Origin of the sequence: Micromonospora sp. NPDC093277 (genome assembly GCF_044765245.1) — a bacterium.
GTDB lineage: Bacteria > Actinomycetota > Actinomycetes > Mycobacteriales > Micromonosporaceae > Micromonospora.
In genome coordinates, this window is sequence record NZ_JBIWJO010000023.1 from 1 (window position 1) to 49,015 (window position 49,015).

Annotated in this window: 43 protein-coding genes and 1 tRNA gene; 27 read left to right on the forward strand and 17 right to left on the reverse strand. The window is 72.6% G+C overall.

The window, feature by feature from the left end:
• The 3 genes from ACIRG9_RS30485 to ACIRG9_RS30495 form a co-directional block, all read left to right on the forward strand.
• Positions 1-591: hypothetical protein (locus ACIRG9_RS30485; RefSeq protein ID WP_402863613.1), on the forward strand; the 591-nt coding region annotated here is incomplete at its 5' end.
• Between the two features lie 202 nt (positions 592-793).
• Positions 794-1,333, forward strand: coding sequence for a hypothetical protein (locus tag ACIRG9_RS30490; protein WP_402863616.1), 540 nt, complete (start codon positions 794-796; stop codon positions 1,331-1,333).
• Positions 1,334-1,426: 93 nt separating this feature from the next.
• Positions 1,427-1,591 (forward strand): hypothetical protein, encoded by a 165-nt coding sequence (locus ACIRG9_RS30495; protein ID WP_402863619.1) that lies wholly within the window; start codon positions 1,427-1,429, stop codon positions 1,589-1,591.
• A gap of 84 nt (positions 1,592-1,675) precedes the next feature.
• Here the strand turns inward: ACIRG9_RS30495 and ACIRG9_RS30500 are convergent, their stop codons facing one another.
• From ACIRG9_RS30500 to ACIRG9_RS30510, 3 genes are all read right to left on the reverse strand, one after another.
• Positions 1,676-2,173, reverse strand: coding sequence for a nucleoside deaminase (locus tag ACIRG9_RS30500; protein WP_402863719.1), 498 nt, complete (start codon positions 2,171-2,173; stop codon positions 1,676-1,678).
• Positions 2,174-2,487: 314 nt separating this feature from the next.
• Positions 2,488-2,562, reverse strand: a tRNA-Val gene (locus tag ACIRG9_RS30505).
• Between the two features lie 61 nt (positions 2,563-2,623).
• Positions 2,624-3,190, reverse strand: a complete 567-nt coding sequence (locus ACIRG9_RS30510) for a TIGR02611 family protein (protein WP_402863622.1) — start codon at positions 3,188-3,190, stop codon at positions 2,624-2,626.
• Positions 3,191-3,463: 273 nt separating this feature from the next.
• On the opposite strand from ACIRG9_RS30510, the gene ACIRG9_RS30515 reads away from it, so the two are divergent.
• Positions 3,464-3,895: an SsgA family sporulation/cell division regulator gene (locus tag ACIRG9_RS30515; protein ID WP_007457244.1), complete on the forward strand. Its 432-nt coding sequence runs from the start codon at positions 3,464-3,466 to the stop codon at positions 3,893-3,895.
• Between the two features lie 75 nt (positions 3,896-3,970).
• On the opposite strand, the gene ACIRG9_RS30520 is transcribed toward ACIRG9_RS30515, so the two are convergent.
• Entirely contained in the window at positions 3,971-4,747 is a 777-nt protein-coding gene (locus tag ACIRG9_RS30520; RefSeq protein WP_402863625.1) for a glucose 1-dehydrogenase, read from the reverse strand.
• Positions 4,748-4,910: 163 nt separating this feature from the next.
• Here ACIRG9_RS30520 and ACIRG9_RS30525 point away from each other — a divergent pair, with 163 nt between their 5' ends.
• The 3 genes from ACIRG9_RS30525 to ACIRG9_RS30535 all read left to right on the forward strand — a co-directional run bounded on the left by ACIRG9_RS30525 (position 4,911) and on the right by ACIRG9_RS30535 (position 6,914).
• The gene (locus tag ACIRG9_RS30525; RefSeq protein WP_402863628.1) at positions 4,911-5,822 is read left to right on the forward strand and encodes a helix-turn-helix transcriptional regulator; all 912 of its coding nucleotides are present in this window, start codon (positions 4,911-4,913) and stop codon (positions 5,820-5,822) included.
• Between the two features lie 7 nt (positions 5,823-5,829).
• A complete protein-coding gene (locus ACIRG9_RS30530) occupies positions 5,830-6,285 on the forward strand; it encodes an RrF2 family transcriptional regulator (RefSeq protein ID WP_402863631.1) in 456 nt (151 codons plus the stop codon).
• Between the two features lie 104 nt (positions 6,286-6,389).
• Positions 6,390-6,914: a potassium channel family protein gene (locus ACIRG9_RS30535; RefSeq protein WP_402863634.1), complete on the forward strand. Its 525-nt coding sequence runs from the start codon at positions 6,390-6,392 to the stop codon at positions 6,912-6,914.
• Here the strand turns inward: ACIRG9_RS30535 and ACIRG9_RS30540 are convergent.
• Together ACIRG9_RS30540 and ACIRG9_RS30545 are read right to left on the reverse strand one after the other, a co-directional pair.
• A complete protein-coding gene (locus ACIRG9_RS30540) occupies positions 6,874-7,785 on the reverse strand; it encodes a hypothetical protein (RefSeq protein WP_402863637.1) in 912 nt (303 codons plus the stop codon). The two genes, ACIRG9_RS30535 and ACIRG9_RS30540, sit on opposite strands and share 41 nt — an antisense overlap.
• 24 nt (positions 7,786-7,809) lie before the next feature.
• A complete protein-coding gene (locus ACIRG9_RS30545) occupies positions 7,810-8,331 on the reverse strand; it encodes a VOC family protein (protein WP_402863640.1) in 522 nt (173 codons plus the stop codon).
• Between the two features lie 50 nt (positions 8,332-8,381).
• On the opposite strand from ACIRG9_RS30545, the gene ACIRG9_RS30550 reads away from it, so the two are divergent.
• The 3 genes from ACIRG9_RS30550 to ACIRG9_RS30560 all read left to right on the forward strand — a co-directional run bounded on the left by ACIRG9_RS30550 (position 8,382) and on the right by ACIRG9_RS30560 (position 11,978).
• Complete coding sequence (locus ACIRG9_RS30550; RefSeq protein WP_402863642.1) at positions 8,382-8,852, forward strand: MarR family winged helix-turn-helix transcriptional regulator; 471 nt, start codon at positions 8,382-8,384, stop codon at positions 8,850-8,852.
• A 48-nt stretch (positions 8,853-8,900) separates the two neighbouring features.
• Positions 8,901-10,448: a tetratricopeptide repeat protein gene (locus ACIRG9_RS30555; protein WP_402863645.1), complete on the forward strand. Its 1,548-nt coding sequence runs from the start codon at positions 8,901-8,903 to the stop codon at positions 10,446-10,448.
• 129 nt (positions 10,449-10,577) lie between these two features.
• Entirely contained in the window at positions 10,578-11,978 is a 1,401-nt protein-coding gene (locus ACIRG9_RS30560) for an N-acetylmuramoyl-L-alanine amidase (RefSeq protein WP_402863648.1), read from the forward strand.
• Positions 11,979-12,067: 89 nt separating this feature from the next.
• On the opposite strand, the gene ACIRG9_RS30565 is transcribed toward ACIRG9_RS30560, so the two are convergent.
• Complete coding sequence (locus ACIRG9_RS30565) at positions 12,068-13,486, reverse strand: sensor histidine kinase (protein WP_402863651.1); 1,419 nt, start codon at positions 13,484-13,486, stop codon at positions 12,068-12,070.
• Between the two features lie 80 nt (positions 13,487-13,566).
• A complete protein-coding gene (locus ACIRG9_RS30570) occupies positions 13,567-14,223 on the reverse strand; it encodes a response regulator transcription factor (RefSeq protein ID WP_402863654.1) in 657 nt (218 codons plus the stop codon).
• 96 nt (positions 14,224-14,319) lie between these two features.
• Between ACIRG9_RS30570 and ACIRG9_RS30575 the strand changes: the two genes are divergently transcribed.
• Together ACIRG9_RS30575 and ACIRG9_RS30580 are read left to right on the forward strand one after the other, a co-directional pair.
• Complete coding sequence (locus ACIRG9_RS30575) at positions 14,320-15,438, forward strand: outer membrane lipoprotein carrier protein LolA (protein ID WP_402863722.1); 1,119 nt, start codon at positions 14,320-14,322, stop codon at positions 15,436-15,438.
• A gap of 310 nt (positions 15,439-15,748) precedes the next feature.
• The gene (locus ACIRG9_RS30580) at positions 15,749-17,968 is read left to right on the forward strand and encodes a HelD family protein (RefSeq protein WP_402863725.1); all 2,220 of its coding nucleotides are present in this window, start codon (positions 15,749-15,751) and stop codon (positions 17,966-17,968) included.
• A gap of 86 nt (positions 17,969-18,054) precedes the next feature.
• Here ACIRG9_RS30580 and ACIRG9_RS30585 read toward each other — a convergent pair whose 3' ends face one another.
• Positions 18,055-18,477 (reverse strand): hypothetical protein, encoded by a 423-nt coding sequence (locus tag ACIRG9_RS30585; RefSeq protein ID WP_402863657.1) that lies wholly within the window; start codon positions 18,475-18,477, stop codon positions 18,055-18,057.
• A gap of 374 nt (positions 18,478-18,851) precedes the next feature.
• On the opposite strand from ACIRG9_RS30585, the gene ACIRG9_RS30590 reads away from it, so the two are divergent.
• Positions 18,852-19,232, forward strand: a complete 381-nt coding sequence (locus tag ACIRG9_RS30590) for a hypothetical protein (RefSeq protein WP_402863660.1) — start codon at positions 18,852-18,854, stop codon at positions 19,230-19,232.
• Positions 19,233-19,315: 83 nt separating this feature from the next.
• Here the strand turns inward: ACIRG9_RS30590 and ACIRG9_RS30595 are convergent, their stop codons facing one another.
• From ACIRG9_RS30595 to ACIRG9_RS30605, 3 genes are all read right to left on the reverse strand, one after another.
• The gene (locus ACIRG9_RS30595; RefSeq protein WP_402863663.1) at positions 19,316-20,344 is read right to left on the reverse strand and encodes a sporulation protein; all 1,029 of its coding nucleotides are present in this window, start codon (positions 20,342-20,344) and stop codon (positions 19,316-19,318) included.
• Between the two features lie 128 nt (positions 20,345-20,472).
• The gene (locus ACIRG9_RS30600; RefSeq protein WP_402863666.1) at positions 20,473-21,249 is read right to left on the reverse strand and encodes a DeoR/GlpR family DNA-binding transcription regulator; all 777 of its coding nucleotides are present in this window, start codon (positions 21,247-21,249) and stop codon (positions 20,473-20,475) included.
• Between the two features lie 39 nt (positions 21,250-21,288).
• Positions 21,289-23,358, reverse strand: coding sequence for a beta-galactosidase (locus tag ACIRG9_RS30605; RefSeq protein WP_402863669.1), 2,070 nt, complete (start codon positions 23,356-23,358; stop codon positions 21,289-21,291).
• Positions 23,359-23,541: 183 nt separating this feature from the next.
• On the opposite strand from ACIRG9_RS30605, the gene ACIRG9_RS30610 reads away from it, so the two are divergent.
• From ACIRG9_RS30610 to ACIRG9_RS30635, 6 genes are all read left to right on the forward strand, one after another.
• On the forward strand, positions 23,542-24,870 hold the full coding sequence (locus ACIRG9_RS30610) for an ABC transporter substrate-binding protein (RefSeq protein ID WP_402863671.1): 1,329 nt from the start codon (positions 23,542-23,544) through the stop codon (positions 24,868-24,870).
• A gap of 22 nt (positions 24,871-24,892) precedes the next feature.
• Positions 24,893-25,849 (forward strand): carbohydrate ABC transporter permease, encoded by a 957-nt coding sequence (locus tag ACIRG9_RS30615; RefSeq protein ID WP_402863673.1) that lies wholly within the window; start codon positions 24,893-24,895, stop codon positions 25,847-25,849.
• Positions 25,846-26,754 (forward strand): carbohydrate ABC transporter permease, encoded by a 909-nt coding sequence (locus tag ACIRG9_RS30620; RefSeq protein ID WP_402863676.1) that lies wholly within the window; start codon positions 25,846-25,848, stop codon positions 26,752-26,754. Before ACIRG9_RS30615 ends, ACIRG9_RS30620 begins: the two co-directional genes overlap by 4 nt.
• Entirely contained in the window at positions 26,751-28,961 is a 2,211-nt protein-coding gene (locus tag ACIRG9_RS30625) for an alpha-galactosidase (RefSeq protein WP_402863679.1), read from the forward strand. Before ACIRG9_RS30620 ends, ACIRG9_RS30625 begins: the two co-directional genes overlap by 4 nt.
• A 124-nt stretch (positions 28,962-29,085) precedes the next feature.
• The gene (locus tag ACIRG9_RS30630) at positions 29,086-29,478 is read left to right on the forward strand and encodes a YciI family protein (RefSeq protein WP_402863728.1); all 393 of its coding nucleotides are present in this window, start codon (positions 29,086-29,088) and stop codon (positions 29,476-29,478) included.
• A gap of 66 nt (positions 29,479-29,544) precedes the next feature.
• On the forward strand, positions 29,545-30,732 hold the full coding sequence (locus tag ACIRG9_RS30635; protein ID WP_402863682.1) for an RNA polymerase sigma factor: 1,188 nt from the start codon (positions 29,545-29,547) through the stop codon (positions 30,730-30,732).
• Positions 30,733-30,825: 93 nt separating this feature from the next.
• Here ACIRG9_RS30635 and ACIRG9_RS30640 read toward each other — a convergent pair whose 3' ends face one another.
• Complete coding sequence (locus ACIRG9_RS30640; protein ID WP_402863685.1) at positions 30,826-32,223, reverse strand: cellulase family glycosylhydrolase; 1,398 nt, start codon at positions 32,221-32,223, stop codon at positions 30,826-30,828.
• Positions 32,224-32,599: 376 nt separating this feature from the next.
• Between ACIRG9_RS30640 and ACIRG9_RS30645 the strand changes: the two genes are divergently transcribed.
• Positions 32,600-33,562 carry a TIGR03557 family F420-dependent LLM class oxidoreductase gene (locus tag ACIRG9_RS30645; protein WP_402863688.1) on the forward strand — a complete coding sequence of 321 codons (963 nt, stop codon included), beginning with the start codon at positions 32,600-32,602 and terminating at the stop codon, positions 33,560-33,562.
• 312 nt (positions 33,563-33,874) lie between these two features.
• Here ACIRG9_RS30645 and ACIRG9_RS30650 read toward each other — a convergent pair whose 3' ends face one another.
• Positions 33,875-34,678: an endonuclease/exonuclease/phosphatase family protein gene (locus ACIRG9_RS30650; protein ID WP_402863691.1), complete on the reverse strand. Its 804-nt coding sequence runs from the start codon at positions 34,676-34,678 to the stop codon at positions 33,875-33,877.
• A gap of 336 nt (positions 34,679-35,014) precedes the next feature.
• On the opposite strand from ACIRG9_RS30650, the gene ACIRG9_RS30655 reads away from it, so the two are divergent.
• The 4 genes from ACIRG9_RS30655 (at position 35,015) to ACIRG9_RS30670 (ending at position 40,160) form a co-directional block, all read left to right on the forward strand.
• Positions 35,015-35,815, forward strand: coding sequence for a PP2C family protein-serine/threonine phosphatase (locus ACIRG9_RS30655; RefSeq protein ID WP_402863694.1), 801 nt, complete (start codon positions 35,015-35,017; stop codon positions 35,813-35,815).
• 111 nt (positions 35,816-35,926) lie between these two features.
• Complete coding sequence (locus tag ACIRG9_RS30660) at positions 35,927-36,751, forward strand: universal stress protein (protein WP_402863697.1); 825 nt, start codon at positions 35,927-35,929, stop codon at positions 36,749-36,751.
• A 129-nt stretch (positions 36,752-36,880) separates the two neighbouring features.
• Positions 36,881-39,283: a phosphoketolase gene (locus ACIRG9_RS30665; protein ID WP_402863700.1), complete on the forward strand. Its 2,403-nt coding sequence runs from the start codon at positions 36,881-36,883 to the stop codon at positions 39,281-39,283.
• Positions 39,284-39,311: 28 nt separating this feature from the next.
• The gene (locus tag ACIRG9_RS30670; protein ID WP_402863703.1) at positions 39,312-40,160 is read left to right on the forward strand and encodes a universal stress protein; all 849 of its coding nucleotides are present in this window, start codon (positions 39,312-39,314) and stop codon (positions 40,158-40,160) included.
• 143 nt (positions 40,161-40,303) lie between these two features.
• Here the strand turns inward: ACIRG9_RS30670 and ACIRG9_RS30675 are convergent, their stop codons facing one another.
• Complete coding sequence (locus ACIRG9_RS30675; protein WP_402863706.1) at positions 40,304-42,652, reverse strand: heavy metal translocating P-type ATPase; 2,349 nt, start codon at positions 42,650-42,652, stop codon at positions 40,304-40,306.
• 191 nt (positions 42,653-42,843) lie between these two features.
• Here ACIRG9_RS30675 and ACIRG9_RS30680 point away from each other — a divergent pair, with 191 nt between their 5' ends.
• Together ACIRG9_RS30680 and ACIRG9_RS30685 are read left to right on the forward strand one after the other, a co-directional pair.
• Positions 42,844-43,854 (forward strand): Acg family FMN-binding oxidoreductase, encoded by a 1,011-nt coding sequence (locus tag ACIRG9_RS30680; protein ID WP_402863709.1) that lies wholly within the window; start codon positions 42,844-42,846, stop codon positions 43,852-43,854.
• Between the two features lie 92 nt (positions 43,855-43,946).
• Entirely contained in the window at positions 43,947-45,617 is a 1,671-nt protein-coding gene (locus ACIRG9_RS30685) for a GAF domain-containing sensor histidine kinase (RefSeq protein WP_402863731.1), read from the forward strand.
• A 25-nt stretch (positions 45,618-45,642) separates the two neighbouring features.
• Here ACIRG9_RS30685 and ACIRG9_RS30690 read toward each other — a convergent pair whose 3' ends face one another.
• Entirely contained in the window at positions 45,643-46,281 is a 639-nt protein-coding gene (locus tag ACIRG9_RS30690) for a response regulator transcription factor (protein WP_091116747.1), read from the reverse strand.
• A 184-nt stretch (positions 46,282-46,465) separates the two neighbouring features.
• Between ACIRG9_RS30690 and ACIRG9_RS30695 the strand changes: the two genes are divergently transcribed.
• Positions 46,466-47,440, forward strand: coding sequence for an Acg family FMN-binding oxidoreductase (locus ACIRG9_RS30695; RefSeq protein WP_402863713.1), 975 nt, complete (start codon positions 46,466-46,468; stop codon positions 47,438-47,440).
• Between the two features lie 22 nt (positions 47,441-47,462).
• Here ACIRG9_RS30695 and ACIRG9_RS30700 read toward each other — a convergent pair whose 3' ends face one another.
• Positions 47,463-48,470: an NAD-dependent epimerase/dehydratase family protein gene (locus ACIRG9_RS30700; protein ID WP_402863716.1), complete on the reverse strand. Its 1,008-nt coding sequence runs from the start codon at positions 48,468-48,470 to the stop codon at positions 47,463-47,465.
• Between the last annotated feature and the right edge of the window lie 545 nt (positions 48,471-49,015).

A 49,015-nucleotide genomic window follows, 5' to 3' on the forward strand; every position in this document is an offset into this window, starting at 1 on the left:
GTACGGGTCGGTGGTGCCCATGAACGCCCATCATGCCTCGTGCACGAGCAGATCGGGGTCTTGCCCGGGTCTTGCCCAGCATCCGCTTCTGCCGCAGGCCGGGCGCCATTTTGCGTGAGGAGGCGCGGTGAGGTCGAGCGCGCGGTCGTGCCGATGAGCGCGCGCCCGGCGGGGTCGGGGGATGACATGATTGCCTGCGTGATCCAACGCCGGGCGGAGTCGACGAACCGAGTGTTGGCGGGTGCCGAGGTGTTACTCGCGGGCCTGTTCTCGGCGAAAGACACCGAGATGGACACCAAGCTAGACCACTTGGCCACGGCGGTGGAGGCGTACGGTGCGCAGGTCGTGGGCCGGCACGTTCAGCGCCGCGGTGTCTCGCACGGCGGTGCGGACCAGATGGCCACTCCGTTCTCGCGGCGGACATTGCTGAGCGCGGGCAAGGCCCGCGAGGTCGCCAATGCATGTCGGGCGAGTCAGGTAGGGGCGGTGGTGTTCGCGAATCCGCTGACTGAGCACCAGCGAACCGTCCTCGGCGAGATGTTCGGCTGCACCGTGCTCAGCCGTGAGGACCTCTTCGCACCCGGTGGATAGCATCCGCATCTACTGCCGGCCCTGCGCCACGTTGCGTGACGAGGCATGGTGAGGTCGAACGCACGGTCGTGCCGAGAACAGTGCATCGCGACCCGGCAGGCAACACGGATTCAGATCCAAGCGGCTACGCTGCGCTCGTGGAGGCAGCCGACATCGAGCCGGGGGCCGTGTTCCGGTTCCCGCACGAGACAGACCGAACCGGGTGCTTCTTCGCGACAGCGATGTCGTCATGTATGACGCCTGGTGGCCACACCTCGAGGCATGGGGACTGGCAGACCTCGCAGCGATCAAGCGCCACTACGTCACCAGCGTGTCCGCAGTGGAAGAGAAGGCGACACATCTGCGAACGGTGCCCTTGACAGCCGACGAGATGGCGGTGCACCGGCCTGACCTGCCGTTCGCCGCCGTTCAGGACGTGGCGATGACGTGGTCCTCGGGCGATACCGGTCGGGTCACCGACGCTAGGGCAGAGCTGAGTGCGTCCCAGGTTTACTTGTTGCCGTTCGGACCCGGCGGAGGCACCAAGGCGGGGGTTCGAGTTGCCGCGGACAACGGCAATGCCTTCACCGTCGGGGAGCTGTTCCGCAAGGCCCAGGCCGTCCAGGCTCGGCATCTCGGTGATGTTCTGCCAGGCGCGGGAGCCGGGATCTATCGGTCCGGGCTACAGCGAGGACTCCCCGCCTACTACCTGTGGGGAGCGGTGAGCCGACTTCATGAGCACCTCGCAGCACATCGGCGATAACGATGCACGCATCTGCCGCGCTCCGCGCGGTTGCAGTTGCACGGTTGGGCCCGACTGGGTTGCTTCGGGTGTCGATACTCGGACGAATTCGCCGTGGGCGAGACGATGACCGTTCTGGTCGATCCCAGCGGCCTCATCGCCCCCGAGACCCCAAACGAAGTTGCCGACGCCCGCTTCTGGCAGATCGCCGGGCTCGTGAGTCTCGTCGCAACCCTCGTCCTGCTGGGTCACCGGCGGACTCACACCCCGCGTGGCTGACGGCCATCTCGTTCGGCGGCGGCTCCCTCGTCCGCCACGATCCAGACATCGCAGCAAGTACGAATCGGACCTATCACCGCTTGCCTAGACGGGACTGGCAGGGCCTTCAGAACTTGGGCTCGGCCGGCGAGGGCAGCATGGCGGCCCATTTGCGTAGTACGTTGACGGCCTGGTCCCGGAGTGCTCCTTCGGCGACCTCTTCACGCAGTGACCGGCGCTCAGCCGGTTGGGCAACCTCCCGGTAGAACTGGAGGTCTCGAAGCCGTACGTGGCTACGTCGTGGCTGCTGGCTCTGAAGATCAGGCGGGGGATGCGCGCCCAGTAGCAGGCCATGAGGCACATGGGGCAGGGCTCGCTGCTGGCGTACATGACGGCGTCTTCGAACAGGTGCCGCCCTAGCTTGCTGCCAGCGTCGCGTAGGGCCATGACCTCGGCGTGTGCGGTTGGGTCTCGCAGCTCGACAACGCTGCTGGTGCCTTCACCGACGACCTGCCCCGATATGACGACGATGGCACCGAACGGAGTCTTACCTTCGTCTTCCAGCGCGCGCCGCGAAATCTCGATTGCCCTTGCGAGGAACAGTTCATCTTGCGCGTCTAGTGCGAGTCATCCGCCCACGATGCCTGATCGCCGCCCAACCGCGAGCAGGGCCGACCGTCGGAGGAAACGATGGACGACCGGTTGGGCATCGGCGTGGCCAACCAGGGACGCTACCGTGACGTCGTCGACGGGATCGACGAGCATGTTGCTGAACGATGGAGGAATGCCGCGTTCCCCGAGGTCAGGACCGCGAGCCGGTTGCCACTGCTCCCAAGCTGCTACCAATGTAAGGGGCAACAACGCGAAAGCCCGCTACCGGCTGTTCCGGTAACGGGCTCACGACCTGCAAATATCCGTGGTGGGCGATACTGGGATCGAACCAGTGACCTCTTCGGTGTGAACGAAGCGCTCTCCCGCTGAGCTAATCGCCCTCAGCGCCGTTGACTCTACCCGATCGAGAACCCAGACCAAAAATCCGGGGTCGGCAGGTCGTCAGTGGGTCGCGAGGTAGTGCAGCGCCCGCGCCACCACGTCGATGCCGAGGCTGTACTTGAGCGAGAGCCACAGCACCACGGCCACGAACACCAGCCCGACCGCGCCCAGCAGGAAGCGCACCGGCAGTGACCGTCGGAGCACCCAGCGCGTCCACGCCTGCACGTTTCGCCGGGTGAAGGTGAGCAGCCGGCGGGCCCAGATGAACTCAAGGGCCCAGATGCCGAGCCCGCCGATCACAATCAGCCAGCCGGGGCCGGGCAGCGGGATGAGGGCGATACCGACGGTGACCACGATGGCACCGGCGACGGCGATGGAGATCTTGAGGGCGATCCGGCCGGTGGGGTTGGCCCGGATCAGGTCGAGGGTGGTGTGCACCCGGTCCCGCCAGCGTCCTCGGGGCCGCGGCTCGACGGCGACGCCGGAGGCGTCTCCGGTGCTCTCGCCGGCGCCCCGCTCACCGTGCTCCACAGGCACCTCACACCCCCGCCTTTCGGCTGCTCGGGCCGCTCCTTTCGGCGGGTCGGCCGCGCTCCCCTGCTCCACTGAGGAACCCATCGTGACCATTTCCACCCCAGTGTCGCCCCGGACCGTCACCCACGTTGAGGACTGGACGTTACCGGAGTAAGTCGACGACTGAACCACCCGTTGCCGGGCGGGACCACGGAACTGGGCGAACAGGGAATTCTACAAGAATTTTCACATTCTCGTAGGCGTTCCCGACCCCCTTCCCACCACTGGGTGAAGTCAGCGTATGGCGGAGCGTAGCCAGGAGTAGCACCTGAGTATGGGAAAAGCGGGACACGCGCGTTCCGCAGCGGTGCCGGGGGGAGAACGTCCATGAGTGTGATTCGACCGACGACCGTAGAGGTCGAGACGTCGCTAAGGCTCGTCGCGCCTGACGCCACCGCATTGCCGGTGCGTGCCAGCTTGCGTTACGACCCTGCTGACCCGTATGCGGTCCATGTCCTGTTCCACGCCGAATCGGCCGGCGGTGAGGCGGTGAGCTGGTCGTTCGCCCGCGAACTGCTGGTCACCGGGCTCGACGAGCCGGCCGGCATCGGCGACGTCCGGGTCTGGCCATGGGCCACGCCGCGCGGCGACTTCGTCGCGCTCGCGCTGTCGTCCCCGGACGGCAACGCCCTCTTCGAGGTCCCGCGCAGCGTCCTCGTGCGCTTCCTGCGCCGGACCTACGTCGTCGTCCCGCGCGGCCGGGAGGCCGAGCACCTGGACGTCGACACGGCGGTGAACCGGCTGCTCGCCGGCCGCTGACGACGCACACCCGGGCCGCGCGGATCTGCCGAGTCCGCGCGGCTCCGGCAACTCACCGCCCGGGTACGCCCCGACTCAGCCGTGCGTGGTGATGCCGCCGTCGACGGGGATCACCGCCCCGGTCAGGTACGCCCCGGCCCGGGACGACAGGTAGATCGCGGTGCCCGCCATGTCCTCGGGACGGCCGATCCGGCCCAGCGGCACCTGCTGCTCGATCGCCGCCCGGGACGCCGGGTCGTCCAGGGCGAAGGCCATCATCTTGCTCTCGAACGGGCCGGGCGCGATCGCGTTGACCGTGATCTGCTCGCCGGCGAGCTGGTGGGCGAGGCTGCGGGTGAGCATGTGCACGGCCGCCTTGGTCGCCGAGTAGGCGTACACCTCCATCCAGGGCACGCGGAGGCCGTCGATCGAGCCGATGTTGATCACGCGGGCCGGGTCGTCAGCGCCGGCTGCCGCGCGCAGCGCCGGCAGCAGCGCGGTGGTGAGCCGGAAGACGGCCTTGACGTTGACCGCCCAGAGCTTGTCGAAGGCGCTTTCCGGGTACGCCTCCAGCGGCGCACCCCAGGTGGCGCCGGCATTGTTGACCAGCACGTCGAGCCGGTCGGTGCGCTCACGGACGGCGGCGGCCAGACCCAGCGCGCCGTCGTCGGCACTCAGGTCGGCGGGGATCGCCGCGCAGTGCCCCTCGGTGGACAGTTCCTTGGCCACCCGCTCGCAGACGTCGGCCTTGCGCGAGGAGATGATGACCTTCGCGCCGGCCCGCACGAACCCTCGGGCGATCATCAGCCCGATCCCTCGCGAGCCGCCGGTGACCAGGACCGTCTTGCCTTCGACCGAGAACAGATCCGTCATGTCCATCCCATCGCGAGTCGGCGGGACCGCGGGCCGGTCCGGCGCGACCGCGGCACTACCGATCGGTAACCTAACCGGCCAGCGTCCCCGGCGACAAGACCCGTCCCTGATGCCCGAATCCGCCGAAGTGCAACATCAGCCGTCGGCGGTTAACGTCGGGGCGATGGTCACTCCCGGTCAGCTCCCCCAGGCCACCCGCACCGACCTGCCCACCCCCGACTACGACACCGACGACATCGCCACCGGTGCGCTCGGTGACCTCGCGCCCGAGCCCGGCTGGCCCCGCCCGGTCCTGCTCGACGCCGACCTGCTGATCCTGGTCACGGGCGGTCACGGCAGGGCCGAGCTGGATTTCCGGGCGTTGCCCTGCCGGCCCGGCGCGCTGCTGCGGGCCCGCCCCGGACAGGTGCTGCGCTGCCTCGGCCCGCAGCTCGACGCGACGGTGGTGCGCTGGGGCACCGGAACGCTGAACGGCCTCGGCGTGGACCCGGAGGCGGTGCCGGCGTATCGGCAGCTCGCCGGGGAGGACGAGGACGCGGTGATCAGCGAGGTGACCCAGCTGGCCGTGGACGCGGAGCGCCACGCGGGGGTGCCGGCCGCCACGGCGCTGCTGCGCCACCAGCTCGCCGTGCTGTTGCTGCGGCTGACCCTGCTGCCCGGCGCTCCCGGGCACGCGCCCCGCCCGGAGACGGACACCTTCAAGCGGCTGCGCCGGGAAGTGGAACGGGGCTACCCGCACACCCGCCGGGTGGAGGACTACGCCGGCCGGATCGGGTGCTCGGTGCGTACGCTGACCCGTGCCTGCCTGGCGGTGACCGGGCGCAGCGCGAAGCAGATGATCGACGACCGGGTCGCGTTGCAGGCCTGTCGGCTGCTCGCCGCCACCGACGAGTCGATCGCCGGGATCGGTCGGCGGCTGGGCTTCCCCGAGCCGACCAACTTCGGCCGCTTCTTCACCCGCGAGATCGGGGTGAGCCCGGGTGCGTTCCGGGCCGCCCGCGAGCAGCCGCTGCCCGTCGGAGTGGTGCGTCCCCGTCCGCCCGCCGACTCGCCCGTCCGGTCCGGCCCGGCATGATGGCAGGGTGCAGATCTCCGCGCGCGGCGACTACGCGGTCCGGGCCGCCCTGAGCCTGGCCACGGCGTACCCGACCCTGCTGTCCACCCAGGCCATCGCGGCGGAGCAGGACATGCCCCGCAAGTTCCTGGAGGCGGTGCTGGCCGACCTGCGCCGGGCCGGGATCGTCCGGGCCCAGCGCGGCGCCGAGGGCGGGTACACCCTGGCCCGGCCGCCGCGTGAGACAACCATCGGGCAGATTCTGCGGGCCGTCGACGGCCCGCTGGCCGGGGTTCGCGGGCTGCGCCCGGAGGAGACCCGGTACGAGGGCGCGGCGGAGAACCTGCCCCGGCTCTGGGTGGCGGTCCGCGCCGCCGTGCGGCAGGTCGTCGACGAGGTGAGTCTGGCCGAGATGGTCAGTGGGAAGCTTCCGGGCCACGTACGCCGGCTGATCGCCCGCCCCGACGCCTGGGAGCCCCGCTGACGGGAGGCCCTCGACCGGTCGGCAGGACCGGCCCCGGGGCGTGGCGTCCGAGCGGCTCGGTCGTTCCCACCGATCCGGCCCGGGTGGGGGCGGAGAATCGCCGCATGGCCGACGGGACGTACCGGCGGGAGCGTCGACGGGCGTTGGTGGCGTGTCTGCTGCTGCTCGCGGCGTACTTCCTCGTGCCTCTGGCGCACGACCCGAACGTGGTCCGCCTCGTCCTGCGCACGATCGGCACCGTGGTTGTGGTGGTGGCCGTCGCCGTCGCGATCACCCGGCAGGTACGCGATCAGCTCGCACCCGCCGCGCCGACCGGCGAGGTGGCGACCCGTTCGCTGATCCGCCTCGCGGTCGCGCTGGTCGCCGGGGTGCTCGCCTTCGCCCTCGGCGACTACGTCATCGCCACCAACCGCGTCGGCGAGTTCGTCGGGCTGCGGACCCGGGTGGACGCCCTCTATTTCGCGCTCAGCACGATCACCACCGTCGGGTACGGCGACGTGCACGCGCAGGGGCAGGTCGCCCGGGTGGTGGTGTGCGGGCAGATGCTGTTCAGCATCGGTGTGATCGCGACCGGCGCCTCCATCGTGGTCAGGCAGTTGGCCCAGCGGTCCCGCCCGGGGCGGCGGTGATCACCACGTCCCCGCCGAGCCGGCCGTGCTCGGGCTCTCGGATGACCGTGCCGGCGGTGAGCAGGGTGGTCAGCGCCCGGTTGGCGTCGGCGGCCCGGTACACCGTCGAGGTGACCGCGAAGCGGCGCAGCTCGGTCACCGTACGCGGGCCGGAGCGGGCGAGTTCGGCGAGCAGCTCGCGGCGCAGCGGGCCGGGCTCCGGGTCGAGGGTGATGTCCACCGGGCGGCCGGCGGGGTCGGCCGGGTCCCGGTAGCGCACCCCGGCGTACTCGTCGAGGGCCCAGAGCGCGTCCTTGAGCGCCTCCAACGACCGGTCGGAGCCGGTGGCGTAGCCGAGCAGCCGGGCCGGCGCGTCGGCGGCGGGGACCAGTTCCACCTCGGTGGCCAGCGGGAACCCGGCGTTGGCCAGCAGCGGCCGCAGCGCGGGGCCGGGCTCGGTGACCAGCAGCAACTCGGCCGGACGGCCGGACGCGGCGGCGGCGGCCAGTAGGGCCGGGTCGGGGTCGCCACCGTCGACCACGGTCAGCAGCGGGGCACCCGCCGCGCCGGCGGCCTTGAGCGCCACCGGCAGCCGGTCCGGGTTGCCGGGGACCACGTGCACGGCGACCTCCGCCGGCAGGGTCGCCTCGACCGCGCCGAGCCGGGCCGGCAGCTCCGTGCCGTCGGGGGCGAGCACCAGCACGGTCAGCCGCCGCCCGTGCAGCCGGTCGGCGAACTCGGCCACCACACGGAGCGCGGCCTCCGCGCCCGCGGTGTCGCTTTCGGCGTACGCGAGGGCGAGGGTGGCCCGCCGGGAGCGGTGCAGCGCTGCGGGCAGCCAGTGGTCGAGCTGCCGGACGAGCAGCTCACGCAGGACGGCGTCGGTTGACATCCTGACGTTCTACCGCACCGGTGTTCAGGCCGGGACGGAGATCCCCACCCCGCCGCGGGTCTGGCCGCCGTAGCGCTGCCGCTCCCGGTCGAGGTCGAGCCGGCCGATCCGCTTGCGGGCGGCGAGGGCGTCGTCGTCGAGCAGGTCGGCCGGGACGAGCCAGACGATCTCGAACTCCAGGCCGTCCGGGTCCTGCCCGTAGAGGCTCTTGGTGGTGCCGTGGTCGGAGGCGCCGACGAGGGCGCCGGCGGCGGCCAGCCGCTCGGCGGTGGCGGCCAGCTCGTCCAGGGTGTCCAGCTCCCAGGCGAGGTGGTAGAGGCCGACGGTGGCCCGGCCGGCCGGCGACGGGCCGGCGGCGGTGCCGATCTCGAACAGGCCGAGGTCGTGGTCGTTGGTGGAGTCGGGCGCCTGGAGGAACGCGGCGCCGCGGAAGCCGTCGGGCGTCATCGGGATCGGGCGGAAGCCGAGCACGTCCCGGTAGAAGGCGACGCTGCGTTCGAGGTCGCGGACGTAGAGGACGGCGTGGTTGAGGCGGTGGATTCCCATGGCTCCCACGGTAGCGCGATTTGGTTGAGCGTTCAACAAGTTGCGGTATGATGGACGCCATGACGAGGTGGCTGGACCCCGACGAGCAGCGAACCTGGCGCGCCTTCCTCACCGCCTCCCGGGCACTGATGGACGCCCTCGACCGTGAGCTGCAACGCGACGCGGGGATGCCGCACGCGTACTACGAGATCCTGGTCCGGCTCTCCGAGGCCCCGGACCGGCGGCTGCGGATGAGCGAGCTCGCCGACGCCACCGGCTCGTCCCGCAGCCGGCTCTCGCACGCCGTCGCCCGGCTGGAGGCCGAGAGCTGGATCCGCCGTGAGGAGTGCCCGACCGACCGGCGGGGACAGATCGCCGTCCTCACCGACGCCGGCTTCGCCACCCTGGCCGCCGCCGCGCCCGGCCACGTCGAGGGGGTACGCCGGCACCTGTTCGACGCGTTGAGCCCCGCGCAGGTGGACCAGCTCCGCCGGATCAGCGAGACACTGGCCGACCACCTGACCGCATCCCGACCAAACTGATCCACATCGGGGCTTGTACTTACCGTCGCCGGACGAGCACGATGGGGCGTGACCTCCGGTTTCGGTGAACTGACTGTCCAGGCGCACCACCTGGTGGCCGAGGGTGACCTGGCCGGGGCCCAACGACTGCTCGCCGACGCGCTGACCGACGCCGACCCGCATCCCGCCAACGCCTCCCCCGAGCTCGCCGAGGCCGCCGGGCTCCAGGCCCGGGTGCTGGTCGCCCTCGGCGAGCCGCACACCGCGCGGGGTTGGGCCGCCTTCGCGTACGCGGCGTCCACCCGGCTGTACGGCCGCTCCGACGAGCGCACCGTCACCTCCGCCGCCACCCTGGCCGCGGTGCTGCACCGGGTCGGCGCCGACGCCCGGGCCGCCCGGCTCTACTCCGAGGTCATCATCGAGCTGACCGCCCGGGACGGCCCGGAGTCGCAGCGGGTGCTGGCCGCCCACGCCGACCTGGCCACTGTGGAATACGCCCGCGGCCAGTGCGACGTCGCCCGCGACCGGTTGCAGGACACCTGGGAACTGCACCGCGAGGTGTACGGCGACGGCCACCCGAGCGGCATCAAGATGCTGGCCAAGCTCGGCGCGATGGAACGCGACTGCGGCCGGTACACCGAGTCCCACGAGCACCTGACGCTCGCCGAGGAGCTGTGCCGGCTGCACCTGCCCGCCGACGACCCGCTCGCCGCGCAGGTGGCCGGGCTGGCCCGGGCCGCCGCCGACCCGGACCACGCCTGCGCCACGCCGGAGCCGCCGGCCCGGGAGACGCCGGTCGTGCCCGCCGCCCGGGTCCCACCGGCCGCCGAGGGTCCGCCCGAGCCGATCCTCCCCGAGGCTCCGCTCTATCAACCACCGGACCGGGCCGAGGGCGGCCACCCGAGCGTGCCCAACCCGCGGACCCCGCCGGAGGCCGCCGACGACCCGCTCGACGACTTCTCGTGGCCGCCCGAAGAGCCGGCCCACGAGCCCTGGCGGCCGGAGGAGAGCGCGCTGCCGCCCACGGTCGTCGGGCTGGCCGAGGGCGAGCCGGAGGGCGTACGCCAGGTGCCGCGTGCCGCCGAGCCCGAGTCGCCGCCGCGCTACCTGCCGGTGCACGTGCCCCGGCCGCCGGCGCCCGCGGCGCGGGCCAACCCGTGGCTGCCGCTGGTGATCGCCGGGGTGATCGTGGCGCTGCTGCTCGGCACCATCGCGGTGATCGCCGGGGTGTCCCGGGTGGACCGTCCACGCGAGACCGCGGGTCCCGGGCCCGGCACCACCGGTACGCCGTCCGGCGGCGCCCCCACCCCCACCGACACGCCGAACGCCGCGCCCGCCGCCTCCTCCGGCACCCCGCCGGGACGGGTCCGGCTGACCGACCGGCGGGACAGCATCGTGCTGGACTGGACGTACCCGACCGGCGCGGAGGGGCCGGTGGTGGTCGCCGGGGGCCGCTCGGGGCAGCAGCAGCACACCTTCCTCGAACTGCCCGCCGGGACCGACAGCTACACCGCCTACGGGCTCAACCGCAGCACCGACTACTGCTTCACGGTGGCGGTGGTCTGGTCCACCGACACGGTGGCCCGGGCCGCTCCGGTCTGCACCCGCCGGGGCTGACCGGCCGCCGCACCCCTGAAGGTTGTCGCCACGTTGCGTGATCCTGCCGCAAAATCTATACATCGACAGACGTCACGGTATACCGTACGGCCACCCGGCCCCGACCGGGCCATCCGAAAAGGAGCTACGGTGCGCTTTCGGTTCCCCCTGCGTCGACCGGACCGCCTGGTCGGCGCACTGCTGACGCTGACCCTCTGCCTGTCCGCCCAGTCCGCTCTCGGCGCCGGGCCCGCCCTGGCCGCACCCGCCGGCCCGGCGGGCAGCCCGCTGAACGCCGCCTTCGACACCGCCGCCGCCCGGTACGACGTGCCACGTGACCTGCTCGTCGCACTCGGCTACGCCGAGACCCGGCTGGACGGGCACGGCGGCGCACCCAGCGCGTCGGGCGGCTACGGCCCGATGCACCTCACCAGCAACCCGGCCGTGCACACCCTCGACGAGGCGGCCACCCTGACCGGGCTCGACCGCGCGGCACTGCGCACCGACCCGGCCGCGAACATCACCGGAGCCGCCGCCGTGCTGCGGTCGTACGCCGACCGGGCCGGCCTGACCATCACCGACCGCCGGGACGCCGGCCGGTGGTACGCCGCCGTCGCCCGGTACGGCGGCGCGACCAGCCCGTCGGTCGCCCGGCTCTACGCGGACACCGTCTACGGCCTGCTCGGCACCGGATTCACCGCCGGCCGGGGCGGCACGGTGACGGTCACCGGCCGGCCGACCGCGCCGCAGCGCGGCGAGCTGGCCAAGGTGCCGGCCCTCGGCACGGGCGGCATCGGCACCCTGAGCACCGACTACGGGCCGGCCGCCTGGGCGCCCGCCTACTCCGGCAACTACACGGTGGCCAACCGCCCCACCGACTACCGGATCAACTACGTGGTCATCCACGTCACCCAGGGCTCCTACGCCGGCTCGGTCAGCTGGTTCCAGAACCCGTCGTCGCAGGTGAGCGCGCACTACACGTTCCGCTCCTCGGACGGGGCCCTCACCCAGTCGGTCCGGGAGAAGGACATCGCCTGGCACGCCGGGAACTGGACCTACAACACCCAGGCCATCGGGATCGAGCACGAGGGTTACGTCGACGACCCGAGCTGGTTCACCGACGCCATGTACCGGGCGTCCGCGGCGTTGACCCGCAGCCTCGCGAACAAGTACGGCATCCCGAAGGACCGCGCGCACATCATCGGCCACATCGAGGTGCCGAGCGCGACGCACACCGATCCCGGCCCGTACTGGAACTGGACGTACTACATGCAGCTGGTCAACGGCGTGACCGGCATCGGCAGCGGCACCGTGAACACCGGTGGCGGGACCCTCAACGTCCGCTCCGGCCCCGGAACGGGCTACTCCGTCGTCGGCTCCGTCGCCCATGGCGCGACCGTCAGCATCTACTGCCAGACCACCGGCACCAGCGTGACCGGCACGTACGGCACGAGCAACGTCTGGAACCGGATCGGCACCAACCAGTACGTCGCCGACGCGTACGTGCTGACCGGGCACAGCGGTTTCATCCCGAACGTGCCGCGCTGCTGACTGCGTACCGGTCCCGTCGCCTCGCCGACCTGCCGGGGCGACGGGACCGGCGGCCCGGCAGGTGCAGGTCACGGCCCGGGCGGGCACGGTCAGTCGGTCTCCGGGGCGTCCAGCACCGGCAGCCGCACCGTCACCCGCAGCCCCGGCCCGGTCGTCGCCGGGTCCCGGGGCACGGCGTCGGCGAGTTCCACCGAGCCGCCGGCCCGGCGCACCAGCTCCCGCACGATGGCCAGCCCCAGCCCGGTGCCGCCGGCGTCCCGGGCCCGGGCGTCGTCCAGCCGGGTGAACCGGGCGAAGACCCGTTCCCGGTCGGCCGCCGGGATGCCCGGCCCGTCGTCGGTCACGGTCACCAGGTGGTACGCCCCGCCCGCCGGCGCCGCCCCGCGCTGGCCGGGCACCGGCGGGTCGAGGTGCGGGCCGCTGACCGCCAGCAGCACCTCGCCGTGCGCGTGCCGCAACGCGTTCTCCACCAGGTTGGCGAGCACCCGGCGCAACTCCCCCGGGTCACCCTCGGTCCACAGCGGCCCGGGGGACGGCGCGACACGCACCGGCGGGGTGGGGTAGCGGCCGGCGACGGCACGCAGCAGCTCGCCCAGTTCCACCGGGCCCACCACCCGCGACGGGTGTCCGGCCGGCCGGGCCGACTGCTCGTCGACGCGGGCCAGCAGCAGCAGGTCGTCGACGAGCCGGGCCAGCCGGTCGGTGTCCGTGAGCAGGTTCTCCGCCACCGCCGGCCAGTCCGTCGCGCCGCCCAGTCGCCGGGCCACCTCCAGCTCCGTACGCATGTTGGTCAGCGGGCTGCGCAGCTCGTGCGCGGCGTCGGCGACGAAGGCCCGCTGCCGGGCACGCGACGCCTCCAGCCGGTCCAGCATGTCGTTGAGGGTGACCGCCAGCCGCTGGATCTCGTCCTGCGCCGCCGGTACGGGCAGCTGCCCCGGCCCGGCCCGCCCGGTGATCTCGGCGGCGCCGCTGCGCAACGCCTCCACCGGGCGCAGTGTCGCGCCGACCACCCGCCAGGCGACCACGGCCAGCCCGGCGACCAGCAGCGGGAATCCCACCAGCAGCAGGGTCCGGACCACGTCCAGGCTCTGCCGGACATCGGTCATCGACTTGGCGACCAGCACGGTGAGCGGTCCGTCCGGGGTGCCCACCGGTACGGTCACCACCCGCACCGGGCCGCTGAGGCCGACCCGCCGCCCGTCCTCGAGGAGGCGCTGGCGCTGCCCGGCGCGGAGCTGGTCGGAACGGAGCATCGGCACCAGCCGGTCGGCGTCGATGGAGGCGGCACGCACCCGGCCCTGCGCGTCGACCACCTGCACCCGCAGCTGGCCACCGGCGACCGGCAGCGGATCGGGCAGGCTGTCCTCGGCGGCCAGCCGCGCGACCGCGTCCGCGGTCTGGAACGCCTCGGCGTCGATCGTGCGTTGCAGGGTCCAGCCGAGCGCGCCGAGCAGCAGCACCCCGCCGAGCGCGAACCCGACGCTGAGCCCGAACACGCCGAGCACCATCAGCCGGGCCCGCAGGCCGAGTGTCAGCAGGGGGCCCTTCCGGTACCGGAGGCGATTGGCAGGGGCCCTTCCTTTCACGGTCATGCGGTGAGCCGGTAGCCGGCGCCGCGGACCGTCTCCAGCCGGTCGCGGCCGATCTTGCGGCGCAGGTAGCCGACGTAGACCTCGACGGCGTTCGGGGCGGTGTCCAGGCTGGCGTCCCAGACGTGGTCCAGCAGTTCGGTCTTGGAGACCACCTCGCCGGGCCGGCGCATCAGGTAGTCGAGCAGGGCGTACTCGCGGGCGGTCAGGGCCACCTCGGCGTCGGCCCGGGTCACCCGCCGCCGCGCCGGGTCCAGCCGGAGGTCGCCGACCGTGAGCACGGTCGGGCGTTGCGGCGCGCCCCGGCGCAGCAACGCCCGCAGCCGGGCCAGCAGCACCACGTACGAGAACGGTTTGGTGAGGTAGTCGTCGGCCCCGCAGTCCAGCCCGTCGGCCTGGTCGTACTCGCCGTCCTTGGCCGAGAGCATCAGCACCGGCAGCCAGTGTTCCTCGGCCCGCAGCCGGCGCACCACCTCGTAGCCGGAGAGGCCGGGGAGCATCACGTCGAGGATCATGGCGTCGTAGCCGCCGTGCCGGGCGGCGTCCAGCCCGGCCGGCCCGGTCGGCTCGACGTCCACCGCGAAGCCCTCGGCCTGCAGTCCCCGCTGCAACGCGAACGCGAGCCGCGACTCGTCCTCCACCACCAGTAGTCGCACCCGTCCAAGGGTGCCACCAGGTGACACCACCTAGGGAATCTCCTCAGCGGCCTCACAGCGACCGACAGGCACCATTACCGTCAGGAGGTGTCCAACATGCCCATGATCAAGAACCGTGCCGTACTGCGCTGGCTGGTCCCGGTGGCCGCGGGGGTCGTCGTGATCGGCGGCGGGGCCGCGGTCGGCACGTTCGCCGCCGGGGCCGAGCCGGCGCTGCCGCCGCGCACCGCGGCACAACTGCTTGACGACCTACGCACGTCCCGCCTCGACGGGCTCTCCGGCACGGTGGTGCAGCGCGCCGACCTCGGGCTGCCGCCGATCGCCGACCTGGCCGGCGCGGCCAGCGGAAACGAGCTGGCCAGCCTGCTGACCGGCACGCACACCCTGCGGGTCTGGTACGCGGGCCCGGAAAAGCAGCGGCTCGCCCTGGTCGACACGCTCGGTGAGCAGGACATGCTGCGCAACGGCCGGGACGTCTGGACGTGGAACAGCCGGTCCAACACGGCGTCGCACCGGACGCTGGCGGCGGACGAGGCGACGGTGCCGTCCGCGCCGGCCACCCCGGCCGACGCCGCCGACCGGGCGCTCGCCGCGATCGATCCGACCACCGCGGTCACCGTCGGCCGCTCCGCCCGGGTGGCCGGGCGGGACGCGTACGAGCTGGTGCTGACCCCGCGCGACGCCGACTCCCTGGTGCACCAGGTACGGATCGCGCTGGACGCGAAGGAGCACGTGCCGCTGCGGTTCGAGGTGCTCGCGGACGGCGGCGACCGGCCGGCGTTCGAGGTGGCCTTCACCCAGGTCGACTTCCGTACCCCGGACGCGGACCAGTTCCGGTTCAACCCGCGGCCGGGCGTCTCCGTCACCGAGGCGACCGACGATCGCGGGCCGGCCGGGAAGGCCGCGCCGGACACCGACCGGCGGCCGGACGGCCCGGACGTGCGTACGGTCGGCACCGGCTGGACCACGGTGCTGGTGGCCCGGCTCGACGCGGTCGGACCGGCCGCCGGCCCGAAGGCCGACGCGAAGCCGGATGCGCAGGCCGGCGCCGACGCGCTGGCCCAGGTGCTCGGCGGGTTGCCGAAGGTGAGCGGTGACTGGGGCAGCGGGCGGCTGCTCAGCGGGAAGCTGTTCAGCGTGCTGCTCACCGACGACGGCCGGGTGCTGGCCGGCCTGGTCACGCCGGAGCGGCTCTACCAGGCGGCCAAGGGCTGACCCGGGGGCGGGAGCCCGGCGGGGGTCCGATCGGCGCGAGCCGGTTGGGCCCCCGCTTTTCGTGTGAGAAGAGGGTCGCTGGGGCGGAAAGCCGCGGCATGGCGGGATGATGTGGTGGCGAGCCGGCAGGCTTGGTCCACGACGATGCGACGCGGTATCTTTCTTAGTTCAAACACAAAAAGGAATGGCCTCAAAGAGCCATTCCTGACGCCATTTTAGCCAACAAGGAGCCGGCTTGTCAACGCACTCCGACGCATCGGATGAGCTGCACCAGGACGACGAGATCGGCCGCGAGCAGGAGTACGTCTCGATGCTCTATGACCGGCTGGACGGCCTGCGCGAACAGGCCGGCCACCGGCTCACCGAGGAGCTGCGGAACACCGGCGGCACGCAGCAGGCCCGCTCACAACGCGACTTCGCCGTCCAGATGTACGCCGACCAGGTCGAGCAGTTCTCCGCGGTGGAGAACGGCCTGTGCTTCGGCCGGCTCGACGGCGACGACGACTCGCGCCGGTACATCGGCCGCATCGGCATCTTCGACACCGGCGGCGACTACGACCCGTTGCTGATGGACTGGCGGGCCCCGGCCGCCCGGGCGTTCTACCTCGCCACCGCCGCCAACCCGCAGGGCGTACGCCGGCGGCGGAACCTGCGGACCCGGGAGCGGAAGGTCACCGGGCTCAACGACGAGGTGCTGGACATCGCCGCCGCCTCCCCCACCGCCCACGAGGAACTGACCGGCGAGGCGTCGCTGCTCGCCGCGCTCAACGCCGGCCGTACCGGCCGGATGCGCGACATCGTCGAGACCATCCAGGCCGAACAGGACCGGATCATCCGCGCCGACCTGCCGGGCGTACTCGTCGTGCAGGGCGGTCCGGGCACCGGCAAGACCGCGGTGGCGCTGCACCGCGCCGCGTACCTGCTCTACACCCACCGGCAGCAGCTCTCCACCCGGGGCGTGCTGCTGGTGGGCCCGAACGCCACCTTCCTGCGCTACATCTCCCAGGTGCTGCCGGCGCTGGCCGAGACGGGTGTGCTGCTGTGCACCCAGGCGGACCTCTTCCCCGGGGTGCAGGCCCGGCGGACCGAGCCGGCCCGGACGGCCGCGCTGAAGGGGCGCGCGGTGCTGGTCGAGGTGCTGGCGAACGCGGTACGGGACCGGCAGTGGGTGCCCGACGAGCCGCTGGAGATCGGGCTGCCGCAGGGCGAGATCCTCACCCTCGACCCGGCCGTGGTGCGCCAGGCCCGGGACCGGGTCCGCCGGTCGAACCGCCCGCACAACCTGGCCCGCGCGCTGTTCGACATCGAGATCGTGCACGCGCTCGCCGACCAGGTGGCCGAGCGGATCGGCGCCGACCCGCTCGGCGGCGAGAACCTGCTCTCCGAGGCCGACGTCGCCGAGATCCGCCGGGAGCTGCGCGAGGAGCCCGAGGTCGGCGCCACGCTGGACGAGCTGTGGCCGGTGCTCACCCCGCAACGCCTGCTCGCCGACCTGTACGCCGACCCGGAGCGGATCGCCACCGCCGCGCCGATGCTCACCGACGCCGAGCGGGCGCTGCTGCACCGCGAGCCGGGCGGCTGGACGCCGGCCGACGTGCCGCTGCTGGACGAGGTGGCCGAGCTGCTCGGTGAGGACGAGCGCGCCGCTGCGGCCCGCCGGGAACGGATCCGGTCCCTGCAACGCGAGTACGCCGAGGGCGTGCTGGAGATCGCCCGGGGTTCCCGGTCGATCGACGTCGAGGACGAGGCGGACGGCGGCGAGATCCTCGGCGTCACCGACCTGATCGACGCCGACCGGCTGCTGGAACGGCAGGAGGAGTCCGACCGGCTGACCACCGCGCAACGCGCCGCGGCCGACCGGAGCTGGGCGTTCGGGCACGTCATCGTCGACGAGGCACAGGAGCTGTCGCCGATGGCATGGCGGCTGCTGATGCGCCGCTGTCCGAGCCGGTCGATGACGATCGTCGGGGACGTGGCGCAGACCGGCGCCCTCGCCGGCACGCCGTCCTGGTCCGAGGCGCTCGAACCGTACGTGGCGGACCGGTGGCGGCTGGAGGAGCTGACCGTCAGCTACCGCACCCCGGCCGAGATCATGGCGGTCGCCGCCGACGTGCTCGCCGAGATCGACCCCGAGCTGCGCCCGCCCCGCTCGGTACGGGCCAGCGGCGTGCCGCCGTGGGACCGTACCGTCGACGCGGACCGGCTCGCCGTGGAGTTGGTGGAGGCGACGGCGCGGGAGGCGGCCGGGCTGGCCGTCGGGCGGCTCGGGGTGATCGTGCCGGCCGGCCGGGTCGACGAGTTGGGCGCGGCGGTCACCGCGGCGTTGCCGGAGGCCGCCGTCGGCGAGCAGCCCGAGTTGGCCAACCGGGTGGTGGTCCTCACCACCGAACAGGCCAAGGGTCTGGAGTTCGACTCGGTCCTGGTGGTCGACCCGGACCGGATCGTCGCCGAGTCCCCCCGCGGCCACAGCGACCTCTACGTCGCCCTGACCCGCGCCACCCAACGCCTCGGAATCCTCCGCACCCCCTGACCCTGACCCCGTTGATCATGAGGTTGACGGCGATCTCGATCTCCACGAGCACCGTCAACCTCATGATCGACCAAGGCTGGGGCAGATCAGCCCGGGTGGGGCCGTTCGTCGGTGAAGTTGCCGACCTGACTGCCGCTCGACGAGGCGTCACTCGTCGAGCCGCCGGCCGGGGTGCTCAGCCCACCGGTGGTGGCGTCACCGGTGGTGGTCGGCGCCACCTTGCCCCGGTGCCGCTCCGGCTGCCGGGCCACCCGGCGGGCGCTCGCCGGGCCGGCCGTGCCCCCGGTCGTGGTGACCGCGCCCTGACCACGGGTCGGCCCGCCGTCGCGCAGCACGTTCGGGTCGACCGGGACATGCGCCGGATCGTCCCGATCGTCCTCCTGGATCACCCGCAGCACGTCGGTCTGCGGCACGGTGACCTCGTCGAGCGCGCCCTCGCCGTACACGCCGCCGGCGATCCGCTCCTCGGCCCGGCGGGCGGCGTCCTGCCGCATGTCGTCCTCACGCACGTGAACCACCTCGCAGCGTTCTAGGGATCCCTCTTGCGTCCCCCGCACCCCCCACCCCAAACCCGCCCCCGGCCACCGCCGAGACAGGCGTTGATCAAGGAGTTCGCGTCGGAGTCGATCTCCGCCCAGACGCAAATTCCTTGATCATCGGGATGGTGCTGATGGATGGGCACGGTCCACAGCCGCGGTGGCGCGCGATGGGGCGAAGGGGTGGGCGCGGGATCCGCGATCCGGTGACGGGTCGGTGTTACCTCTCCGGGGGGTCGGGTAGACGGGGGGTGCCCCCGCCAGGTACGAGAACCGTGCCGTGGCCGAAACACGGTAGCGGGGCGAGGGAGTGCAGAGAACGACTCATCACATCCTGAGGAGGACAGATGAGCACGCAGGCTGCATCCACCAGGCCGATGAACCGGCCGTCGCAGGAAGCGCAGAATCGGATGGCCCAGCAGGAGGCCCCGACCCGTCAGATGCCGATGATGGAGGACGGGCACCGGCACAACATGCCGGCTCCGGGCACCGAGACCAAGCAGGCCTTCCTCACCACGGAGTTCTGGGTCTACGCCGCCGCGGTCGCGGGCGTCATCATCGCCGCGTTCTGGCGGGGTTCAGCCACCAACGGCCTGAACATCAACAACCCGAACCTGTCGTGGTGGTTCCTGACGGTCCTGACCGGTGCGTACCTGCTGAGCCGTGGTCTGTCCAAGGCCGGCAGCAGCCGGCGGTCCATTTCGGAACGTCGAGCGTCCCGCCGATGAGTGAGTAACACCTGAGAGCGGCGGTGGTCCCGGGATCCGTCCCGGGGCCACCGCCGTCGTTCGTCCCTTGAGGCGGGTTCGGGCTACTCGTCGCCGCCGTCGTCGCCGAAGCCTTCGAAGGCGTCCTCGATCAGCTCACCGGCGACCATGCCGCCGACCACACCGAGGGCACCGGCGGCCAGCATGCCGCCCATCCCCGAGCCGCGGTGACCCTGGTGGCCGTAGTGGCCCTGGGGTCCGTAGTGACCCTGGGGTCCGTAGTGGCCCTGGGGTCCGTAGTGACCCTGGGGTCCGTAGTGGCCGGGCGGCACGCCCGCGCCCTGGGCGCGCAGGCTGCCGTAGCGCGACGTGGTCTCACCCAGCCAGCCGTCCACCACCTGGACCCAGTCGGTCCGGCCGGCGTCGCTGTGCGGGACCGCGTACCGACCGATGACATCCTGGCCACCGGTGAAGAACCCGCCGCGCTTGTCGCACTCCAGGATCACCTCGACGCCCTGCTGGCTGGTCACGAAGGTCAGCTCGACCTCGTTGACCGCCTGCGCGTACTGCGGCGCGGCGAAGAACTCGATCTCCTGATAGAACGGGAGCGTCTGCTGCACACCGTAGATCTGGCCGCGCTCCAGGTCGGCGTGCTTGAAGCGGAACCCGAGCGCCTGGAACGCCTCGAGGATCCGCTCGTGGACCGGCAACGGGTGCACGGCCACGTCGTCCAGGTCGCTCTTGTCGACCGCCCGGGCCACGGCCACCTCGGTACGCAGACCCATGGTCATGCCGTGCAGCCGGTGCCCGTAGACGTCGGTCACCGGCGTCTCCCACGGGACCGGAAGCTGGAACGGGATGGAGAGCTGCTGTTTCGGGGCCAGTTCCAGCCGGCCGCTGACCGGCATCCGGTGAAACTCGATCATGCCGGCGTACTCGGCGCCGCCGCTCTCGACCTCCACCCGGGTGACCAGGCCGATGCTGATCTGCTCGATGCTGGCCGGCGCGTCACCACCGACCAGGTTGACGTGCCCGTCGAGGGAGAGGCCGGGCCGGGTGTTCGGGTTGGTCAGCACCGTGTCCACACTGGGGCCACCCATGCCGAACGCGCTCAGCATCTTCTTGAAGACCATCGCCACTCCCGCTTGTCGGCGCTCCACCATGGAGCGTCGGACGCCTGCTCAGGGCACGTTAACCTGCGTGGCTGTGAGATGTCTGGGAGGCACCGCGCCAGCTGCCGGGACACCCGGCGGCCGGCGGCTCAGTCGAGGTCCACCACGACCAGCTCGCCGACCTGCTCACCGATCTGGCGGCGCGCCTCCGGCGGCAGCCCGGCATCGGTGATGAGCATGTCGGCCTCCCCGAGCGGGGCGATGGTCGCGATGCCGATGGTCTCCCACTTGGTGTGGTCGGCGAGCACCACGAGCCGCCGGGCCGCGTCGATCAGGCGCCGGTTGACGGCCGCCTCCAGCAGGTTCGGGGTGGTGAAGCCGGTGCGCGGGCTCATCCCGTGCACGCCGAGGAAGAGCAGGTCGACGTTGAGCGCCGCGATGGCCGCCTCGGCCACCGGCCCGGTCAGCGCGTCCGACGGCGTACGGAGGCCGCCGGTGAGCACCACGGTCTGGTCGGTGCGGGGATTCTGGTGGAAGGCGTCGGCGACCGGTATCGAGTTGGTGACCACGGTGAGGTCGCGTACCTCGGAGAGCCGGGCGGCGAGAGTGGCGGTGGTGGTGCCGGCGGAGAGCGCGATCGCCATCCCGGGCTCGACCAGACGGGCGGCCCGCTCGGCGACGGCCCGCTTCTCGGCCTGCTGCCGGATCGACTTCGCGGCGAAGCCGGGCTCGTCGGCCGAACCCGGGCCGGCGAGGGTCGCCCCACCGTGGACCTTGTCGACCAGCCCCCGTTCGGCGAGCACCTCCAGGTCCCGCCGGATGGTCATGTCCGACACCCCGAACCGGCTGACCAGGTGGCTGACCCGGACGCCGCCGCGCTGGCGGATCAGCTCCAGGATGGCGCTCTGCCGTTGCTGGGCGAGCATCGGACCTCCTTCGGGGGCACGCGGCACGGTACGCGGTGGTCAGGCCGACTCGGCCGCCTGGTCCCCGGTTGTCACGACGGTCGGGACGCCGGCCGGGGGCCGCCGGCCGGCGGGCGCCGATCGGTCCTCCTCGCGGACCACCGCGACCTCACCGGCCGCCACGACCAGCTCGCCGGCACACCGGTCTCCGCCCAGCAGCTCGGTCCCGGTGACGGACAGCCGGGCCTCGGTGTCGCCGTGGTTGATGACGAACAGCCAGCTCCGTTCGGCGGCGCGCCGCCGGACCACCTCGACCCCCGCGGGGGCGGGCACCGGCGGCCGGGCCCCGGACTCGGCCAGCAGCCGGGCCACCAGGCGGTCGGTGCCGGCCTCGTCGAGCCGGGTGCCGACGTACCAGGCGGCGCCGGCGCCGACGGCGTGCCGGGTCAGCGCCGGCACCCCGGGCAGCGGCCCGTCGACGTACGCGGCGAGCACCTCGGCCCCCTCGGCGTGCAGCCACTCGGTCCACACGTCGGCGCCCGAGCCATCGTCGAGGCGTACCCGCTCGCCGGCAAGCAGCGGGAAGAACTCCTCGGTCCGCACCCCGAGCAGGTCACGGAACGCGCCCGGGTAGCCGCCGAGCCGGATGTGGTCATGCTCGTCCACGATGCCGCTGAAGTACGTGACCAGCGCGGTCCCGCCCGCCTCGACGTATCGGCGCAGGGACCCGGCGTCGGCGTCGCGGACCAGGTAGAGGGTGGGTGCCAGGACCAACCGGTACCGGGACAGGTCGGCCGACGGGTGCACCACGTCGGCGGTGACCCCGGCCCGCCAGAGCGCCCCGTGCAGGTCGGCGAGCAGGTCGACGTACGTGACGTCGACGCTGGGATGGGAGTCCAGCTCGACGCCCCACCACGCCTCGTAGTCGAACAGGATCGCGACGTCGGCCTCGACCCGGCTGCCGCGCACCTCGGCGAGGGCCGCCAGGTCGGCGCCGAGCCGGCACACCTCACGGAACACCTTCGTCTCGGGGCCGGCGTGCGGGACCAGCGCGGAGTGGAACTTCTCCGCGCCCGCCCGGGAGGCCCGCCACTGGAAGAACAGCACCCCGTCGGCGCCGCGCGCCACGTGCGCCAGGCTGTTGCGCCGTAGCTGGCCGGGGGTCTTGGCGACGTTGCGCGGCTGCCAGTTGACCGCGCTGGTGGAGTGCTCCATCAGCAGCCACGGCTCGCCACCGGCGACGCCCCGGGTGTGGTCGGCGGCGAGCGCCAGGTCGACGTGCGGCCGAGGGTGGGCGGCGATCAGGTAGTGGTCGTTGGCGACCAGGTCCACGTCGGACGCCCAGGAGTGGTAGTCCAGGTGCTTCACACCCGTGCCGATCATGAAGTTCGTGGTGACCGGCTGCGGGGCGAGCCGGTTCAGCAGTTCCCGCTCGGCGCGCAGTTGGGCCCGCTGCTCGTCGGAGGAGAAGCGCAGGAAGTCCAGCCGCTGGGTGGGGTTGGCGAAGGTCGGGGCGGTACGCGGCGGGTTGACCTCCGCCCAGTCGTGGTAGCGCTGGCTCCAGAACGCGGTGCCCCAGGCGGCGTTCAACGCGTCCAGGTCGCCGTAACGGGCGCGCAGCCAGCGGCGGAACGCCTCGGCGCTGACGTCGCAGTAGCAGTGCACGTTGTGGCAGCCGAGCTCGTTGGAGACGTGCCACATGACGACGGCCGGGTGCTCGGCGTACCGGCCGGCGACGGCCTCGACCAGGGCGAGCGAGCGGTCCCGGAAGATCGGCGAGCTGGGGCAGTACGCCTGCCGGCCGCCCGGCCACAGGAGCGTGCCATCAGCGCGGCGGGGCAGCGTCTCCGGGTGCCGGTGGGCCAGCCAGGGCGGCGGGCTGGCGGTGGCGGTGGCCAGGTCCACATTGATCCCACCGTCGTGCAGCAGGTCCAGCACCCGGTCCAGCCAGCCGAACTCGTGGCGCCCGGGGGCGGGCTCCAGCAGAGCCCAGGAGAAGATCCCGACCGAGACCAGATTGACCCCGGCCCGGCGCATCAGCGTGACGTCCTCGGCCCAGGTCTCCTCGGGCCACTGTTCCGGGTTGTAGTCGGCGCCGTACCAGAGGCTCGCGCCGTGCCAGGTCCGCATGACAGCAGAGGGTGCCCCCGAAGCACACCCAAGTCAACACTTTCCAACATCGACAGAGATTCGGCTCAACCTCTTGACAGCGTGGAACCAGGGGGTAGCTTCAACCGCCACCGGCTGTTTGTGTTCGGACATGTGGATTCACGGTGGAACCGTCCCTGCCCGCCGATCACGCAGGAGAGCACGATGTCCCGTCCTCGATCGCAAGCCGAGTACCTCGCCCGACTCGTACCCCCGTCCGTCGCCGGCCTCAACCGCCGCTCGCTGCTCGCCGGGGCGGCCGGCGCGGGCGCGCTGCTCGGCACGGGCCTGCTCGCCGGCTGCGGCTCCGACTCCGGGTCCGGTTCAGACGCCAAGACCGTGTCGGTCGGCTCGAACGCCTCGGACCCGACGCCGAAGGACGTCCTCGCCAAGCTGACGACCGCCTTCCAGAGCTCGTCCGGGATCCAGGCCAACATCAACACGGTCGACCACAACACGTTCCAGGAGAACATCAACAACTACCTGCAGGGCAAGCCGGACGATGTGTTCACCTGGTTCGCCGGCTACCGGATGCGGTTCTTCGCGGCCAAGGGCCTGGCCGGCGACGTCAGCGACGTCTGGGGCAAGCTCTCCGGCTTCTCGGACGCGTTCAAGAAGGCGTCCACCGGGGACGACGGGAAGCAGTACTTCGTGCCGTCGTCGTACTACCCGTGGGCGGTCTTCTATCGCAAGTCGGTGTGGCAGCAGCACGGCTACCAGGTGCCGAACACCCTCGACGACCTGAACGCGCTCGGCGCGCAGATGAAGAAGGACGGCCTCGACCCGATCGCCTTCGCCGACAAGGACGGCTGGCCGGCCATGGGCACCTTCGACATCCTCAACCTGCGGATCAACGGCTACCAGTTCCACGTCGACCTGATGGCCGGCAAGGAGGCGTGGACCTCCGACAAGGTGCGGAAGGTCTTCGACACCTGGGCCGGGCTGCTGCCGCTGCACCAGCCGGACGCGCTGGGCCGGACCTGGCAGGAGGCCGCCCAGTCGGTGCAGCAGAAGAAGAGCGGCATGTACCTGCTCGGCCTCTTCGTCGCCCAGCAGTTCAACGACGACGAGCAGGACGACATCGACTTCTTCACCTTCCCCGAGATCGACTCGACCATCGGGGCCAAGGCCCTGGACGCGCCGATCGACGGCTACATGATGGCCCGCAAGCCGAAGTCCGAGGCGAACGCCAAGAAGCTGCTCGAATTCATCGGCAGCGTCGACGCCGCGAACATCATGGTGAAGGGCGACCCCGGCACGCTGGTCGCCAATTCCGGCGGGGACACCAGCGGCTACACCGCGCTGAAGAAGAAGGCCGCCGAGCTGGTCGGCTCAGCCACCGAGGTCGCCCAGTTCCTCGACCGGGACACCCGGCCGGACTTCGCCTCCACCGTGATCATTCCGGCGTTCCAGCAGTTCATCAAGGACCCGAAGGACATCGGCGGGCTGCTGACCAGCATCGAGAACCAGAAGAAGTCGATCTTCACCAGCTGACGGCGGAAAGGGGGAGGACACCATGTCCGACCTGCCCCTGGTCCAAGCGGATCACGCCGTGCCAGCGCCGGCCGCGACCACCTCCCCGGGTGGTCGCCGCCGCCGGCTACGGCTCCTGTCCCGCACCGACCGCGTGGTGATCACGCTGATGGTGCTGGTACCCCTGCTGCTGGTGGTCGGCCTGGTCTGGCTGCCGGCGCTGGCCACCGTGCTGCTCTCCGGCACGAACTGGGACGGCATCGGCCCGCTCGGCGAGATCGACTGGGTCGGGTGGAAGAACTACGACGACATGGTGCACATCTACCCGCCGTTCGTGCCGGCGATCCAGCACAACCTGCTCTGGCTGGCCGCACTGTTCGTGGTGGCCACCCCGTTCGGGATGTTCCTCGCCGTGCTGCTCGACAAGGAACTGCGCGGCAGCCGCTTCTACCAGACCGCGCTCTACCTGCCGGTGGTCCTCTCGCTGGCCCTGATCGGCTTCGTCTGGCAGCTCATCTACAGCCGCGACCAGGGCCTACTCAACGCCGTACTGGGCAGCCAGGTCGACTGGTACGGCGATCCGCACGTCAACATCTGGGCGGTCCTCGTCGCCGCCGGCTGGCGGCACGTCGGCTACATCATGCTGCTCTACCTGGCCGGCCTGAAGGGCGTCGACCCGTCGCTGCGCGAGGCCGCTGCGGTGGACGGCTCGTCGGAGACCAGCACCTTCTTCCGGGTCATCTTCCCGGTGATGCGGCCGATCAACATCATCGTGCTGGTGGTGACGGTGATCGAGTCGCTGCGCGCGTTCGACCTGGTCTGGGTCATCAACAAGGGCCGCAACGGTTTGGAGCTGCTCTCCGCGCTGGTCACCGCGAACGTGGTGGGCGAGGCCAGCCGGATCGGCTTCGGCTCCGCGCTGGCGACGATCATGCTGGTCGTCTCGCTGCTCTTCATCACCCTCTACCTGGCCACGGTGATGCGGGAGGGCCGGCGATGATCGCGATGTCGACCCGCGAGCCCGCGGCCGCCGCCCCGGCCGGGCGCCGCCGGCCGCTGCGGCCCGCCCGGCTGGTCCTGCACCTGTTCCTGGGTACGGTGGCGGTCGGCTGGCTCTTCCCGATCCTCTGGGCGGTGCTGACCTCGCTGCGGTCCTACCAGTACACCGCCGCCCACGGCTACGTCTCGCTCGGCGGCTGGACCCTCGACAACTACGTCACCGCCTGGCGGACCGCCGAGTTCGGCAAACACTTCCTCAACTCGGTCTACATCACCGTCCCGGCGGTGCTGCTGACCCTCTTCCTCGCCTCCTGCGTGGCGTTCGTTATCGCCCGGTTCAGCTGGCGGGTCAACCTCGTCCTGCTCGGGCTCTTCACCGCGGCGAACCTGCTGCCGCAGCAGGCCCTGCTGATCCCGCTGTTCCGGATGTTCACCCAGATCCCGCTGCCGGCCTGGATGAGCGACTCGGAACTGCTCTACGACAGCTACTGGGGACTGATCCTGGTCAACGTCGCCTTCCAGTGCGGCTTCTGCGTCTTCGTGCTGAGCAACTACATGAAGGCCCTGCCGCACGAGCTGTACGAGGCGGCGATGGTCGACGGGGCGAGCGTCTGGCGGCAGTACTGGCAGGTCACCATGCCGCTGTGCCGGCCGGCCCTGGCTGCCCTGGCGACCCTCGAGGTGACCTGGATCTACAACGAGTTCTTCTGGGCGACCGTGTTGATGCGCAGCGGCGACAAGTTCCCGGTGACCAGCTCGCTGAACAATCTGCGCGGCGAGTTCTTCACCGACAACAACCTCGTCTCGGCCGGCTCGGTGCTGGTCGCGATCCCCACCCTGGTGATCTTCTTCCTGTTGCAGAAGCAGTTCGTCCGGGGCCTGACCCTGGGAGCAGCAAAGGGATGAGCATCGTCCACCTGCGCCGCGCGCGGACCAGTCTGGTGCTCGACGCGCGCGGCCCGGGGCTGCCCCGGGTCGTGCACTGGGGCGCCGACCTCGGCCCGCTGTCCGCCGACGAGCTGCCCGCCCTGGTCGACGCCACCATTGCGCCGGTGGTGCCGAGCAGCTTCGACGCGCCCACCGTGCTGTCCCTGCTGCCCGAGGCGAGCGCCGGCTGGAGCGGCCGGCCCGGCCTCTCCGGCCACCGCGACGGCAAGGACTGGTCGACCGCCTTCCGCCTGCTCGACCTCGAACTACTAGACGCCCCCCCGCCACCGACCACCACCAGCGGACAGGAAGTGTCAGGAAGGGGCCCTTCACCCGCACCAGGCGTTAAGAAGGGGCCCTTCCTTGCCATCGTGCGGGCGGCGGACGCCGGCGCGGGGGTGTCGCTGACCGTCGAGATCGCGCTGGACTCGGTGGGGGTGCTGACCCTGCGGCATCGGCTGCGCAACGACGGCGACCGGCCGTACGAGGTGCGGGAGCTGATCCCGGTGCTGCCGGTGCCGGCGGTCGCCACCGAACTGCTCGACCTGACCGGCCGCTGGTGCCGGGAACGCGCCCCGCAGCGGCACCCGTGGCCGATGGGCGCCTGGGTACGCGAGGGCCGGCACGGCCGCACCGGCCACGACGCCACGCTGCTGCTGGTCGCCGGCACACCCGGATTCGGCTTCGGGCACGGCGAGGTGTGGGCGGTGCACACCGCGTGGAGCGGCGACCACGTCACGGTGGCCGAACGCCGCCCGACCGGCGAGTCCACCCTCGGCGGCGGCGAACTGCTCACCCCCGGTGAGATCCTGCTCGCCCCCGGCGCCGAGTACGCCACCCCCCTGCTCTACGCGGTCCACTCCGCCGACGGGCTGGACGGGCTCAGCGACGTACTGCACCGCCACCTGCGGGCCCGCCCCCGGCACCCGCACACGCCCCGGCCGGTGACACTGAACGTCTGGGAGGCGGTCTACTTCGACCACGACCTGGATCGGCTCACCGGGCTCGCCGACCGGGCCGCCGAGGTGGGCGTGGAACGTTTCGTGCTCGACGACGGCTGGTTCCGGGGCCGCCGGCACGACCGGGCCGGGCTGGGCGACTGGTGGGTCGACGACGACGTCTGGCCGGACGGGCTGCAGCCGCTCATCGACCACGTACGCGGCCACGGAATGCAGTTCGGGCTCTGGGTCGAGCCGGAGATGGTCAACCCCGACTCGGACCTGTTCCGGGCCCACCCGGACTGGGTGCTCCAGGCGCCCGGCCGGCTGCCACCGGAGTGGCGGCACCAGCAGGTGCTCGACCTCGCCCACCCCGACGCGTACACCCACCTGCTGGACCGGCTGGACGCGCTGCTCGCCGGGCACGACGGCATCGCGTACCTGAAGTGGGACCACAACCGGGACCTCACCGAGGCCGGGCACGCCGGCCGGCCCGGCGTGCACGCGCAGACCGTGGCGGTCTACCGGCTGCTCGACGAGCTGCGCGCCCGGCACCCGCACCTTGAGATCGAGAGCTGCTCGTCCGGGGGCGCGCGGGTCGACCTGGAGATCCTGCGCCGCACCGACCGGGTGTGGGCCAGCGACTGCAACGACGCCCTGGAACGCCTGTCGATCCAGCGCTGGACCGGGCTGCTGCTCCCGCCCGAGCTGATCGGCACCCACCTCGGGCCGGGCCGCTCGCACACCACCCACCGGGTGCACGACCTGGGGTTCCGGGCGGTCACCGCGCTCTTCGGCCACCACGGCATCGAGTGGGACATCAGCGCGATCGACGCGGCGGAGCGGGCCGAACTCGCCGCCTGGGTCGCGCTGCACAAGCGGCTGCGACCGCTGCTGCACTCCGGCCGGGTGGTCCGGGTCGACCACCCGGACCCGGCCGTGCAGGCGCACGGCGTGGTGGCCCGCGACCGGTCCCGAGCGGTGTACGCGGTCTCACGCCTGACCACGTCGGTGGCGCAGGTGCCGGGCCCGGTACGTCTGCCGGGGCTGGACCCGTCCCGCCGCTACCAGGTCCGTCCGCCGGCCGGGGTGTCGGGGCCGGCGCTGCTGGAGCTGGCCCCGCCCGGCTGGTTGTCCTCGGCCGACGGGGTGACGCTCGCCGGGGCGGTGCTGGGGATGGTCGGGGTGCAGATGCCCGCCCTGCACCCGGAGCAGGCGCTCCTGCTGGAGGTGACCGCCGTCGACTGAGGGCCGCCGGAGAATTCTTGAGAGTTCTCCGGCGCGGATGTCGAGAACCGGGGTGGCGGCTTCTACCTGAGGGTGGAAGCACCGAGAATCGGTGCACAGGCGTGAGGAGCGAACCGTGAAATACATGCTGCTGATGCAGTTCAGCGCCGCCGGGACCGACTTCCCGTCGATCGACACCTGGACGCCGGAGGAGATCCGGGCGCACATCGACTTCATGCATGACGTCAACGCCAAGCTCGCCGCCGACGGGGAGCGGGTCCAGGCCGAAGGGCTGGCCGGGCCGCAGCAGGCGAGGATCGTCCGGGCGGGCAAGGACGGCACCCCGGTGGTCACCGAGGGCCCGTTCGCCGAGACCAAGGAGTTCCTCGCCGGCTGGTGGATCGTCGACTGCGAGACCCCGCAGCGGGCGGTCGAGATCGCCGCGCACATCTCCACCGCGCCCGGCCCCGGCGGGCAACCGCTGAACATGCCGATCGAGGTGCACCCCGTCATGTCCGCGCCGCCCCAGGAAATGTGACCGCTGGGCGCCCCGGACCGGACCGTCGAGGACCTGCTGCGCGAACTGGCGCCGCAGGTCCTCGGCGTGCTCGCCCGCCGCTTCGGTGACTTCTCCACCGCCGAGGACGCGGTGCAGGAGGCCCTGCTGGCCGCGGCGACCCGGTGGCCGACCGACGGGCTGCCGGACAATCCGCGTGGCTGGCTCGTCCAGGTCGCGTACCGCCGGATGATCGAGGTGGTCCGGGCCGAGGCCGCCCGGCGTGACCGGGAGGACCGGGCCGCCCGGCAGGAGGGCGACCAGCGGCGGACCGCGCCGGCCGCGGACGAGCCGCTGGTCACGGACCGGGACGACACCCTGATCCTGCTCTTCCTCTGCTGCCATCCGGCGCTGTCGACGGCCTCGGCGATCGCGCTGACCCTGCGGGCGGTGGGCGGTCTGAGCACCGCCGAGATCGCCCGCGCCTTCCTCGTGCCCGAGGCCACCATGGCGCAACGGATCAGCCGCGCCAAGCAGCGCATCCGCACCTCGGGCCTGCCGTTCCGGATGCCCGGCGAGGGCGAACGGGAGTCCCGGCTCGCCACGGTGCTGCACGTGCTCTACCTGATCTTCACCGAGGGACACACGGCCAGCCTCGGCACGGCCCTGCGCCGGGTGGACCTCTCCGAGGAGGCGATCCGGCTGACCCGGGCGATGCACGCGCTGCTGCCCGAGGACAGCGAGGTGGCGGGGCTGCTCGCCCTGATGCTGCTCACCGAGGCGCGCGCCGCCGCCCGGACCGGCCCGTCCGGCGAGCTGGTCTCGCTGGCCGACCAGGACCGGAGCCGGTGGGACGGGGCGGCGATCGCCGAAGGGACCGCGCTGGTCACCCGGGCGATGGCCCGGGGACCGGTCGGGCCGTACCAGCTCCAGGCCGCGATCGCCGCGCTGCACGACGAGGCGGCCACCGCCGCGCGGACCGACTGGCCGCAGATCCTCGCCCTCTACCAGGTGCTGGAGCGGATCTCCGGAAACCCGGTGGTGTCGCTCAACCGCGCGGTGGCCGCCGCGATGGTGCACGGACCGGACGCTGGGCTGGCCGCCCTCGCCGCCCTGGACGCCGATCCCCGGTTGGCCGGGCACCACCGCCTCGACGCGGCCCGGGCCCACCTGTACGAGATGGCCGGCGACCACCCCCGGGCAATCGCGCACTACCGGGCGGCGGCCGGCCTGACCACCAGCCTCCCGGAGCAGCGCTACCTGCGGATGCGGGCCGCCCGGCTGGCCCAGGGCTGATCCGCTCCCGGTCGACGCGGTGGCGGTGTCCGGGACGGTGACACCGCCACCGCGGTGGGTGGCCGGGCCCGTGCGGACCCGGCCACCGTCAGGTCAGCTCGCGGTGCAGGTCACCGCGGGGGCGGTGTTCGTGCTGCCCGCGCTGCCGAGGAACCCGAAGCTGGTGCTGGCGCCGGCGCCGAGCCGGCCGTTGTAGTCGACGTTGCGGGCGGTGTACGCCGAACCACTGTTGGTGATCGTCACGCTCCAGAACTGGCTGACCGTCTGGCCGTTGGCGTAGGTCCAGCGCACCGTCCAGCCGTTGATCGCCGACGAGCCGGCGGTCACCGACACCTCGGCCTGGAAGCCGCCCTGCCACGAGTTGGTGATCGTGTAGCGCGCCGTGCAGCCGCCGTTCCCGGGCGGCGGGCTGGTCGGCGGAGCCGTGGTGGGCGGCGCCGTGGTCGGCGGAGCGGTGGTCGGGGGTGCGGTGGTCGGGGGCGCGGTCGTCGGCGGCGGGGTGCTGCCGGAGTAGACCGATGCCTCCCGGGCGGTCTGCTTGATGCCGTTGGCGCCGTTGAAGATCCGCTGGCCCCAGCTGCTCAACTGGCTGGGGTTGAAGTTGGTGACCATGTCGAGGTATTCGACGCCGCCGCCGTTGCCGCTCCACGACCAGCCCAGATAGCCGATCCCGTTGGCCTGGCTGTAGGACATGATGGTGTCCTCGTCGGGGTCGCCGTCCGAGTGCATGTTTCCGAACTCGCCGACCACGATGGGCAGCTTGGCGGTGCGGAAGCGGCCCAGGTAGTCGGTGATCTCCGCGGCGGTGTCGAAGACGCCGTACATGTGGATCGAGAAGACGGTGTTCTTCTGCGGGTCGGCGTTGAAGACGGTGGAAGCGTTGTCACGCATGGTGAAGGACCAGTCCTGACCCCAGTTCGGGCCGTCCACCATGATCGTGTGGGTGATGCCACCGGCGCGCAGCCGCTTGATCGCGTTGGCCGTGTCGGTCGCCCAGGTGCCGTAGCCCTGGTTGCCGTACGGCTCGTTGCCGATGTTGACGATCACGTACTTCTCCTGGCCCTGCAGGGCGCTGGCGATGCTCAGCCAGTAGGTGACGGCCTTGTCCAGGGTGATCGCGCCGCTCTGCTCGCCGTAGCCGGTGGTGTCGTGCACCTCCAGGACGCAGATCAGCTTGTTGGCCTTGCAGAGCGAGATGACGTTGGCGACGTCGGCGGCGTCGTTCTTGGTCCAGCGGTCACCGCTGGCCAGCACCACCCGCACGCTGTTCGCGCCGAGCGCCTTGATGTTGGCGAACGAGCTGGTCTGCTGCGGGTACCAGGTGTGCGCGTGGCTGACCCCGCGCATGATGAACTCGGTGCCGTTGGCGTCGTAGAGCTTGCCGTTCGAGACGGAGAAGCCGGCTGCGGCGTGCGCCGGCTGCCCGAAGGCGAAGACGGCGGTGAGAACCGTCAGCAGGGCGGCGCCCGCGACGGAGAGGATCTTCTTCATACGTGTCCTCAGGGAGGTCTCCCCGTGCCCAGATCGGGGTGCGGTGGTGATGACAAGGCGGCTGAGCCCGACAGCCGCCGCCCGACTCCCGGCGGACGCAGACATCAGCGTAGGGCGATGAAACTCGGAAGGCAACCGGTTAAGTTGATCGGCCCTCCCGGGGCGGCGGCCCGTGACGGCCCACGTCACCGTGAGCCGTCACAAGGGCGGTCATCCCCACCACAGGGCCCTGCGCCTCCCGGCCTGAACCGGTTAAGGCCGGACTGTAGGCAGCATCCCGCCCAGCGTCAAGGTGCTCCGGGCGGAAGCGGACACCAGGGTTGGCCTCCACGCGACGGGGTATTCGGGGACGATCCGCCCGGGAAGGAGATGCGCCATGGTCAGCGTCGGCTACACCCTCTTGTGCGAGCAGTCCGGTCCGAAGGAACTGGTCGACCACGCCGTACGCGCCGAGGCGGCCGGATTCGACCACCTCGTCATGTCCGACCACTACTACCCGTGGCTCGACGCGCAGGGCCACTCCCCGTACGCCTGGTCGGTGCTCGGCGCCGTCGCCCACGCCACCCACCGGGTCGGGCTGATGTCCTTCGTGACCTGCCCGATCCGCCGCTACCACCCGGCGGTGGTGGCGCAGAAGGCCAGCACGGTCGGGGTGCTCTCGGACGGCCGGTTCACCCTCGGGCTGGGCGCCGGGGAGAACCTGAACGAGCACGTGGTCGGCGGCTGGCCGCACGTGGAGCAGCGGCACGAGATGTTCGAGGAGGCGCTCCAGATCATCCGGCCGCTGCTCAACGGCGAGACGCTGACCTTCTCCGGCAACCACTACGACGTCCCCGACGCGTACGTCTGGGACCGGCCGGGGCATCCGGTGCCGATGGCCGTCGCCGCCTCCGGCCGGCAGTCGGCGACCCTCGCCGCCGATTACGCCGACGGGATGATCGCGACCGAGCCGCTGCCGCCGCTGATCGAGATGTACGAGCAGGCCGGCGGAGCGGGCCGCCCGCGCTACGGGCAGGTGGCGATCTGCTACGGACCGGACGAGGCCGAGTGCCGCAAGATCGTACACGACCAGTTCCGCTGGTTCGGCCTGGGCTGGAAGGTCAACGCGAACCTGCCCGACCCGACCGCGTTCGCCGGGGCCACCCAGTTCGTCCGCGAGGAGGACGTGGCCGAGAGCATCTCCTGCGGGCCGGACGTGGACCGGCACGTCGAGGCGTTCCAAAAGTACGTTGACGCCGGCTTCACCCACGTGGCGCTCGTCCAGGTCGGCGGCGACGGCCAGCCGATGTTCCTGGACTGGGCGCAGGAGGAGTTGCTGCCCCGGCTGCGCGCGCTGTGATCCGCCGGCCTGGGAAGGTGAGTCCATGCGTATCGGAAACACCGAGATCCGTCCCGTGGGGGGCGGCCGCGGTTGCCTGCTGATGATCCTCTTCTCGCTCCTGGCCTCGGTGGTGCTCACCGTGCTGGTGAACCTGATCCGCTGATTCACCCGGGCCCGGGCTCAGCCCAGCGCGCCGTAATCGACTCGGGTTGCGGCATGTCGTGGTCTCGCCGCGCCGGGAGACCACGCTTTGCGGCATCCTGAGCAGCGGAGCACCGACGGCGGCCCGGCGGCACCGACTGCGGCGGCCGACCGGCCGGTGCCGTCGGCTCAGGCCGGGTTCAGCGCCAGGTCGGCGACGACCGGATAGTGGTCGGAGGCGGTGTCGGTGTGACCGCCCCGGACCACCCGGACCGCGCGGGTCAGGGCGGCCAACTCCGGGGTGGCGAGCAGGTAGTCCAGGCGCGTCGGAGCGAACTCGGCTCCGGCGTGCCGGGTCGGCACGGTCGGCCCGTCCGGCTCGCCGCCACCGGTGCACGGCCACAGGTCGACCAGGCCGACGTCGAGCAGGCGGGAGACGGCCCGGGTGTCCACCGTACGGCCGTCCCGGCGCAGGTGTCGCCGCCGGTAGAGGGTGGGCAGGTCGGCCAGCCGCGCGGTGTGGTCGACGGCCGGGTCGAGCGTGTTCAGGTCCCCGGCGAGCAGGGCCAGGCGGCCCCCGGTACGCCGGACCGCCACCGCCAGCCAGTCCGCCTCCGTCCGCCGCCGCCCAGCCGAGTACGGGTTCAGGTGGGTGCTGAACACGGTCAGCGGGCCCGCCCCGGTGGCCACCTGGACCTGGGCGGTGGCGTGGTGGAACGGGCGGCGTACCCGGCCGGAGCGGAGCACCCGCAGCGGCGCGCGGACCAGCACCGCGACCGGCTGCCCGAACCAGGAGCGGGCCAGGTGAGGCATCATGCCCAACCGGCCGGCCAGTTCCCTCATCCGGCCGTCGCGGTCAAGACCACGCAGCTCCTGCAGGGCCAACACGTCGGGGCGCTGGGCCGCGACGACCTCGACGATCCGGTCCCAGCGGTCGGTCCCGTCCCGGTCCCGTCCACCGGTCAGGATGTTCCACGTCATCACCCGCAGCACAGGATCGCGCCCACGAAATCGGTCGGACCATCCATGCCCCGCACCTCCCGGTAGCCGCGAGGCGCGCTGTACCCGGTTCACGGGCCGCGTACACGTCGGTCGTCACCCCGCCGGTCTCGCGCGCCTCCGCGTCGACGCCACCCTCCTTTGCGGGCGTCAGGCCGCCGCGTCAACCGCCGCCCCACCGCCTCTTGATCGACTCCGTGTGCGGTATGTGGTGGTTTCTGTTTCGACGGAGACCGCCGTCTGCGGCACATGGAGTGGATCAACGTGGACCGCGGCATGTCGGGCGGCGAGCGGACGGCCAGGAGGCTGGGAGAGTGTTAGCGTCCGGTGGTGTTTCGCCGTCGTCCGCTGGATCAGCCTGTCGCGGCTGCCCATCGGGTGGGCGTCGGGCGGCTCAGCCTGGAGATCGCCGGCGGCAGCGTGGTGGGGCACCACTACCCCGAGAACTTCGACGTGCTGCACGTCGACCCCGAGCTGCCGCTCGTTGCGGTCGCCGACGGCATGGGCGACGGGGAGGGCAGCCGGGTCGCCGGTGACACCGCGATGAGCACCTTCGTGGCGCAGGTCCGCGCCGGCTGGCCAACCATCGGCGCCGGTGAGCTGCACGCCGCCACCGCCGAGACCCAACTCCGGGTACGCCAGGCCGGGACGGCGCTGGCCGGGCTGACCGGCTGCACGCTGACCGCCCTGGTCGCGGAGCCGGACGGCGGGCAGGGCTGGCTGGTCCAGCTCGGCGACTCGCGGGCCTACCGGCTGCGCGACGGGCTGCTGGAGCTGATCACGGTCGACCACACCATGGCCTGGCTCGGCATGCTGCACGGCTGGTGGCCGGCGACCTCCCCGGAGGCGGCCCGAGCCCGCTACCAGCTGCTGCGCTACGTCGGCCACCCGGACAGGCCCGAGCCGGACGTGCTGGCCGCCCCGCTGCGCACGGGCGACACCTGGCTGCTCTGCACCGACGGGGTCAGCGACCAGCTCGACTATCACCACCTACGCGACCTGCTGGCCGCCCGGCGGGACCCGGCGCAGACAGTCGGCGCGCTGCTCTCCGCCACCCTCGACGAGGGCGGCGACGACAACGCCACCGCCGTGGTGGTCCGCGTTCACCCCACCGTCCCCACTCCCCGCTGACCGCCGCCCCCACCCGCGGGAGGACCGGCGGCGGTTCGGCCGTCTCGGTCCGCGGCGGGCACACCCCCGACTACGGTGGGTGAGGAGAGCGCGGTCGGGAGGTGAGGCGGGATGGCCACACCCACCCTCGACGCGGTGGTGGTCGGCGTCGGCGGCTCGGAGGAGGACCTCCAGGTGGTCCGCACGGCCGCCGAGGAGGCCGCGGCGCACGATCGCCCACTGCACCTGCTGCACGCCTTCAACTGGACGGCGGCCCTTCAGGAGCCCTCGGTGGCCGGGCCGCGCGCCGCCGCCGAGGAGCTGCTGGAACGCGCCGCGCAGGCGGCCGCCGAGGTCGAGCCGGAGGTCCCGGTACGCGGGGACATCGTCGAGGGTTCCCCGGTCGAGGCGCTGCTCCGGGCCTCCGAGTCGGCGTACCTGGTGGCGCTCGGCGACGGCGGGATCGCCAACTGCCCGACCTGCGTACCGTCCGACGCGCCGGCCGTGCAGCTCGCCGCCCGGGCCGGCTGCCCGGTGCTGGTGGGCCGGGCCGAGCCGTCGCCGCAGGGGCCGGTGCTGGTCGGAGTGGACGGATCGGAGGCCGGTGACGCGGCCCTCGGCTATGCCTTCGAGTGCGCGGACCGGCGCGCGGCCCGGCTGCTCGCGATCCGGGTCATCGAGCCGGGCCGCCACGACGACGGCGGCGACCTGCTCGACGAGGCGGTGGCCCGGCACGGCGCCCGGCACCCCACCGTTGCCGTCGAGTGCCACACGCTGCGCGGCGACCCGGGCGGGCTCCTGATCGACCAGTCCCGCTCGGCGCAGCTCGCCGTGGTCGCGGCGCGGGGCGAGGAACCGCTGCGCGGCATGCTGGGCGCGGTCAGCCAGACGCTGCTCTACCACTCGCCGGCACCGGTGATCGTCGTCCGTGGACTCGGATCCGCAGGCGTGGAGTAGTCATGCCCGCACGTACCGGGACCAACGGCCCTGACCAGATTCGCGACGATAGGGCGACGCTGGACATGCCCGGACGGATAGCCGCCTTCGGGTGGCAGAAGTCCCCGACGCGCGAGAGGCTATTGCAGCATGGACACCGCTCTCGACCTGCACAGCCCCCTGACCGAAGACGAGCTGCGCCGGCTTGACGCCTACTGGCGGGCGGCCAACTACCTCACGGTCGGGCAGATCTACCTGCTCGACAACCCGCTGCTGCGTGAGCCGCTGAGGCCGGAGCACGTCAAGCCGCGGCTGCTGGGGCACTGGGGCACCAGCCCCGGCCTCAACCTGCTGTACGCGCACCTCAACCGGGTCATCGTCGACCGGGACCTGTCCGCGATCTTCGTCACCGGCCCGGGCCACGGTGGCCCCGCGCTCGTGGCCAACACCTGGCTGGAGGGTACGTACAGCGAGCTCTACCACTCGGTGACCCGGGACGAGACCGGCATGGCCCGGCTGTTCCGCCAGTTCTCCTTCCCCGGTGGCATCCCCAGCCACGTGGCGCCGGAGGTGCCCGGCTCGATCCACGAGGGCGGCGAGCTGGGCTACGCGCTCAGCCACGCCTACGGTGCCGCGTTCGACAACCCGGACCTGCTGGTCGCCTGCGTGATCGGGGACGGCGAGGCGGAGACCGGCCCGCTGGCCGGAAGCTGGCTGTCCAACGTGTTCCTCAACCCGGCCCGGGACGGTGCGGTGCTGCCCATCCTGCACCTCAACGGCTACAAGATCGCCAACCCGACCGTCCTGGACCGGATCCCCACCGAGGAACTGCTCGACCTGATGCGCGGCTACGGCCACCAGCCGTACATCGTCGAGGGCGACGACCCGGCCGTGGTCCACCAGACCCTCGCCGCGACCCTGGACCGGGCGCTCGACGAGATCGCCGCGATCCAGCGCCGGGCCCGCTCCGGCGGCCCCGTCGAGCGCCCCAGATGGCCCATGATCATCCTGCGTACGCCGAAGGGCTGGACCGGCCCGAAGGTGGTCGACGGCAAGCCGGTCGAGGGCACCTTCCGCGCCCACCAGGTGCCCGTCGACCAGGTACGGACCAACCCCGAGCACCTGGCCGAGCTGGAGCGCTGGCTGCGCAGCTACCGGCCGGAGGAGCTCTTCGACGCCACCGGCGGCCCGGTCGCCGAGCTGGCCGCCCTGCCGCCCACGGGGGACCGGCGGATGAGCGCCAATCCGGTGGCCAACGGCGGGCGGCTGCTCCGCGACCTGGATCTGCCCGACTTCCGCGACTACGCGGTCGACGTCCAGCGGCCGGGCGAGCCGATCGCCGGGGCGACCGGCGCGCTCGGGCCGTGGGTCCGCGACGTGATCAGCCGCAACCCGCAGACCTTCCGCCTGTTCGGGCCCGACGAGGTCGCCTCGAACCGGCTCGGCGCCGCCTTCGAGGTCACCGACCGCGCATTCGTCGGCGACACGGTTCCCGGCGACGACCACCTCTCCCCCGACGGCCGGGTGATGGAGGTGCTGTCGGAGCACCTGTGCCAGGGCTGGCTGGAGGGCTACCTGCTGACCGGCCGGCACGGCATCTTCACCAGCTACGAGGCGTTCATCCACATCGTCGACTCGATGGTCAACCAGCACGCCAAGTGGCTCAAGGTGACCCGGAACATTCCCTGGCGGGAGCCGGTGGCCTCGCTGAACTACCTGCTCTCCAGCCACGTCTGGCGGCAGGACCACAACGGCTTCTCGCACCAGGATCCGGGCTTCATCGACCACGTGGTGAACAAGAAGGCCGAGGTGGTCCGGGTCTATCTGCCGCCGGACGCCAACACCCTGCTCTCCACCATGGACCACTGCCTGCGCAGCCGGCACTACATCAACGTGGTGGTGGCCGGCAAGCAGCCGGCGCCGAACTGGCTCACCATGGACGAGGCGATCCAGCACGCCCGGCGTGGCCTGGGCATCTGGGACTGGGCCAGCACCGACGACGAGAGCGAGCCGGACGTGGTGCTCGCCTGCGCCGGGGACGTGCCGACGCTGGAGACCCTGGCCGCGGCCGACCTGCTCCGCCAGCGTCTGCCCGAGCTGAAGGTCCGGGTGGTCAACGTGGTCGACCTGATGCGCCTGCAGCCGCCGTCGGAGCACCCGCACGGCCTGCCGGACAACGAGTTCGACACCATCTTCACCCGCGACAAGCCGATCATCTTCGCCTACCACGGCTACCCGTGGCTGATCCACCGGCTCACCTACCGCCGGGCCAACCACGGCAACCTGCACGTCCGCGGCTACAAGGAGGAGGGCACCACCACCACGCCGTTCGACATGGTGATGCTCAACGACCTGGACCGCTTCCACCTGGTCATCGACGTCATCGACCGGGTGCCGGGGCTCGCCTCGCGCGCCGCGCACCTGCGCCAGGAAATGATCGACGTCCGGCAGTCCTGCCGCGACTACACCCGCCGATACGGCGAGGACGACCCCCGGGTCGCCGAGTGGCGGTGGATCCGCGAAACCGAGCAGGGCCTGCGGAGCGGCCAGTAAGCGGGGTCACGGTTCGGAGGGAGGCACGGTGAGTTCCGAGGAGATCCTGGTCGGCTACGACGGCTCGGCGGACGCCAAGGTGGCCCTGAACTGGGCGCTGGACGAGGCGGGCCGCTCGGGCCGGCCGGTCCGGCTGGCGTACGTCTTCGAGTGGCTGACGGTGGCCGGCTGGGTCGGCCCCGGGGTGACGCCGGGAATCTGGCCCGACGAGACCGCCCGGCAGCAGGTCGAGGAACTGGTCCGGTCGGCAGCGGCGTCCGCCGCGGCCGACCGGCCCGGCCTCACCGTGCACGGCGAGGTCTTCGACGGGCCGCCCGCCCTGGTGCTGCAGGAACGCTCGGCCCAGGCCGGGATGCTGGTGCTCGGCACCCGGGGGCACGGCGGTTTCGGCGGCCTGCTCGCCGGCTCCACCGCGGTCTCCGTCGCCGCCCACGGGCACTGCCCCGTGATCGTGGTACGCGACGGGAAGGCGGCCACCTCCGGGCCGGTGCTGGTCGGCGTGGACGGCTCCGAATCCTCGCGGCTGGCCCTCGGCTTCGCCGTCGAGCGGGCCGCCCAGCGGGACGTCCCACTGCGGGTGCTGCGGGTCTGGGGACCGACCGGGGCGCCCCCCGGCTCCGACCCGGAGGCCGCGGAGCGGACGGCGGTCGAACAGGAACTGGCCCAGTGGCGGGAGACTTTCCCCGACGTGCCGATCGAGATCCAGGTGCCCTCGGGCAACCCGGCGGCGCTGCTGGTCGAGGCGAGCCGCGAGGCGCAGCTCGTGGTGGTCGGCAGCCGCGGCCGGGGCGGGCTGCGCGGCATGCTGCTCGGCTCGGTCAGCCAGCAGCTCATCCACCACTCGCAATGCCCCGTCGCGGTGGTCCGGGCACGCTGAAGCCCACGGACCGCTCGGCCGCCCCGAGTGGCCGAGCGGTCCGCGCGTGACCGATCGGCGGTGGGACACCGGCCGGCCGGGTGGCCTCGACACGCGGGGCTGCCGTGCGCGCGACACGCCGAGCCGGTGACCAGGGCTCGCGGTCACCCGCCCGAGGCGGTCTGTCCCTCCTCCGGGTTGAGCGAGAAGTAGTCCTCCTCTTCCTGTGCCATGTGCAGCCGCAGCACCGCGTCCAGGCCGTACAGCGCGGCGAGCAGGTCCGGCAGCTCGTCGCGGCGCAACCGGCCGTCCGGGTGCTGGGCCAGATGACCGCCGATCCGGTCCACCAGCCGGCCGATCTCCACGTGCGCCCGGCTCATCGTCGAGGTCGCCTCGCCGCTGCCCAACGGGCCGGCCAGCGCCGGGTACAGGTGCCGTTCCTCGGCGGCCTCGTGCGGCAGCACCTCGTCGACGAGCCGGCGGTGCACCTCCCGCAACGCCGGTACGCACTCCGGCGCGTCCGGGCGGGCCACCACCAGGTCGGCGGCGTCGCGCAGCCGGTCCAGCACCTCGCGGACGGCGTCGTGCTCGCCCGCGTACCGGTCGAGGAGCTCCCGGGTCCGCGGCGGGACGTCCCGGTGGCGCAGGCCGCCCCGCAGGGCGCGCAGCGCGTTCACGATCACCAGCACGTCGATGCCCTCCTGGAGGAACGCGCCGGCGACCGGGGGCAGCCCGCCGGCCGCGGCGGCCACCATCGCGACCACGGCCAGCGCCATCCCGACGGTGGCGCTCTGCACCGCGATACGGCGGGCGTACCGGGCGATGTCGACGGCGTCGGCGAGCCGGTCCAGCCGGTCCACGGTGAGCACCGCGTCGGCCACGTCGGCGGAGGCGGTCGCCCCGGTGGCGCCCATCGCCACCCCGACGTGCGCCTCGGCCAGCGCCGGCGCGTCGTTGACCCCGTCGCCGACCATCACGGTCACCGCCCGGCCCGACTCCTCCTGCACCCGGGCGACCTTCTGCTGCGGCGAGCACTGGGCCCAGACGTCGTCCACGCCGACCGTCTGCGCGACCTGCTGGGCCGTACGCGGCCGGTCGCCGGTGACCATGACCAGGCGGTTCAGCCCGCTCTCGCGCAGCCGGCGCACGGTGCGCCGGGCGTCGGGGCGTACCGGGTCCTCCAGCAGGATCGCGCCGAGCGGGCCGTGGTCGTCGCTGACCCAGACGGTGGAGCGGCCGGCCAGCTCAGCGCGCTCGCGTACCCGGTGCGCCCACTCGGGTGGCTCGCCGTCGAGCTGGCCCACCCGCACCAGCCGGCCGTCCACCCGGCCGGTGACCCCGCGCCCCGGCTCCTCCGTGACGTCCGCCGGCTCGGTCAGCGGCAGCCCCTGCGAGCGGGCCTGCCGAACCAGGGCGGCGGCCAGCACGTGCGGGGAGAGCTGCTCGACGGAGGCGGCCAGCCGCAGCACCTCGTCCCGGTCGCCGCCGGGCGCGACCACCGTCTCGGCGGCGCGCGGCCGGCCGGCGGTGAGCGTGCCGGTCTTGTCCATCAGCAGGGTGCGGGCCCGGCCGAGCAGCTCCAGCGAGCCGCCGTCGCGGACCAGCACCCCGCGCCGGGCCACCCGGGACAGCCCGGAGACGATCGCGATCGGGGTGGCCAGCAGCAGCGGGCAGGGGGTGGCCACCACCAGAACTGCCACCGCCCGCAGGAACTCGCCGGAGACCACCCAGGCCACCCCGGCCACCAGCAGGGTGAACGGCACGAACGCGGCCGCGTACCGGTCGGCCAGCCGCACCATCGGGGCCTTACGCGCGGTCGCCTCCTCGGCGAGCCGGACGATCCCGGCGTACGTGCTCTCCGCCGCGCTCCTGCGGGCCCGCAGGCCGAAGCCCGCGCCGGCGTTGACCACGCCACTGGCCACCTGCTCGCCCGTGCCTCGGGTGACCAGCTGCGACTCGCCGGTGACCACCGACTCGTCCAGCGTCGCGGGCTCCTCGACGGTCCCGTCCACCGGCACCACGTCACCGGGACCGACCACCAGCCGGTCCCCCACCGCCACCAGGTCCAGCGGCACCACCTCGATGCCACCGTCCGGGGTACGCCGCCGGGCCTGCCGGGGCGCGCGTTCCAGCAGCGCCCGCAGGTCCCGGCTGGCGCGCCGCTCGGCATAGTCCTCCAACGCCTGCCCGGTGGCGACCATCACGGCGATCACCGCACCGGCCAGGTACTCCCGGACCAGCAGCGTGCCGACCAGCGCCAGCACGGCGATCACGTCCACCCCGAACTGCCGGCGCCACAGCTGCCGCACCATGGTCCAGACGGCCGGCAGCAGCGCCGCCACGGTCACCGCCGCCCAGACCAGCTGGGCCGCGCCGGGCAGGCCGGCGAGCCACAACCCGGCGCCGGCCAGCCCGGCCAGGGTGAGCAGGGTGAGCGGCCCCCACTCGCGCCAGTCCACCCGGCGCCGCCGCACCGGCCGCTCGGGTACGCACTCGCGCGGTTCCGCATCCACGTGCGGATCGTCTCAGCGGGACGCGTGGCCGGGCAGGGCATCACGGGTAATCCGGCACGGGTCGAAGGGCCCGGATACGGCGGGCCTGGCGCTCCGTGCGACCGGACGCCGGGTGGCAGAGGATGAGGAGGCAACGCCACCCGGACCCGGCCGGGTGCGGCACGATGGGGAAAAATGGAAAGGTCGTGACGATGAGCCACGAGACGCCGGCTACCGGCCGCCCGCTGACCACCGCGCTCGCGGAGGCCGCCGCGACGTCCGGTCGTGCCCCCTCGGTCCACAACACCCAGCCGTGGCGCTGGAAGGTCCTCCCCGACGCGCTGGAGCTGCGGATGGCGCGGGACCTCCGGATCAGCGCCACCGACCCGGAGGGCCGGCTGGTGACGCTGAGCTGCGGCACGGCGCTGCACCACGCGTGCGTGGCGCTGGCCGCCGAGGGCTGGACGGCGGCGGTGGAGCGGATGCCCGACCCGAACCAACCGGACCTCCTCGCCCGGTTCACCGGGTTCCGGCACACCGGGGCGGACCCGGACGCGATGCGCCTCGTGCAGTGCATGCAGGTCCGGCACACCGACCGCCGGCCGGTGAGCGACGAGCCGGTGCCGGGTGCGACCCTCGACGAGATCGTCGAGGCGGCCCGCGCGGACGGCGTACGGCTCCAGCTCCTCGACTCGGACGAAGTGATGGACCTGGCCGCGGCGGCGTCGCAGGCCGGCACGGTCTCGGCCGAGGACCCGCAGACGCGCGAAGAACTGGAATATTGGACCAACCGGGCCGGCACCGGCACCGGGCTGCCGCCCGAGGTGCTGCCCGCGCAGGCCCCGCAGACCACCGTGCCCGGCCGCGACTTCGGCCGTCCCGGCACCCTGCCGGTCGGACCCGGCCACGACCAGACCGCCCGCTACGGGATCCTCTGGGGCACCGAGGACGAGCCGGACAGGTGGCTACGGGCCGGTGAGGGGCTCTCGTCCGCCTGGCTGACCGCCACCCGGCTCGGGGTCTCCGTGGTGCCGCTCAGCGGCGTGGTGGAGGTGGAAGGCACCCGCCTGACCGTGCGCCGGCTGCTGGCCGGCCTCGGCTACCCGTACCTGGTGCTGCGGCTGGGGCTGCAGGATCCGGCGCACGCCGGACCCCCGCACACCCCGCGGCTGGCCACCGAGGAGATCGTCGACACCTCCGCGGCACAGGGCGGGGGCCGGTAGTCGGCTCGTCTCCGACCGCGACCGGGCGATAGCATCGGCCGGTGGCCAGCGCACCGAATCCCCGGCACGAGCACGTCACCCCGTCCCTGGGCCTGACCCCGCTGTCCCGGGTGCGGCTCGACGAGCTGCTCCAGGAGATGCTGGACCGGGTCGGTGAGGTGGTCACCAGCCGGGAGCGGCTGCGCGCCCTGCTCGACGCGGTGGTGGGCATCGGCAGCGACCTCGACCTGCGCAGCACCCTGCAGCGGATCGTGCAGTCGGCGTGCGAGCTGGTCGGCGCGAAGTACGGCGCACTCGGCGTGATCGGCCCCGACCGGCTACTGCACGACTTCATCATCCACGGCATCGACGAGAAACTGCACGCGAAGATCGGTGACCTGCCGCACGGGCGGGGCGTGCTCGGCCTGCTCATCGACGACCCGCGGCCGCTGCGCATGCCGGACATCACCCAGCACCCCAGGTCGTACGGCTTCCCGCCGCACCACCCGCCGATGCACAGCTTCCTCGGCGTGCCGGTCCGCATCCGCGACCACGTCTTCGGCAACCTCTACCTCGCCGAGAAGCAGGGCGCGACCGAGTTCACCGAGGACGACGAGGAGATCGTGGTGGCGCTGGCCGCCGCGGCCGGCGTGGCGATCGAGAACGCCCGCCTCTACGCGTTGGCGCACCGGCGGGAACGCTGGCTGGCCGCCACCGCCGAGATCACCGCGGTGCTGCTCGGCGAGGTCCGGCGGACCGACGCACTGACCCTGGTGGCCCGCCGGGCCCGGGAGGTCGCCGAGGCGGAACTGGCGCTGGTGCTGCTCTACGACGAGGACGAGGGCCAGTTCACCATCGAGGTCGTCGACGGCGCCGACGAGACCGCACGGGCCCTGGTCGGCGCGGTGCTGCCGGCCGCCGAGACCACCTTCGCCAGCTCGGTCACCGAGGGCCGGCACGAGTCGCTGGACAACCTCGCCGAGGCCGCACCCTGGCCCCACCCGGTGGTCGCCGGCCCGGCCGTGGTCTCCCCCCTCACCGCGGCCGACACCCTGCACGGTGTCCTGGTGATCGCCCACCGCCCCGACCGCCCGCCCACCGCCGAGGACGACGTCGCGCTGCTCAACAGCTTCGCCGGGCAGGCCGCGCTGGCCATGGAACGGGCCCGGGGCCAGGAGGAGCGGGAGCTGTTGGTGGTCCTGGAGGACCGCGAGCGGATCGCCCGCGACCTGCACGACGTGGTGATCCAGCGGCTCTTCGCGACCGGCCTGCAGCTGCAGAGCGGCGCGATGAACGCGCGCCCCGAGGTGGCCAAGCGGATCAACGCGGCCGTCGACGACCTGGACGCCACCATCCGCGACATCCGGCGGACCATCTTCGAGCTGCGCACGCCGATGAGCGCCGCGCTGCGTACCGAGATCCGTGAAGCGATCGAGGTGGCCGCCGAGTCGCTGGGCTACCGTCCGCACCTGGACCTGGTCGGCCCGATCGACAGCGCCGTCCCGGACGAGCTGCGTCCCGAGCTCACCGCCGTGCTGCGCGAGGCGCTGTCCAACGCCGTACGCCACGCGCAGGCCGACCGGGTGTCGGTGACGGTACGGGTCGACGCCGGCTGGGTGACGGTGACGGTCACCGACGACGGGGTCGGCTGCGACCCGGAGGCGGCCCGCAGCGGCCTGGTGAACCTGCGCGAGCGGGCCGAACGCCTCGGTGGCGACTTCCAGTTGAGCCGGGTGACCCCGCACGGCACCGAACTGCGCTGGAGCGCCCCGCTGCGCGACTGACCGGGCCGACCGCGCGGCCGAGCGGTCAGTGCCGCTGGCCGAGCAGCCGGGTGGCCAGCACCGCCGCCTGCGTACGCCGCTCCAGGCCGAGCTTGGCCAGCACGCTGGAGACGTAGTTCTTCACCGTCTTCTCGGCGAGGAACATCTTGCCGGCGATCTCCCGGTTGGTGAGCCCCTCGGCCACGTACTCCAGGATCCGCCGCTCCTGCTCGGTGAGCGACTTCAGCTCGCGCGGCTGCTCGACGCCGCTGCGGATCCGCTCCAACACCCGGGTGGTGATCGCCGGGTCGAGCAGGGACTGCCCGGCCGCCACCCGGCGGACCGCGTCGACCAGGTCGGTGCCCCGGATCTGCTTGAGCACATACCCGGCGGCGCCGGCCATGATCGCGGCGAAAAGCGCCTCGTCGTCCTCGTACGAGGTGAGGATCAGGCCCTTGATCGAGGAGTCCAGGGCCCGGATGTCCCGGCACACGTCGATGCCGTTGCCGTCGGGCAGCCGGGCGTCGAGGATCGCCACGTCGGGACGGAGCGCCGGGATGCGGCGGGCCGCCTCCTGGGCGGAGCCGGACTCACCGACCACCTCGATGTCACCGCTGCTGGTGAGCAGGTCGGCAAGGCCACGACGGACGACCTCGTGGTCGTCGAGCAGGAACACCCGGATCATCCGTCCTTTCTACCTCGGTGCCCCGCAGTCGTGCACGGGCCGAAGGTCCCGACCCCGACGCCGCGGCGGGTAGACCGTCCCCCCGAGATGGGGACCTTGGGCCCTGCTCGCGTAACCCCTGGTTGACGCACTGTAGGAGGGAGCCGACCAGGAGGCGGCACGGCCTGCCACGGAAGGAGCAGCCATGACCACCGGCTTCACCGTCACGCAGCTTACGGCCGCCGCCACCGACGCCGTCCAGGCACCGTCCCTGCACAACACCCAGCCGTGGCGGTTCCGGCTGCGCGACGGCGGGATCGAGGTGTCCGTCGACCCACTGCGCGGGCTGCCCGCCACCGACTCGAGCGGCTGGGGCGCCCGGATCGCCTGTGGGGCGGCCCTGTTCAACCTGCGGCTGGCGCTCACCGTGGCGGGCACCCCGGCCACGGTCCGGCTCCGCCCGTACCCCGCCGACCCGAACGTGGTCGCCCGGCTGGAACCGGACGTGCCACGCCGACCCACCCCCACCGAGGAGAGCCTGTACGCGGCGATCGGCCGGCGGTTCAGCAACCGCGCCCCGTTCTGGCCCGACCCGGTCCCCGCCGACGCCCGGTGGCGGCTCGTCGAGGCCGCCCGGGCCGAGCAGTGCTGGCTGGAACTGCTGATCGGCACCAGCGCGGTCAACGCGTTCGCCGAGATCGCCCGCAGCGCCCACCGGGTCCTCGAACGTGACCCCGCGTACGTGGCCGAGCGGACCGCCTGGATCCGGTCCGAGCCCGCCCCGGACGGCGTGCCGACCGCCGCCGGCGGCCCGCCGAGCGAGCCGCAGGACCTGCTGCCGCAGCGCGGCTTCGGCGGGCGCAACCGGGGGCCGGGGCGGGACTTCGAACCGGAGCCGCTGGTCGCGGTGCTGGGATCGGCCGGGAACACCACCACCGACCAGATCATCGCCGGCCAGGCCCTGCAACGGGTGCTGCTGACGGCCACGGACGCCGGGCTGGCCGTGTCGATGATCTCCCAACCGATCGAGGTGTCCGGAGCGCGGGAGGCGCTGCGGCTGTCCCTGGGCCGGTTCGGCACCCCGCAGATGGGGATGCGGATCGGATACGGCCAGCCGGGCGTCACCACCCCGCGCCGCCCGGTCGAGGAGGTGCTCGACGTACCGGTCGCGCCGGCCTGAGCCCACGCCGGGTCGGGGACCCTCAGGCCAACCCGCCGACACCGGCCAGCAGCTCCGCCTCACGTGCCGGATCGAGCCCCACCGGGGCCCGGGCCGGCCGGCCGGCGCGGGGCGGCACCTGCCCCACCTCGCACAGCCAGCGCCAGGTGTCGACGACCGTTTCGGCCACCGGCCGGCAGACCAGCCCCGACGCGTACGCCCGCTCGACCCCCCGTTCCTGCAACCAGCGGTACGCGTGCCCGCGCGGGATCCAGATCGGCAGGTCGTTCCAAGGCTCCACGCCGGCGGCCAGGATCGGCTCCGGGTCCGTCCAGCGCAGCGTCGGGTCCGACCCGGTCGCGGTCACGGCCGCGTCGAGCAGCTCACCCATCGTCGCGTGCCCGGTCCGTCCGATCACGTTGTACGCCCCGCCGGCACCCTCAGCACCCCGGTCCAGCAACCAACTCGCCAGGTCCCGGACGTCGATGTACTGCACCGGAAGGTCCCGCGGCCCCGGAGCCAGCACTTCGCCGCCCCGGGCGATCCGCCGCAACCACCACGGCAGCCGCCCGATGTCCTCGCCCGGCCCGAGAATCAGCCCGGCCCGGGCCAGCAGCGCCCGATCGCCGAAGACCTGCACCGCGGCCCGCTCGCCGCCCGCCTTGTTCCGCGGGTAGTCCCCGTCGGCCGCGTCCACCTCGGCCTCGACCGTCGGGGCCTCCTCGCCCACGCCGGGCGGCACCGGCTCGGCGTACACCGACCCGCTGGAGACATAGACGTACTGCGGCACCGCCCCGACGAGGGCCCGCGCGGCATCCCGTACCGCCCGGGGCGCGCCGTCCCAGGTGTCCACCACCAGGTCCCACGCACCCCCGGAGAGCGCCGCCAGCCCGTCCGGCGCCGTCCTGTCCCCCCGCACCCGGTGTACGCCGGCCGGCACCTCACCGTGCAGCCCTCGGTTGAACACCGTCACCGACCAGTCACGTCGTACCGCCTCCGACACCACCGCCCCACCGACGAATCCGGTCCCGCCCAGCACCAACAGCCTCATACGCCCCACCTTGCCCGGTCGCCGAGCCCTCCCACACCCAGATTCACCGTGAGCAGATCTGCCCAGGGCAGAAGCCACGCCCCGATCCCCGCCCGCCTCCGCTCCGCCCCAACAGGCCTTGATCGACTCCAGGTGCCGAATGTGGTGGTCACGACCGGCGGTGGAAACCGCCCTTTGCGGGACATGGAGTGGATCACCGGCGTTTCGTGATCGCCTGCCACGAATTCTGCGAGGCATGTCCGGTTTGACTGTGAGCGGCGGCATCCCGGGGCCGGAATGATGGCGGGCCGCCGGTCGTTGTAGATGGCTGCACGGCCTCCGATGGGTGTCTGCGAGCCCGCCGGCTTCGGCGGGTGCCCGATCCCCGGAATGATGGCGGGCCGCCGGTCGTTGTAGATGGCTGCACGGCCAAGGAAGGCCCCGCCCCGGGGGCCGCCCCCGAAAGGCCCCACCCTGTGGGCTGCTCGCTTCGGCGGGTGCCGGGTCCCGGGAATGTTGGCGGGTCGTCGGTGGTTGTGTATGGTCCCGGCGCTGCGAAGAGGCGA

What these genes read in the sequence shown, in the direction of transcription:
- ACIRG9_RS30510 (WP_402863622.1), bottom strand. Translation starts at nt 3,190, where the DNA reads ATGGTCACGATGGGTTCCTCAGTGGAGCAGGGGAGCGCGGCCGACCCG.
- ACIRG9_RS30515 (WP_007457244.1), top strand. Translation starts at nt 3,464, where the DNA reads ATGAGTGTGATTCGACCGACGACCGTAGAGGTCGAGACGTCGCTAAGG.
- ACIRG9_RS30520 (WP_402863625.1), bottom strand. Translation starts at nt 4,747, where the DNA reads ATGACGGATCTGTTCTCGGTCGAAGGCAAGACGGTCCTGGTCACCGGC.
- ACIRG9_RS30525 (WP_402863628.1), top strand. Translation starts at nt 4,911, where the DNA reads ATGGTCACTCCCGGTCAGCTCCCCCAGGCCACCCGCACCGACCTGCCC.
- ACIRG9_RS30535 (WP_402863634.1), top strand. Translation starts at nt 6,390, where the DNA reads ATGGCCGACGGGACGTACCGGCGGGAGCGTCGACGGGCGTTGGTGGCG.
- ACIRG9_RS30540 (WP_402863637.1), bottom strand. Translation starts at nt 7,785, where the DNA reads ATGTCAACCGACGCCGTCCTGCGTGAGCTGCTCGTCCGGCAGCTCGAC.
- ACIRG9_RS30545 (WP_402863640.1), bottom strand. Translation starts at nt 8,331, where the DNA reads ATGGGAATCCACCGCCTCAACCACGCCGTCCTCTACGTCCGCGACCTC.
- ACIRG9_RS30550 (WP_402863642.1), top strand. Translation starts at nt 8,382, where the DNA reads ATGGACGCCATGACGAGGTGGCTGGACCCCGACGAGCAGCGAACCTGG.
- ACIRG9_RS30565 (WP_402863651.1), bottom strand. Translation starts at nt 13,486, where the DNA reads ATGGTGCTCGGCGTGTTCGGGCTCAGCGTCGGGTTCGCGCTCGGCGGG.
- ACIRG9_RS30575 (WP_402863722.1), top strand. Translation starts at nt 14,320, where the DNA reads ATGCCCATGATCAAGAACCGTGCCGTACTGCGCTGGCTGGTCCCGGTG.
- ACIRG9_RS30580 (WP_402863725.1), top strand. Translation starts at nt 15,749, where the DNA reads ATGCTCTATGACCGGCTGGACGGCCTGCGCGAACAGGCCGGCCACCGG.
- ACIRG9_RS30590 (WP_402863660.1), top strand. Translation starts at nt 18,852, where the DNA reads ATGAGCACGCAGGCTGCATCCACCAGGCCGATGAACCGGCCGTCGCAG.
- ACIRG9_RS30595 (WP_402863663.1), bottom strand. Translation starts at nt 20,344, where the DNA reads ATGGTCTTCAAGAAGATGCTGAGCGCGTTCGGCATGGGTGGCCCCAGT.
- ACIRG9_RS30600 (WP_402863666.1), bottom strand. Translation starts at nt 21,249, where the DNA reads ATGCTCGCCCAGCAACGGCAGAGCGCCATCCTGGAGCTGATCCGCCAG.
- ACIRG9_RS30605 (WP_402863669.1), bottom strand. Translation starts at nt 23,358, where the DNA reads ATGCGGACCTGGCACGGCGCGAGCCTCTGGTACGGCGCCGACTACAAC.
- ACIRG9_RS30610 (WP_402863671.1), top strand. Translation starts at nt 23,542, where the DNA reads ATGTCCCGTCCTCGATCGCAAGCCGAGTACCTCGCCCGACTCGTACCC.
- ACIRG9_RS30615 (WP_402863673.1), top strand. Translation starts at nt 24,893, where the DNA reads ATGTCCGACCTGCCCCTGGTCCAAGCGGATCACGCCGTGCCAGCGCCG.
- ACIRG9_RS30620 (WP_402863676.1), top strand. Translation starts at nt 25,846, where the DNA reads ATGATCGCGATGTCGACCCGCGAGCCCGCGGCCGCCGCCCCGGCCGGG.
- ACIRG9_RS30625 (WP_402863679.1), top strand. Translation starts at nt 26,751, where the DNA reads ATGAGCATCGTCCACCTGCGCCGCGCGCGGACCAGTCTGGTGCTCGAC.
- ACIRG9_RS30630 (WP_402863728.1), top strand. Translation starts at nt 29,086, where the DNA reads ATGCTGCTGATGCAGTTCAGCGCCGCCGGGACCGACTTCCCGTCGATC.
- ACIRG9_RS30640 (WP_402863685.1), bottom strand. Translation starts at nt 32,223, where the DNA reads ATGAAGAAGATCCTCTCCGTCGCGGGCGCCGCCCTGCTGACGGTTCTC.
- ACIRG9_RS30645 (WP_402863688.1), top strand. Translation starts at nt 32,600, where the DNA reads ATGGTCAGCGTCGGCTACACCCTCTTGTGCGAGCAGTCCGGTCCGAAG.
- ACIRG9_RS30660 (WP_402863697.1), top strand. Translation starts at nt 35,927, where the DNA reads ATGGCCACACCCACCCTCGACGCGGTGGTGGTCGGCGTCGGCGGCTCG.
- ACIRG9_RS30665 (WP_402863700.1), top strand. Translation starts at nt 36,881, where the DNA reads ATGGACACCGCTCTCGACCTGCACAGCCCCCTGACCGAAGACGAGCTG.
- ACIRG9_RS30680 (WP_402863709.1), top strand. Translation starts at nt 42,844, where the DNA reads ATGAGCCACGAGACGCCGGCTACCGGCCGCCCGCTGACCACCGCGCTC.
- ACIRG9_RS30690 (WP_091116747.1), bottom strand. Translation starts at nt 46,281, where the DNA reads ATGATCCGGGTGTTCCTGCTCGACGACCACGAGGTCGTCCGTCGTGGC.
- ACIRG9_RS30695 (WP_402863713.1), top strand. Translation starts at nt 46,466, where the DNA reads ATGACCACCGGCTTCACCGTCACGCAGCTTACGGCCGCCGCCACCGAC.
- ACIRG9_RS30700 (WP_402863716.1), bottom strand. Translation starts at nt 48,470, where the DNA reads ATGAGGCTGTTGGTGCTGGGCGGGACCGGATTCGTCGGTGGGGCGGTG.